This is a genomic window from Parabacteroides sp. D25, assembly GCF_000307475.1.
GTDB lineage: Bacteria > Bacteroidota > Bacteroidia > Bacteroidales > Tannerellaceae > Parabacteroides > Parabacteroides distasonis.
The window spans coordinates 1-57,671 of record NZ_JH976504.1 but is presented as its reverse complement, the minus strand read 5'-3'; the positions used below and the strand labels follow the sequence as shown (position 1 = coordinate 57,671).

Here is a 57,671-nt window from a genome sequence, read left to right as displayed (position 1 = left end):
TTTGCTCCAAAAGTGTATTTAGGTGTTTAGCGATATATTCCATGTCCGGTTCATTGTCCATTGTAATCCGCATGAAGTTCAACGCAGGCAATAAAACTACCTTCACTCCTTGTTCTTCCAGATAGCAGGTCATCAGAAAGGTTGATATTAGCTCACCCTGCGCCAAGATTTCCTTTTCATCGAACATGCTGAAAGGCATATTAGAGAAAGACCAGACATGTTGAGACCGTTCGAGCATGTATTGCATGGCTTTTTCCTTGTAGACATCGCTCCGGTATAATTCTTCTATATGATTGACATAAGCCTGCTCCAAGGAAGAAAGGACCGCATTGGCTTTTTCCGGATCTTTCTTATGGAAGCACTCAGATATCTCCACTAAAGAGTTTGTTGTCCCTGCCATGGCAGAGAGTACTACTATTTTCTGTTCCTGATCGCAAATGATTGATGCGACATTCTTGATCCGCTGGGCAGAACCGACTGAAGTACCACCAAATTTTAATACTTTCATTAGACTATCTGATTTTTGATTTTACTTTTTATACATTGAATCTGATCACGAACGTGCTACCTTTACCGACTTCGCTTTCGATACGGATCGTACCACCATGAGCTTCCACAAAGTCCTTGCTGATGGCAAGTCCCAAACCGCTACCTTGTACTTTTGTTCCCGGCACACGGAAATAGTGGTCGAAAATACTTTCGTGGTAACGCGAGTCAATGCCCTTTCCGAAGTCCTTGACATAGATCTCGACGGCTTTGTCGATCTGTCGTGCACCGATGATAATCCGTCCGTTCTCCGACGAATAACGGATGGCGTTCGATAACAGGTTGGTCACAACCCAAGCAATCTTCTCGCTGTCGACAAACAATTTGGCAATCTTTTCGGGATACTCCACTTCGATCTGACAGTTAAAACGCTCGGCCTGTACCCGGTTCGCCTTGATGGCATAGTCGATCAGTTCGATCGGTTTGGTAATCTTCGGATTCAGGTAGAGCTTACCGCTTTCTACCTGTGACATCTTCAACAATTCGCCAGTGATCTCCAGCAAACGGTCACTATTTTCCTTTATGTTCTTGGAAAGGCTCTCCTGTTCTGTATTCAGTTTTCCGATCCGATTGTCTTCCAGCAATCTCAGACTCATCATTATAGCTGATATCGGTGTCTTCAGTTCATGGGAGATCGTCGAAATAAAGGTTGTCTTTGCAATATCTTTTTCTTTAAATTCGGTCACGTTCTTCAACAGGATCACATCCCCGACATACTTACTCTCCAGTCCAGTCTGCCTGTTAACGTTGATCGGGATGTATTTTACTTGAAAATAGCTTTCCTTGTTGTCTGCGTAGATTTTCAACGGATCCTTATTGTCATCGGGATGTACCAACTGGCGGATCAAACGGCGCAGCAGATCATTTTTTAACGCCACTTCGGGAGCCGGTTTGTCGATAATGTTTTCCCGTGTCAAATTCAAAACAGTCAAAGCCTCGTCATTGACAAACAAAATCTTCCGTTCCTTACTCAAGCCTATGATAGGTTCTGCAATGCTGTTGATAATTGTTTCTATATATTTTTTCCCTTGCAGGATATCTTCCAGCGAACTGTTCCTGTATTCGGCCAAGCGCTCGGCCATCTCGTTGAACAACGTGGCTATTTCCTTAAACTCCGGTTCATTGCCCAAATTGAGCCGTTTGCTGTAATTGGCATTGGTGATTTCCTTGATGCCATCCGTCAATTTCTGGATCTGTACGCTGACCGAGCGTGGCAGGCGAGCCAGAAAGAGGAAGGCGATCACGATACAAGCAATTCCTACCGTCCAGATCCAAAAGAGAGACCTTTCCGCCGTATGGACAGCCACTTCATTCTTTTCATAAATGGCAGACATATTGACTGCCATAATGGTATAAATCGTCTGGCGTATCTGCCGAATCGATTCATCATCCATGTCATCCAACGCCTTTTCACAGTTCGAACTTAATCGGTTGGTTAGTACGTCTTCATCCTTCTCTGTCAGATTTTTTTTCTGAGCTTCCAACCCGGCCTCAAACTCTTTTCGAGCATTCGGATTTTCCCGAATGGCATCCAGTGACTCGAGCATCTGACGGGAATAAAGGAGTGAATTATAATTATCCGCTAGGATATTCTGCGTGTCATCCGATACATTATGAATGTTTTTTATAGCCAATCCACCTAATAAAGTGATCAGGACAAATAAAAGTCCTATCCCATAAGTCAACTTTGTTTTTATATTCATATTCATGGAAGGATTTTTATGCTAATATTATTAAATCAATGCCTAATTGAGCCAACTCTTCTAACATGTTCCGATAGTGGACCATCGCAAGGATAGCGGAAGGATATTTTAAAGCTGGTCGTCCGATACATAGCGTACTGATTTGCTTTTCTTTACAAGCCTGTACGATCGCATCCGTTATATGTGGGGATTGCACTTGAATGATTTCTCCTCCAAGTTCCGTTGCCAACTTGAAATGGTTAAGCAAATGCCTTTGACTTGCCAACGGAATCCTGTCGGAACTTTCTCTTGGGGTTTGTACATACAGTACAAAAAACTTGGAATTATATCGGGTTGCCAACCGTGCGACTTTCCGTATGATCTTACGGGGAGTTTTCTCATTACTGCTGATGCAGGCCATAAACCTTTCGTGGCGTACGCCGAGATTCTCTGGAATGGTATTCTCCACTTTTTTTTCTACCCGCAAAGCTACCTCTTTCAATGCCAACTCCCTAAGCTGAAGAATATGTTCAGCCTTAAAGAAATTATTTAATGCTGTTTGTATCTTATCGGGTTTGTATATTTTTCCGGCTTTTAACCGAGCCAGCAGTTCGTCAGCAGTAAGGTCTATGTTGACCACTTCATCAGCCTGCTCCAGTACGATATCAGGAATACGTTCCTTGACCTCAATGCCAACCACGTCCTGCACCATCTCGTTAAGTCCTTCTATATGCTGAATATTGACCGCCGTGATCACACTGATACCGGCATCCAGTATATCCATGACATCCTGCCAACGCTTTTCGTTCTTACTGCCTTCGACATTGGTATGAGCCAATTCGTCAACGATGACAACTTCAGGATGGATACTGAGAATCGACTGCAAGTCCATCTCTTCGATCTCTTTTCCTTTATAAAATATCTTGCGGCGGGGGATGATAGGCAATCCTTCCACCAATGCCTCCGTCTCGACTCGCCCATGTGTTTCTATATAACCGATCTTGACATCGATACCGCTTTCCAGTAATTGGTGGGCATCTGATAGCATCCGATACGATTTACCTACACCGGCAATCATGCCGATGTAGATTTTAAAATTGCCACGACGAGACTTTTTCAACAAATCTAAAAAATGTTGTACACTTTGTTCTCGGTCCATGCGTATTATTATATCAAGGTCTTAAAGAAATTCCCAAGACAAGATGGGCATCCTCCATGCGAGGGTTCCAAATTGCCTGTGTAAAAATAGGTAATGAGAAAGAATCCGTGATTTTGATATCTTTCGTTGCTTTCAATGCAACATTCGTTACTGCAAATCCACTATTTACATCACCTCCATACGTAGTTATTCCCGCATCATACGGAAGAACACCACAAGTTGCATTCAGATCGACGCCCTTCACTGTGAATGGAAAATTCAACTCCACATAAGAAGAATAGTTTTGGTTTCCATTTTCATCTTTGTCTTGACCGGCAAACATGAAATTCCAGGCGATAGACAAAGGTAACTTCTCAATAGGCAAAGTGTAAGCCAAACCTGCTTCAAAATGGTGATCTGTTTCATGGCTTTTGAAGTTAAAATAACGGCAAGAGCCTTGCCCTGCCCACCATAAGCTAGCGACAGATAATGTAGGACCAGCTGATCCGAATGTATACGCTGCCGTTAAATCTATCTCTTTAGCCGCAGGCATAGATGTAGAGTTTGCTCCCTGAAAATCGGTAGATCCCCAGGCTGTCAAAGAGAAATTACCTACCCCCAGTGATAGTGTCGGCTGGAAGCTAGCACCAGTCTGGTAGAAACCACGCCAAATATAGGAACTTACCAAATCTCCCTGCACAGAAAAACTTACTTTACCATCCTCTTCCTGTGCATTAGCCAACGTAGAAGATGCCATTGAGAATACAATTGCCAAGGCTGCTACTTTTTTTACGAATGATTTCATAACCTAAATCTAATTGACTTATTAAAATTTGTTATTTGTTATTTGATGCTTGATCAAGCGCAACATTTAATTTCAATACATTTACTTTCTCCATTCCGAACATACCCAATAACGGTTTCTCAACATGAGAATTGACGATACCCATGACCTTTTCTTCCGACCATCCACGAGCGTCCGCTACACGTTTGGCCTGTACATAAGCCGCTTTCGGTGAGATATGGGGATCCAAACCGGAACTGCTGGCTGTGATGATTTCAGCCGGAACTTTTTCACGGGTTAGGTAAGGATGATGAACCAAGAATGTATCAATACGTTCTTCCAACAAAGCTAAATGTTCTTCATTGGAAGGTCCCTTGTTACTACCTGCCGAACTGGATGCATCGTAACCATCACCAGCATGGGAAGGACGTCCCCAGAAATAAATATCTTGCGTGAAATTCTGACCAACGTTGGCGGCCCCCACTACTTTTCCATTCAATGTAACCAGTTCAGCATTACCTTTATTCGGTCCTGCCACTTGGGCAAACAACCACAAAACGAAGATGTAGAAAACACTGAAGAACAAACAAAATGCAATTGTCAGTCTTAATGATTTAAAAAGATTTGATATCATAATGAATTATTGTTTTATTTTCTTAACCTTCCTCCTATCTTCATACAGAGGGAGGAAGGTTTTTAATATTGATTTTACTTTTACATGAATAAACTTACAATCATATCTATCAACTTGATACCAATGAACGGGGCAATTACACCGCCCAAACCGTAGATCAGCAAGTTGCGACGAAGCAATGCGGAAGCACCGATCGGTTTATAAGCCACACCACGTAATGCCAGAGGGATCAGAATCGGGATGATGATCGCATTAAAGATGATCGCACTTAGGATCGCTGATTCCGGACTGTGCAGGTGCATGATGTTCATCGGGGCCAATGCCGGGATCGTAACCATGAACAGAGCTGGTACGATAGCGAAATACTTGGCCACGTCGTTAGCGATACTGAAAGTAGTCAGCGTACCGCGAGTCATCAGCAACTGTTTACCGATTTCGACAATCTCGATCAGTTTCGTTGGGTCGTTGTCCAAATCAACCATATTACCAGCTTCCTTGGCAGCCTGCGTACCACTGTTCATTGCGACACCAACGTTTGCCTGAGCCAAGGCCGGGGCATCGTTCGTACCGTCCCCCATCATGGCGACCAGCTTACCGTTTTCCTGTTCCTTACGGATATAGTTCATCTTGTCTTCCGGTTTGGCTTCGGCGATATAATCGTCTACACCGGCTTTTTCAGCGATATATTTTGCGGTCAACGGATTATCACCGGTTACCATTACCGTCTTCACACCCATCTTACGCAAACGTTCAAAACGTTCTTGGATACCCGGTTTGATGATATCCTGTAACTCGATCACACCAATGATGAAATCATCCTGTGAAACAACCAGCGGAGTACCGCCGTTACTCGTGATCTTCTGAACCAAATCGGCCACCTCTTTCGGATATTTGTTGCCGGCAGCCTCACTCATCTTACGAATAGCATCAAAAGCTCCTTTACGGATGCGAGTACCGTTTGCCAAATCCACTCCTGAACATTTAGTTTCTGCCGTAAACTTGATCATCTTTGATCCGGATGTATTCAGATCATGTACACGTACACCTTTTTCACGTCCCAATTCCACGATTGACTTACCTTCGGGTGTATCGTCTGAAAGAGAGGACAGTAGACAAGCTTGTACAAAAGAGTGTTCGTCAATGCCGGATACCGGATAGAACTGGGTTGCTTTACGGTTACCGATCGTGATCGTACCGGTCTTGTCGAGCAGCAAAGTATCAATGTCACCGGCTGTTTCAACCGCCTTACCGGATTTGGTGATCACATTAGCAGACAACGCACGATCCATACCGGCAATACCGATGGCAGATAACAAACCACCGATCGTAGTCGGGATCAAACAAACGAACAAAGAGATAAAGGCCGCGATCGTAATCGTCGTGTTGGAATAATCAGCAAACGGTTTCAAGGTACCGCAAACAACAACGAATACCAATGTAAAACCTGCCAGCAAGATTGTCAAGGCGATTTCGTTCGGAGTTTTCTGGCGAGAAGCGCCTTCCACCAAGGCGATCATCTTATCCAAGAAACTTTCACCCGGTTCGGTCGTCACTTTCACCTTGATCTGGTCGGACAATACTTTCGTACCGCCTGTTACAGAACTCTTGTCTCCACCCGCTTCACGGATCACCGGAGCAGATTCACCTGTGATGGCGCTTTCATCGATAGAAGCCAGACCTTCGATAATTTCACCATCGGAAGGAATCGTGTCGCCGGCTTCACAAATAAAGATGTCGCCTTTCTTCAACTGAGAAGAACTGACCGTTTCAATCTTGTTACCGACACACAATTTGGCAGGAGTTTCTTCCCGGGTCTTACGCAAACTGTCGGCCTGTGCCTTGCCTCGTGCCTCTGCAATCGCCTCTGCGAAGTTGGCGAAAAGCAACGTGGCGAACAATATAATAAACACTAAGATATTGTAACCGAAAGATCCTTGTGTCGTATCACCGGTGGTAGCCGCCCAAATCGTAACAAACAACATGACGAATGTCACCACCTCCACGATAAACATGATCGGGTTACGGAACATCATCCGCGGATTCAACTTAATGAATGATTGCTTCAAACTTTCTATAACGAGCTTCTTTGGAAATAAAGAAGCAGTTTTGTTATTTCTCATCTTCTTAATCTGTCAATTAGTAAATACTAAAATATTCGGCGATCGGGCCTAATGTTTGTGCCGGGAAGAATGACAAGGCAGCAACGATGACGATTACGAAGAATGTCATCACACCGAATGTAACCGTATCAGTCTTTAATGTACCCGCACTCTCCGGAGTGTACTTCTTGTTTGCCAAAAGACCTGCAATAGCTACCTGTCCGACAATTGGCAAATAACGTGAAATGATCAGTGCCAAACCGCAAGTGTAGTTCCAGAAATAGGTATTGTCGCCTAATCCTTCAAAACCGGAACCGTTGTTAGCAGAAGAAGAAGTATATTCATATAACATTTCACTGAAACCATGGAAACCAGGGTTGTTCAACCAGCCACCCTCGCTCTCTACGAATTCAGGGGCATATACCCATACGTAGGAAGAGATAGCCGTAAAGATCAAAATCACGAATGGGTGAGCCAACGAAACGATCGTTGCAATCTTCATTTCTCGGGCTTCTACCTTTTTACCTAAGAATTCCGGCGTACGTCCGACCATCAAACCGCTGATGAATACGGCTATAATCAAGAATGCATAGTAGTTCATGAAACCTACGCCGACACCACCAAACCATGTATTGATCTGCATGTTCAACATCTCCACCATACCAGAAAGAGGCATTGTACTGTCGTGCATACCGTTAACGGAACCATTAGAGGTGACGGTCGTAGTCACAGACCACAAAGCGGTTGCGCCCGGACCCAGACGGGTTTCCTTACCTTCCATAGCACCGCAAGACTGGTCAATACCCATCTCGTCGATTTTCGGGTTACCTGCCATCTCATAGTGAACGTTACAGAATACCCCCAAAAGATAAGCAAACAGCATCACACCATAGATCACATAACCTAACTTTTTACGTTTCAGATAAAATCCCAAAGCAAATACCAATGCCATCGGAATGATCAGAATAGACCAACATTCTACAATATTGGTCAGGTAAGTCGGGTTTTCCAATGGGTGAGAAGAGTTTACTCCGAAGTAACCACCACCATTCGTACCTAACTGTTTAATCGGAACGATTGCAGCTGTAGGACCTTGTGAAACAGTTTGTTCAGCTCCTTCCAATGTCGGGATTGTCATTTTGGAGTCAAAGCCCATCGGCGTACCTTGTATGATCAGGATGAAACCCACGATCAGAGACATCGGGAAAAGGATACGTGTACAGCTGATCACTAAATAGTGCCAGAAGTTGCCGATTGTTTTAGTTGTTTTGGCGGCCATCGACTTCATAATTCCAGCCATGGCAGCCATACCTGTTGCAGCAGTGATGAACTGGAACAACATGATGACGAACAACTGTGTAAAATAAGTCAAACCGCTTTCTCCGCTATAGTGCTGCAAGTTACAGTTAACCATGAAACTAATACACGTGTTGAACGCCAAATCTGGACTTTGTCCGCTGTTCCCATCAGGATTCAAAGGAAGATATCCTTGCGATACCAACAGGATCATACCCCAGAAGAACCAAAATACGTTTATAATAAGCAGAGATTTCAAGAATGCCTTCCAATCCATCTCTTCATTGGGGTTGATACCCGCCAGCTTGTAAATAAATCTTTCAATTGGAGCCATGAAACGCATGCAGTCGTTTCCCTCCTTATACACCTTGGCGATATGCTTTCCCAGCGGGTAACTGATAACCAGCAGCAGCAATATCTGCAATGCTACACCTAAAATTTCTGTATTCATCTTTTCACTTAAAAAAACTAATTACCATTAAAACTTTTCGGGCTTAATTAGGACATACATCAAATACCCGAAGATCAATAAGCAAAGTATAAACAGTGCTAAAAACATAATTTAATTCTCCTTTCTTACATTAAATTTTCTCAAACCAGTCCACACACTTGAAGAAAAACCAATAGCATGCTACACCGGTAGCACACAAGAACAAAAATGATAACGTATCTTCCATACTTGTCTTTTTTAATTGTTAATACTATTTATTTGTTTTCCACCCTACTATATGCCAAAGCTGTGCCAAAAAATCGAGTTCTTGCACAATGCATTGTTTATCAGCTATATAATCAAAAAATAATATTATTATGTAATATGCTCAATCCTTTTCAAAAGGAAAAAGATATTTTCATTTTGAAAAGGTATATAAAAAAGGCAAGCTGCCTGTTTTAGGTAACCTACCGGGTATGCAAGAACAAAGTGTTCCACATTATAGTCCATAGGCTTCCATCTTCCTATAAAGTGTGGTTAAGCCTATCCCAAGAAGACGAGCTGCTTCGGGTTTGTATCCGTTGGTATGTTGGAGAACTTTCTGAATGAGGTGTTTTTCAACGCTGATTAGGTCCAATTCAATATTATTCCCGTATTTTCAGATAATTAACATTTCCTTTCCATGGACATCGTTTTATGGCTGCCATATATTTTTTATGATCACTTTAAATCTCACCAAAATCTTTAGATATCTGCCCTGCACAGACAGGCTTCCAACAATCGAAATTTCTTTTTTTAGCTAAAATCGTGTTATTGATTATAGGCAATTCGCAACTTTCGCTGATATATAAAATAGCATGTCCCTGAGCTGTTGTTTTCAATTGTTTTCTTAATGTGTTCCAAGCTTCTGTATCAGAAATAAAATATTGCGATGCGGTAGACTCCGTTTCATACACCAGTTTGTATTCATTCAGCACCAATTCATTTTCCTGATTTGTCTTCTTTTGAGGATAGCATAAATAGGCAATTCCTGTCAAAAGGATGATTCCTGTAAAAGTATTCAGCAGATATTTAAAATAATAATCATTTTCGAAGAAATAGAATTCATTGATGCTACCACATATACATACGCTAGCCACTAACAGTAATATTACCGTTATCCGTTGCTTCAAAAAGTTCATCCGCATATTCTTTTTCATTTGTATCCTAATTTTTGAAATCAAATCCTTTAAATAAGCCGTGAATAAATTATATCCACGGCTCAAAAAGAAAAAAACAATTCAAATCTTTACATAATGAATGGAGAAAAAGATTTTGGTACACATAAAACAACTTTAATTGCAATAATATATAATATGAAACTTATATCCTTCTATGGGCAACCAAATACTTCTTGCAAGGCCACCATTTTTCAATCCTGTTTTTCAAAATGAAAAAATATCCAAAAACACCAATCCAGCTTGTTACTAGTAACAGAACGATAATCTTGTTTTTGATCCTTTGAGGAACATCTTTTTTTATTAAATTGCTGATTGCCCATACAGAGGCAAGCGAGCCTAACTGATAAATAAAAAATACCATTTTGTTTCTTTGTTGTTCTACATTGTTTCTTATAGCAGACAACCGAAGATGAATATTAATGATACTTTCTTCGGAAATCTAAACTGATAAAGATAATGCCAAAATCAGACCAATTTAAGAACAATAAACATAAATCGCTATATATCAATCGATTAAAAATACCAATTCTAAATTGAAAGTAAAAAAAACCAACTAAAATGAAAAACACTTTTTCATTTTGGTAATATTACTTAGGCTTCCCTATTTGCAAACATCTGTTTATCAATAACAAATACAAATTGGTATGGATTTTGCTTTGTGTTGTATATAATATTTCAAATATGAGATTATTTATCATTTCGAATAGGTTGCCTGTAAAAGTTACACGTTCCTCCGATGGAAAATTTGTTTTTTCACGGAGCGAAGGAGGGCTGGCTACAGGTTTGAAGTCATTGGACGTTGATTGTGAAAAACATTGGATCGGTTGGCCTGGCGTCTGCGTAGAACAAAAGACGGAAAAAGATGACATTTGCAGTCAATTGGAAAAAAATAATTATCATCCGGTATTCTTATCCGACAGGCAGTATGAAAATTACTACGAAGGATATAGCAACAGTACCCTATGGCCCCTCTGTCATTACTTTTTTGCTTATACGTTATATAAAAAGAACTTTTGGGAATCATATAGGGAAGTCAATGCTGTTTTTTGTGAAGAGATATCGCGGATAGTTGAACCTAATGATTGGGTTTGGGTACAGGACTATCAGTTAATGCTGTTGCCGGGCATGCTCCGTGAGAAGTTTCCCAACCTTCATATCGGGTATTTCCACCATATTCCGTTTCCTTCACATGAACTTTTCCGGATTCTGCCCGAAAGGGTCGAGATCCTGAACAGACTTTTGGGAGCCGACTTTGTCGCTTTTCACATTCACGATTATATGCGTCATTTCATCAGTGCGACGGAACGCGTCCTTCATAAGAATTTCAATCTGGATGAAGTTCAAATGAATGATCGTGTAACCCGTGTGGATGCATTACCGATGGGGATAAACTATGATCTTTATCACAATGTGATAGCTGATGACAAAGTCCACCACGCAGTAGAGAAAACACGACTTCTATTTGGAGATCATAAGTTAATCATATCGGTAGACCGACTGGATTACAGCAAAGGAATATTGCACCGTCTTTACGGATTCGCCTCTTTTTTGAAAAATCATCCGGAATATCACGGGAAAGTGACATTGGCGATGGTTATCGTCCCCTCTCGCGACCATGTAGGCAGTTATGCCGAATTGAAAACCAAAATAGACGAGGAGATCGGTTCTATCAATGGAACTTACTCTACCATGAATTGGACTCCGGTATGTTATTTTTATCACGGTTTCTCTTTTGAGGAATTGGTAGCGATGTATTATGTTGCCGATATAGCCTTGGTAACCCCTTTGCGCGATGGTATGAATCTTGTGGCAAAAGAGTATGTCGCTACCAAACAAGATAATCCGGGGGTACTCATTTTAAGTGAAATGGCCGGTGCTTCGGTTGAATTGTCTGATGCTTTATTGATTAATCCAAACGACACGGACCAGATCGAACAAGCCATTTGCCGTGCATTGAAAATGCCATTGGAGGAACAAAGAGAAAGGCTTCAGCGAATGCAAGCCATCCTTTCGGTTCAAACCGTAAACAAATGGGCTGCGGATTTCATGAGAGAATGGCGGCAGACCGCAGAGAAAAACAAACGATTACAAAAGAAAAAGATCTCCGCACAAGACCAGAACGAAATCAAAACATTATATGACCAAGCGAAAAAGCGCTTGATTTTGCTGGATTACGACGGAACATTAACTGCATTCAAAAATCATCCGGAAGATGCAGTTCCAACACCTGCATTACGAGACCTGTTACAGCGTTTTTGTTCCGACTCTCGGAATCATGTAACCATTAATAGCGGGCGGGACCACTATACATTGGAGAAATGGCTGGGAGATCTTCCTCTGTCTTTTGCCGCCGAGCATGGTGCATTTTACAAGGAAAAAGGCGCATGGCATAAAAACATAGGCAATCGAGAGTGGGATTCGGAGCTATTGTTTATTCTAAATTTGTTTGTAAGCAAAACCCCGTACTCTCATCTTGAGACAAAAGAAGCTGCTCTTGCCTGGCATTATAGAGAATCGGACGCCTGGCTGGGAGAGCTGAGAGCGCAACAGCTAACAAAGGCTATAATGCCTGTTTGCCTGAAAAAGGGATTACAAATCATGCAGGGCAACAAAGTCGTGGAAATAAAATCTCCAGAATGCACAAAAGGTTCGGAAGTAGATCGCCTATTATTGGCTTCCCGCTATGATTTTATACTAGCAATGGGAGATGACACGACGGATGAGGATATGTTTCGGGCTCTTCCAGTATCCGCCATAACAGTTAAAGTTGGAATTGTATCTGAAAAAGCCAAATACAATCTGTCCTCGCAGGAAGAAGTATTGCCTTTTTTGGAAGAACTGTCGGGTGAAGGTGTTAGTTACGGAACGACTTCCAAAAGCATAAAAGGTCAACTGAAAGCCACCGTTGATTTTTTTAAAGGATTGTGGACAAATAAAAAATAATTTTTATGGACAAGTTAAATTACGGAGTAATAGGAAATTGCTGCACTGCGGCTTTGATTTCGGATAAAGGCAGTATAGATTGGTTATGTTTCCCTAACTTCGACTCACCTTCCATCTTTGCATCATTGCTCGATCGGGAGAAAGGGGGATATTTCGGCTTCGAGGTTTCTCCGGATTATCAAATATCGCAATCGTATGTTCCTCATACAAATATTCTTTCGACCAACTTCGTATCAGAAGAAAATGAATTTGCCGTTGTAGATTTCATGCCTTGTTACCATCTGAGCGATGCGAGCAATTGTTATCGTCCGGCAGAGATCTACCGATATATCCGCAGAATCAAAGGTACTCCCCGTTTTAAAATCAACTATGAGCCGGCTCCGGACTATGCCCGTGGAAAGACAATTTTCAACACGACCTCGGAATATATAGAGACCTACTCTACTTCTAACAGCAAAGATAGGCAATATCTTTATTCCTCACTACCTTTGCACAACATCTTGGAACAGAAAGAAATCGTACTGGCTAAGGACGAGTTCTTGCTACTTTCATATAACGAGAAAGTAATACCCGTCAACATTGAGCGTGAGAAACTGGAATACTGCCGGACGCTGGTTTATTGGTTGAATTGGACTGACCGAACCAAGAAGTTTACGGTCTATAACGATATCATTGAGCGAAGTCTCCTAGTTTTAAAATTGATGTCTTTTTATAATGGAGCCGTATTGGCGGCCATAACAACTAGCCTACCGGAAACGATCGGAGAAGTCCGTAACTGGGATTATCGTTTTTGTTGGCTGCGCGACGCCTCCATGTCCATTGAAACTTTGTTCCAGATAGGCCATGTGGAAGCCGCAAGGCGGTTCATGAGATTTGTCCAGTCTACTTTTGTTTCTCAACACGATACTTACCAGATCATGTACGGTATTCGCGGAGAAAGAAAATTGACGGAAGTTATTCTGGGACATCTTTCCGGTTATAAGAACTCACGACCCGTTCGGATCGGTAATGATGCTTACCACCAGCTTCAAAATGACTCGTTCGGCTATTTAATGGACCTGATCTACCAATACTATCGTTTGATGCCCGGTACATTGGACGAGGTGGAAGATATGTGGGAAATGGTAAAAAGTATCCTGACGAATGTGATGATTGACTGGAAAAAACCAGACAAAGGCATTTGGGAGATTAGAGGAGAAGGACAGCATTTTGTTTCCTCCAAAGTTATGTGCTGGGTCGCATTAGACAGGGGAGCTCGTATTGCAGATTTATTAAACAAACCGACATACCGGAGACGTTGGTCGGAAGAAGCGACCGTAATCAAAGAAAATGTCATGAAAAACGGTTGGAAAGAAGAGATGCAAAGTTTCTCGCAAACCTACGGTAATTCCGACCTTGATGCGTCCTTGTTGTTAATGGAACCGTACGGATTTATCGATCCGAGAGACATACGCTACCATAAAACAGTGCAAGCGATAAAGAATGCGTTACTTTATAAAGGGTTGATGTACCGTTATAAATCTCATGATGATTTCGGACTCCCCTCTTCCGCCTTTACTATTTGTACGTTCTGGCTCATCCGTGCTCTTTATGTCATTGGAGAAAAAGAAGAAGCACGTAGTCTGTTTGAGGAAATGCTTCATAATTCAAATCACTTGGGACTTTTCAGTGAAGACATTGATTTTGAAACCAAGGAGCAACTGGGGAATTTTCCTCAAGCATATTCCCATTTGGCACTAGTCAATACCGCTATATTGTTTTCGGAAGAGGACATACGACTGTCTTTTAAATAAACCTTCTGTATCTCTTTCATTTTGGAAATATTTTTTCACTATGAAAGAGATTTTATTCTATTTTTATAGGACAAAGCTCATAGGAATCAATATGGAAACGAATAATTTACTGGCCCCATTATTTTTTGTATTGATAGGGTTGATGGGAGGTGCGATTTTAAAATTCGGATTAAAAAAGATGCCTCTTCCTTACACGGTCGGGCTATTTGCCTTTGGATTATTGATCGGTACGTTTGACCGGATAGGCTGGTTGGAAAGCATTCCTATATTAAAATCATCGATCGATCTTGCCGGAAATGCTAATCCCGATATGATACTTTATATTTTTCTTCCGATCTTGATATTCGACGCTGCTTATGAACTGGACGTGCATATCTTTCGAAAAACATTGACAAATGCCACTATATTGTCCGTACCGGGTGTCATTATTGCGATGTTGCTGACGGCTGCCTTGATGATAGGGATCGGAACGTTCGCCCCTTCTTATGAAGGGTGGAACTGGACCTTTGCATTGATGTTCGGAGCCTTGATAAGTGAGACAGACCCAGTGGCCGTTGTCGCATTGTTGAAAGAGCTAGGCACCAGTAAACGTTTCTCGACGCTAGTCGATGCCGAGTCGATGCTGAACGATGGAACCGGTATTGTCCTTTTCATGCTGTTTTTCGGAGCCTATACCGCTACTGGTGTTTCGGATTCTCCCGTAGCGGACTTTATCATGGTCGTTGCCGGAGGAGCCCTGCTTGGTACGCTTTTGGCTTATTTGTGTATTCAATTTATCACAAAAGTAAATGGAGACGAGATGCTTCAAAACAGCGTGATGATTCTTTCCGCTTATATGACTTTTGTCATAGCGCAAAATTATTTGGAAGAATCGGGAGTAATCGCTTTGGTCGGTTTCGGTTTAACAGTCTCTTACATGGGCCGTCCGAGGCTGAAACCGCAGGTCAATAAATTCATGCGTCAATTTTGGGAATTGGCAGCACACATAGCAAATACATTGATATTCATAATTGTCGGTATCGTAATAGCATTGAAGGTAGACTTCTCATGGATGGATTTATTGATTCTTATCTGTGTATATGCCGGGATAAATATCATTCGTATATTAATAATAACCATATTTTATCCGATCATGAAACGGTCCGGATATGGCTTGTCGGTGCGAGAGTCCACGATCTTGAGTTGGGGAGGATTACGTGGTGCATTGGGACTAACGATGGCACTGATGGTATCGTATACCTTTTCGATACCAGAACCAATACGTCGGCAAGTACTTTTCCTTACGGCTGGGATTGTAACTTTAACATTGACAATAAATGCGACTACAATCGGTTGGCTTCTAAAAAAATTGGGATTGGCAGAGATACCGTCCTCCAAGCTTCTTTTGGATTATAGCGTAAAAGAACAGTTGTACGAAGGTTCTGAAAAATACCTAAAAGATTTGAAACAGAAGGAAGCGTTGGAAGCAACAGACTGGAGTATTGTCGAACAGTTTCTACCTCAAAAAGAAATATATCCGGAAATGCCTGTCCGTACCAAAGACGTAATGGCAGACATACGCCTACGAATCTTGGATAGAGAGCGCTCGCTCTATTGGAGCCTATACACAAACGGTGTCATTTCATCCGGGACGCAAAGACGTTTAAATGCCGCAATTGATGAACAATACGATCGAGACGGAAAGAAACCTCTATGCGACCGAGGCGATATTTTTGAATTCTGTGAGGAACCTTCATGGATAATCAGTATGAAGTTTTTCTCTCGTTTTTTCCAAAAATGGGCAGATATTTACTATCAAGACAGAATTATTTTAGGGTACGATTTGGCAAGGGGATTGATCATAGCCCAGAAAGAGTCCTTGAAACTGGTTAACGAGTTTGGCTCCTCGGAAACAGTCTCTACCGAATATGAAAGTTGCTTATCGCTTTTACAAGTCGAGATCCGTAAAAATATAACTAGAGCATCGAATTTTATCACAAAAATATCCATTGATTATCCTAAATCATATAAAGAGGCTGTGACTCGCAAGTCTGTCCGTATGTTATTGAGCAACGAAAAAAAGAGGATAGAACAATTCAAGGAACAGGGTTTGATTTCCCAAGAAGAAGCCGAGCAAATGGTAAATGAGTTGGGAGAACGTCATAATAAGTTTTTCACTTCTTACCAGTTCCTAAAATAGCGAAAAGAGAAATATGTCAGTCATCCTCAATAGATAATAACTCATCTAAAGCACCATTCATAATGTATGGTAAACACTGGCGAATCTTGTCTATAGGCCAATCCCACTATTTGAGGATCTTGTATAATGGTATTTAGATATACGGTTTGTTTATCTCCCGTACGTGGATATATTTTAGTCATCATCTTTCTTCGTTTTTTAGTAATGTTTCTTTTTCAAATAAAAAATAGATTGTGTAGCCAACAGAATTACAAAGACGTATTCCGCTGTTAAATAGATTGCGAGAGGAGCTTGCGTGTAGCGACATAACTAATAAAGATAAACCAAATATATGGTTGTTGTCGTAACTTGAAAAAGGAAAGTCATTTGTGTCTTTCCTGTTCCTCCGACAGCATTCAAATATACATAACCCGGTAAAGCGAAAGTGTAATTCAACAACATTACAACAAAAGGGGCAAAAGCTAATTGTATCAATAGTTCATTACTCGTATAAAAACCAATAATCCATCGATTACACAATAAAGCAATCGCAACCAAGGGAAATCCTATGGCATAACCTAATTTCAGAATTTTACTACAGATTGAAAATAGTGCCTTCCCTTCTCCCGCACCAATCGCATTACTGACTAATGAGCCTGTTGTAAGCGCAAAAGAATTCGCTATCACAAAAAATATAGCCGATACGCTCCGGGTTATATTGGAAATCGCTAACTCTATTTTTCCCAAATGTTCAATTGAAACGAAAAACAAGAACCAAGGGGCTACACTAATAAACGCATGAAGCATACTCCATGTTGATAACTTCAAGACTTTTATAAGTAAATTACCATTATAGACCGGCCTTAACCCATATTTTTCTTTATCCAATCGTATCCACATATAGAAGGAAAGCATCATAAAGGAGCCCATCTCTGCCAAAGAAGAGGCAATTGCCGCCCCCGAGATTCCTAATTCCCTAGTGAATATCAAATAAAAATTTAAAGGAATATTGATTAATACCGCTATGGCAGCAGCCCAAGATAGAGCTTTTGTATGCGTTATCCCCACTAAAAAAGAACGTATCGCTAAAAATGGGAATGAAAACAACAATCCAAAGCTACGCCAATCCAAGTATAGGATTACCGCTCGATAAATATCCGAGGAAACGATCAGCTTCTTTAATATAAATGGGGAAACCGTATGAATGAGAAGGTAAAGAAAGATAGCCAATCCCAAAAGGAAAAATAAGCCTTGAAAAAAGGTCTTGCCGGTTTCCTTGTAATCTTGCTCTCCATTCCTTCGAGCTACCATTACTTGCAACCCAATGCTAAACCCAAAACCAAGCATATAAATCGCCAAATAATAAATTCCGGCGATAGCGGACGCTCCTAATTCTATCTCTCCAACGTGGCCTAAGAAAACAGCATCCGTAATATTGATTAATTGTTCCATTAAGATGCTCATCATTACAGGAAAGTTGATGAGCCATATTTGTTTATATGTATAATTCATTGCTCAACTGTATAATAGTGCGATACAACATACCGCTTTTATGCAGTATGTTATTTCGTAATCCATAAAATAAAAGGATATAAAATCTCCGTGACAAATAAAGCTGTATCTGTCAAATAGCTGAATAGCTTTATTGGATAGGGCTAAAAGAAAAAACGGCTAAATAGACGTCTCTATCCAACCGTTCAAAAGATCTTCGCGATAATCTTTTGTGCTCACAGTCAAGGTTAAACTCGAAAAACATATAACTTCAAAATGAATTTATAACATCATTTTGTTTTGATGTTGGCAAAGGTAAGCCTTTATTTGTAAATAACAATTTTTTATCATGTTTTTTTTACTATTATATCTTTTTTTTCTTCTCTAGAATATTTTCGTTTTAATTTATGGCCTCTCTTGTGCTCGGATATTCAAAAAAACGCAATGGAAAGTTCAAGAGATGAAAGCAGGGCATAAAAAGGGTGTGTCATGACACACCCTCTTGTGAAACCATAAAAAGGATTTTCAGCCACAATGGAAATAAGTATTGACCAGCTTCAACATCTCTTCCGGATTATTCTCTAGGTCCTTGCGTAAAGAAGCGTCATCATAAGATTCCAGTTTATGGATGATGCCGTCTATCATACTCGGACTAAACACATTATATTTTTCAAAAACAGCACGCTGTTGTCTTAAACGGGCGGCTGAGGCTGCGCAACTGTCTGGGAGTTGATCCAATGTCTTTAGGCGATCTTGATTCTCTTCCTTATGAATATTCACGTTTACATAAGTCTTCTCAGCGATCTCCAAAGCATCGTCGATCTCAAAACCATGGCGGCACGCAACTGCCAATCCTGCCAATAATTGGTATAAATCAGCGGAGCCATCCGGTGAGCGCATCTCGACCGTTTGCTTTTGGCTCGTATCATAATGGCTGGCAGGTTCCAATGGGTTCGCCAAAGCACACATGTCCGTTTTTGCGGCCCAACCTAGCGGAACACGGACTAAAACTGAACGATTCCGATCTCCCCAACAAATATTCGTAGGTGCTTCTTGGTGTGGAACCAAGCGGAAATATGAGGTTGGGTTCGTATTTCCAAAAGCCGTAATAGAGGAAGCTAAGCACATCATTCCAGCGATAGCCTTACGGGCGGTTTCGGATAAGATACCATTCGCTAACATCTGATTCTTGCCATCTTTCATGATACGCATATGGACATGCAGACCGGAACCTGCTTTTCCCACCGTAATTTTCGGAGCGAAAGTGATGTTATATCCATATTCATGCGCTAGATTGCGGATCGCCCATTTAGCGATCATCAATTGATCCGCTGCATTTTCCGCAGGACATGGTAAGAACTCGATCTCATTTTGCTCATAGATCAAACCATTTAACGTAAAGTTACCAACTTCTGAATGACCATATTTAATTTGTCCCCCGGCTTGCGCTATGCAGTGCATGCACTCCGTCCGGAACTCATTGAACTTAGCGTAAGGAGCGGATTCATGATAACCTTTTTGGTCGGTAGCAGGGAAAACGCCTTCATCCGGTGCGATTACGTAATATTCTAATTCACCCATTGCCTCAAAATCCATTCCCGTCACCTCATGAAAAGCCTTACAAGCTTTATGCAAGGTATATTCCGGGGAACTTTCTAAGGGTTCTCCATCCTTATTGAAGAATGAGCAAAGCATGGTAAGCGTAGGTAATTCCGCAAACGGATCCTCGAAAGCCGTACGGAAACGGGGCACCACATACAGGTCACTACTTCCCGCCTCGATAAACGAGAAAAGACTAGAGCCATCCACACGCTCACCGCAAGTCAAGATCGCATCCAGATAGGCCGCATTGTTGATTACAAAGTTTAGTGTTTTCAAACGTCCGTCGCCTGCAGGATACATAAAATTAACCATCTGGATATCTTTCTCATAGATATAACGGATAATGTCCTCTTTCGTAAACTCGGACGCTGGCTTTTGTAAAAACTCCACTAATACGTTGGGAGTCATTTCTAGTTCTTTGTTCATGTCTTATATTGATTATGTTTATAGTGTAGAGAAAAACTTTCCTTTGGAACTGCTAACCGGAATCAAGCTAGAGATCGCTTCAGCAACCTCTATAGGTCGGTCAGACTCTATGATGTCCACGCCTTGACGGATGATCATACGGTATGCTTCAGCACGACTTTCGGGTGTGGATAGTTTATCGTCGGAGGGAGCGGTAGATATCATGCACATGACACCTCTTTCATGTAACATATCGATCACCTCACGGACTTCGGGGGTAATCTTAGGTCCTACGTAAGCCATGATATGATTCCAAGGTATACCGTTATCCTCATAGTCTTGAACCGCCTCTTTCGTTTTTACAAAAGCCTCAAACATGAAATTCGGATTTTTCTCGTAAAAGAAACGAGCCGAGGCACCATCATGAACCGTAATCATTACATAAGGTTCCGCTTGCATATCGGTAATCAACTGAGCAGTGCGCTCCATAGGAACATCCTTCTTATCAAGGATTAGGATTGTTTTTCCACGAGCCCAACGAATCGCTTCCTCTAAAGTCGGGATACGATAGTTTGTGATATTTCCTTCGGGATCCTTCAAACGGAAATTTTGCAATTCTTCCCAAGTATAATCAGAAACTTTCCCGGTCCCATTACTGGTACGCTCCAGTGTATCATCGTGGAAAAGGACGATAACACTATCTTTGGTTAACCTCGGATCTATCTCGAACGTGGCAGGAGTATAAGAGAGGGTATTTTCAAAGGTTTCCATACTGTTCTCAGGATAGCCTTTTCCCCGTCCACCTCGGTGTCCGCTAATTAAAGGAATTCGGTCATCCGCATATTGGTAGAAAGATATCAAATCATCTACATTTGATATCTGTAGCGTATTCATTCCGTTGTATTCAAGCTCCTCCTTTGGCGTGTTCAATACGCAAGAACCACAAAGCAGGGCCAGCATTAAAAATCTGGCGGATAAATTGAGTTTCATTTCACGATCGTATTTTAGGTGAATGATTCTTTCTATCCGCCAAACTTACACAAAATAAATGATTTTACAGAGTTAGCACCTTAATATTCGTCAACTTTCTGGTCTACACGGAACTTATCCAAACGTGCTTGCAGGCGAGTTTGGATATCGGCATATTCCGGATTATCGTATAAATTATTCAGCTCATTCGGATCACTTTGCAAATCGTAAAGCTCGTTGCAGCTAATCGCATCATTATGCTCATTCTTCTCTCCATAGAAATGGATCAATTTATAACGACTGTCACGCACGCCATCGTGACGACGTACCATATGGATAGCTGGATAATCATAATAATGATAATACAGATACTCGCGCCAATCTTTTGGAGTCTCGCCTCCAAACAAGGGGACTAAAGAAGTTCCTACCATATAATCAGGTTTCTCGATACCGGCTATATCCAGATAAGTCGAGGCATAGTCAATGTTCTGTACTAAGGCTGTACATTCACTTCCCGCCTTGATTTTAGCAGGATAACGGATAATCAACGGCGTACGGAAAGATTCCTCATACATGAAACGTTTGTCGAACCAGCCATGTTCACCCATGTAAAAACCTTGATCCGAGGTATAAACGATCACGGTATTATCCATAAGCCCTTCTTTTTCCAAATAGGCGATCAAACGCCCCACCTCATCGTCAATAGATTTGATGCAACGTACGTAATCCTTGATATAACGTTGATATTTCCATTTAACCAAATCCTCGCCTTTCAGGTTCTCGTTAATGAATTTTTCGTTGCGGGGCTTATAAGAAGCGATCCAAGCCTCCCGTTGTTCCGGGGTCATACGATCCAAAGAGGCCTGCCAGCCATCAATATTCCATTCCTTTTTATAAGCCTCCTTATCTTTAAGCTCATCTACCTTCAAATCATAAACCAAAGTCATATTTTTGTCTATACTCATCTCTTGTGTACGTGCGGCATCGCAACGAGTGGCATAATTATCATTGAAAGTATCTGGATATGGGAACTCTACATCCTCATATAAATCCATATATTTTGTATCCGGCATCCAGTTACGATGTGGAGCCTTATGATGAACCAGCAGGCAGAAAGGCTTATCCTTATCCCTCTCTTCCAAAAACTCGATAGCGTGATCGGTCGTAAGGGTCGTCGCATATCCCTCTTCTTTTACATACTTGCCATTCGATTCTTTGCTTTTAAACTCCGGATTATAATAATCTCCCTGATCCCATAACACATGATAATAATCAAAACCTTTCGGTTCACATTGCATATGCCATTTACCGACAACACCTGTCTGATAACCGTGCTGTTGTAAGATTTCAGAGAAGAATACTTTTGTCGTATCAATACCTTTTCCTAATTGTCTTTGTCCGTTTTGATGGCTATAAAGACCGGTCATCAAACATGCACGGCTAGGAGTAGACAGAGAATTCTCTACGAAAGCTTGCCGGAACAACATTCCTTCCGCAGCCAAACGATCTAAATTTGGTGTTGGTGCCAATTTACCTAGCGCATGTCCATAAGCGCTAATAGTTTGATACGAATGATCATCCGTCATGATATGAATGATATTGAGCGGCTTCTCTGCCACTTCTTTTTGCCCGGTTCCGCATGCGGAGAATAAAAGGGCAGGGGCTAATATAGCTCCATAATTAATAGTATTTTTCATATATAATTATTTTATGTAACCTACTTCCCGACGATTCAAACCTATTTGTCCCGTGAGATCATCTCCCAGATCCAACCGAGCCTCTTCTGCTATAGATTGTAATAGACGAACCACCTCCGGATATTGATCTTTCACATCATATCTTTCTCCCGGATCTCTACGCAAATCATATAATCGTACTGGCTAATTGATTGTAAACAGTACCTCTAGGAATCACTCCTTTCCAACACATGATACAAGGAACACGTTGTCCTCCCTCAAACGTGGTAGCTTTCGCTTCTCTCAAACCTCCGGTACTCCCGGCATGATTACCAAAACTAAACCAAGGCCCATTATCCGACGTAAAGATAATCAAAGTATTTTCATCTAGGTTTAATTCCTCTATTGTTTCTAGAACTTGTTGGACACTCCAATCTACCTCAAGCATGACATCCCCATATAAACCTTGTTTACTCTTGCCTCTAAATTTGTTAGATACAGCAAGCGGAACATGTGGCATCGAGTGAGCAAAGTAAAGAAAAAATGGTTGTTCACGATTCTTTTTGATAAACTGGATCGCCCGTTCCGTATATAATGTAGTAAGCTCGGCTTGATCATCCAATGTCCACAATTCTCTTATTTTTTCATTTCCGTCGATTAATGGTAATGTCGGATGCCGTAATTTGTTTGGTAAATTAGATGCTGGAGTCACTCTATTCCCGTCATAATCTACTGGCCACATATCATTGGAATAAGGCAACCCAAGATACTCATCAAATCCTTGTTGCAAAGGCAAAAATGGATAAAGGTGACCTAAATGCCATTTACCGACCATTCCACAAGAATAACCTCTAGTTTTTAATATTTCCGGAAGAGTTTCCTCATTAGGGGCCACTCCTATACGGCCTTGAGGCATCAATGCCTCCGAAATCCCCACTCGATTTGGATAACACCCTGTAATTAATCCGGCTCTCGATGCGCTACTTATAGGTTGGGCTGCATAAAAGTGGGTAAAAAACATTCCTTCAGAGGCCAGTCGGTCAATAGTAGGCGTGTTATATCCAGAAGCACCGGTGATTGTTAAATCGCCATATCCCATATCATCCATAAAAAAGATCACGATATTAGGAAGTTTGTCCCGGGCTTGTATAATAACCGGGGTAACAGTTGCTACCCCAGTTATAAATAACAATTTTCTAATATCCCGCATTTTGTACTAAATTAGGATTCAAGTCTATCTCGGATTGAGGGATCGGCATAAGGATCATATGCTCCTTGATATTTTGCGCAATCTCAGTTTTATTAGCTTCCGCTACTTTTGCTTCATATGCACTATGCTCTTTCATTCGTTGAATAAATGTACCGGTACGTACTAAATCGAACCAACGATGTCCTTCGTGAGGGAATTCCAGCCGTCGTTCATTTAATATAGCTGTACGAAACTCATCCTTCGACATAGGTTTAAAGTTTCCAGAATCATCACCAAAAGCACGTTCCCGTATCCTGTTTAACATAGCGAGAGCCTTTGTAGATTTGCCCACCTCATTTAATGCCTCTGCATACATTAATATAGCGTCCGCATACCTGATAATGTGCATATTTACATCGCAACGGTCACCCGTTTCAAGCCCTTCAACCCAGAACTTACCGCTAAGTGGTATACTTGATTTCAATATTTCACCGGTTTTAAGATGAGCGAACTCTGTTTTAAAATTAGTCTTTTTTCTCAAATCTCGATTATCAAACTGGTCATACAATTCTTGTGTTGGGATATCAGCCTCATTAAGGGCAGAGATTCCTAAGCTCCCCGGAATGGAATATTTCGGACCAGCAAGCGCCATTTCACCATTATGTTGAAATGGAGGTTCTTTATACTCAATATAAAGTACAGCCTCAATACCAGCCTCTGTATCTCGAAGCCAGTTCGCATGGTAATCTTTGTGTAAACCGAAACCATATTCAGATTCATGCTCGACTACCTCTGCCAATTTATCTTTCGCCTTTTGGAAATCCCCTTTAGTTAAATAGACTTTACCGAATAAAATTTTAGCGGCTCCTTTGTTGATACGGCCCTCATCGGAAGCTGAATATTCAGATCTTAAAGGAAGATGTTCTTCCGCAAATGTAAGATCTTCTATAATCTGATCATAAATCAGTTCTTTAGAATCACGTGGTCCTTTTGAATCTTCTACGGTCTTCAAGTCTAAGATCAAAGGAACATCGCCGAAGAAACGAACGAGGTTGAAATAGTATAGAGCACGAAGTGTACGAGCCTCAGCGATCAATCGGTTCTTTTTACTTTCATTCATTTTGATCTCTGGAATCTTAGCAATCGCCGTATTTGCCCTAGAAATACCGGAATAACAATTTTTCCACATATCTTTTACAAATGTATTCTGAGAGTTAAATCGCAGAAACTCCAAGTCTTGTAAGTTTGCGTTCGGCATACCTAAACCATTTTTCATCATATCGGTAGGTAGCTCTGCCATCATATACATCAAACGGTTATATAAGCTGTTTAATTGCTGATAAGTAGCATCTACCGCTGCCTGTGCGTCTTTCTCGCTTGTATAAAAATTATCCACGACCAAACGGTCCACGGGATTCTCGTCAAGGAAAGAACAACTGTTGATTCCACAAGAGAAACAGAAAGCTGAAAATATATATATGAACGATTTTTTCATTTTGAGTCGATTTAAAAGTTATTTAATGTCCAATTTGATGCCAAACATAAAGGTACGGGCTTGCGGATAACCGCCAAAGTCCTCTCCTGCCTCTAAAGTTGAAGCGCCTCGATAGCTCACTTCCGGATCATAGCCTCTGTATTTAGTCCAAGTCAATAAGTTTTGTCCGGTTACGTACAATCGCAGACCTCCGATATGTTTCCAATTTAATTTCGGGAAACTATAAGACAATGAGACTGTTTTTAATTTCAAGAAAGAACCGTCTTCAATGAACCGATCACTTACGATATTATTCCGATTCGTTGTCGCTTTTTGGTATTCATTACTTGGATTCGTAGGTGTCCAACGGTTCACGAGATCCTGATATACATTTTGTCCACCAGTCGGCGACTCAAGCTCCATTGCGTTATAATTGAAAATCTTATTCCCATATGAGTATTGTAAGAATACGTTCAACTCAAATCCTCTATAAGCAAACGTGTTGGTCATACCTCCAAAGAATTTCGGATTTGCGTCTCCCAATATCTCCCGATCGTTTGTGGCATCAATCTTACCGTCTCCATTCAAGTCCTTATAACGACGGAGTCCGACACCGATAGGCGAGGGTGAAGAAGTTTGTTGAGCACATTCTGCTTCATTTTGGAAAATGCCGTCAAAACGATAGCCATAAAATACTCCAATTGGTTGACCAACGATCAAGCGACGGATATCACTCGTCTTTAAATGATCGTCGTATGTACCTACATCTTTATACGTTTCCCCACCCAACTCTAATACTTTATTCCGGTTGAATGAAATATTAAAGGCTGTTGTCCATGAGAATGCCCCGCTTAAGTTGTCACTCTCAATAGAAAGCTCGTAACCTTTATTTTGGACACTACCAATATTTTTCAACATAGAATCATAACCGGAGGCGCTAGGAATCGCTACATTATATAATAAGTCCGTTGTTTTTTTATAATAATAGTCGGCCGTTAAACGTAAGCGATTATTAAATAGCCCAAGATCAAAACCAATATCAAATTGCCCTGTTTTTTCCCATTTCAAGTCAGGATTAGGTATCCTGTTCGGATAAAATCCAGAAACCAATTGATTTCCGATTGTCCAACTATTACTTTCCAATGTAGCCAAGGATTCGTAAACTCCGATTTCTGTATTTCCAGTGAAGCCATAACTGGTACGTAACTTTAAATTATTAATGACAGCTTTAACCGGTTCCATAAAACCTTCCTCAGAGATACGCCATGCCACAGAACCCGAAGGGAAAAATCCATACTTATTGTTGCCACCAAAACGAGAAGAACCATCCACACGTCCGTTAACAGAGAATAAATACCGGTCATATAACGAATAATTAATACGTGCCAAATAAGACATAAGGCTCCATTGAGTAGCAGAAGATTCCGGTTTATCATAAATAGATCCGGCTCCTAGGTTATTATACTTCATGACATCGTTCACGAAATTAGAAGATGCTCCCGTTACGGATTCCACATTATTTCTTTGAATGGTGAAGCCTCCTAAAATATTCAAGGAATGAATATCCTTGAATGTCTTATTCCAAGTAAGTATATTCTCGTTCAGCCAGTTAATAGAACGGTTTACACCGACTTTCGCAGATGCGATACCTAACGATTGGTAGATATTTGACGGAGTATATTTATTTTGCTTCAAATACATAATATCCATCCCCAAAGATACTTTAAGCTTTAAGTCTTTTAAGAATTCCCATTCCGCATAAACATCACCTAACACACGTGTAGTCGCATTATTGTATATTTCTTCTTTTGCGGTAGCTACCGGATTCGGGATTAATAACCCGGGGTCGTTAGTTGGCGTATACTCACCCGTCTCTTCATTCGCATAGACAGACTGGATGGGATTCATTTTCAAAGCGCCGTTCACGACTCCGTCACGTCCACCGACATCTGTTGCCGATGTTCTACTGATCGTGTGGGTACCAGACATATGAGTGCCGACTTTCAGTGTATTGAATATTTGTCTATCAAGATTCAATCGTAATGAGTAACGTTTGAAATCCGAGTTAATAATTACACCCTTTTGATCAAAATACCCCCCTGAGATCGCATATGTTGTTTTGTTATCACCTCCGGAAAACGTCAATTGATAACTTTGAATCATAGCTGGACGGAAAATTTCATCTTGCCAATTTGTTCCATTACCCAATTTAGCGATTTCGCCTAATTGTGTAGTGTTATAGGGCGCATCCAATCCATCGTTCGTATAGGCCTCATTAACCAATGCCGCATATTCTTGCGCATTCATGACATCGATGGTTTTTGCTACGTTTTGTACACCAAAACTAGATTCAAAAGTTATTATATCACGTCCCTTCTTACCACTCTTCGTCGTAATAAGTACAACACCATTAGCGGCACGTGCTCCATAAATGGCTGTTGCGGAAGCATCTTTTAGAATCTCGATAGATTCAATATCAGAAGGGTTTACCGTAGATAATCCACTGATTTGTGTATTACCACCCGTCGAGCCGAAACCTGTCCCACTATATACGGGAAAACCATCGATTACATAAAGCGGCTCATTTCCTCCTTGTAAAGAGCTACTACCACGTACACGGATAGACGCTACCGCTCCGGGCATACCCGAAGTTTGCGTAACTTGTACACCGGAAGCCCGGCCTACTAATCCTTGGTCGATAGAAGTCATAGGAGTTTGTTGTATCTCTGTTGTTTTTACAGAGGAAACAGCTCCTGTCAGATTACTTTTTTTCACAGAACCGTAGCCGATAACTACAACTTCATCAATTGTCTTCGAGTCTTCTATCATCATGATAGAAAGATTGTTTTGATTTTTAACCGCCACTTCTTTAGGAGTATAGCCGATATAGGATACAAGTAAAGTAGCTTGATCGGGTACCTCTAATGTGAAATTGCCATCCATGTCAGTAATTGTACCAGTTGTAGAGCCTTTTACTACTACGTTCGCTCCAATGATAGGTTCATTCTTCTCATCTGTCACTTTTCCGGTTATTTTTTTATTATTCGTAATCATAGGATGAGAAGCTTTCTCGTTTGTTTTGTAAATAACAATATGCTTTTCGTTAATGGTATAAGCCAGTCCTTGAGTGGCTAGTAGCCTATCTAATACATTTGCGATATTCTGATTATTGATATTTACAGAAACCTTACGGCCTAGATTAATCTCATCGTTTCTATACCAAAACGAATACTCACTCTGTTGCTTGATCGCCTCAAGAGCTTGTTCCAACGTGGCATCTTCCAAATGAAGAGAAATCTCGTTGACCTGCGAATAACTTACGGTAGCCGATGCGCAGAAAATAGTCAACATACATAGTACTAGGGATAATCTCATAATATTAACGATTTTATGGAAGTGAGAAATCGGCGAATAACGCCTAATATTTAATTTAAAATGCATATCTTCGTATTGATTTTAGGTTTGTAATTGTGTCGCTATAATTCGAACTAAGATCATTCTCTCAAAACGGAAGATGTTGGTAGCATTTTCCGTTTTTTTGTTATTTTCATGTCGTGTCTTTCATATTCGTATCATTTTTATAAGATTAATACTCAATTGTTTTATTTCTCATAGATGCATATACTGTCACCTCGCATGGTGTAGTCCGTTCGTTTATCTGCGGTAATAATCCGAAGTATTTGCTCTAAGTTTTCACCCCGCACAAAATCACCTGAAAAAACGGTTCTTTGAAGTTTTGCCGGTTCAACCGATATATGTACATTGAACCGACGTTCTAGTTGCTTGGCTATCTCTAGAAAGGTTACACTTTTAAAGTAGAACTTACCTTCTTTCCATGATGTATAGTAGTCTAAATTTACTTCATATTTCGAAAAAGACTGTTTCATCTTATTGAAAAGAGCTTGTTGGCCCGGAGAAATGTACATCATGTCGTGATGTTCTCCTAGTCCGACACCTACTTTTCCTTCAGTAAGAGTGACCTCTATATGGTCATCTTCTTTATAGGCTTTCACGTTAAACTTAGTTCCAAGTACCTTCACCTTCACGTTTTCCGCACTTACGATAAATGGGTGGTCCTTATCATGTGATACTTCGAAGAAAGCTTCCCCGTTCACTTTCACTTCTCTTTGGCTTGAGACAAAAGCGGCCGGATAGCTAAGGGTAGTACCTGCGTTCAGAATCACTCGTGTTCCATCCGATAAAACAATCGATGACCTCATGCCCATCGGGTTTGCCATCTCGACCATTTGGCTGTTTTGGTTCTTATAGCCTTCATGATATGAGATATAATTAGAGACTCCCAGTAAAAGAGCAATAGAGGCGGCGATAGCGGATGCTTTCAACCAAAATCTTTTACGTAGATTACGATGGATACGACGGTTCACCTCAAGGAAAATATCCTCTTTCATCTCATCACCCATTTGCTTTATGACCTCTTTTCTTGTTTCCATATTTTGTCTTTCTTATGATGAGGAGTAAGGGTATGCTAAATTCGTTTAAAGGGATTGGCTATTTTTTTCGAAAAAAATAATGAGGAAGTTATAAATGGAGGCTTTTTCCCATGAGATCATTATCTTTGTACGAAACATATCGGTGAAATTATGGACGAGAAAGTGCTCGAGAAATTGAAAATCTTGGCCGAGTCGGCAAAATATGACGTATCCTGCGCTTCCAGCGGAACCTCCCGTTCGCATAAGAGCGGGGCTATAGGAAGTGCCGCTGGATGGGGTATTTGCCATAGTTTCGCTGAGGACGGACGGTGTATCTCGCTTTTAAAGATCATGCTGACGAATTATTGTATGTACGATTGCGCCTACTGCATCAACCGGCGAAGTAATGATTTACCGAGAGCTACGCTTTCCGTTACCGAGTTGGTGAATCTTACGATCGAGTTTTACCGACGTAATTACATTGAAGGATTGTTTTTAAGCTCCGGCGTGGTCCGAAACCCGGATTACACGATGGAACGGTTGGTGAGAGCCATCAAGGATTTGCGCCTCGTACATCACTTCAATGGATACATACATATGAAGAGTATCCCCGGAGCCAGCCAAGAATTGGTAAATGAGGCTGGGCTTTACGCCGATCGTTTAAGCGTGAATATAGAGATCCCGAATGAGGCGAGCTTGCGGACTCTAGCTCCGGAAAAGGATTTTAAAAGCGTATTTGCCCCTATGCGTTATATCCAACAAGGTGTATTACAAAGCGCCGAGGAACGCAAGCGTTTCCGGTATGCCCCACGATTCGCTCCCGCCGGGCAAAGCACACAGATGATCGTTGGCGCTACGGCGGATACCGACAAGGATATACTTCGTCTATCATCGGCCTTATATCAGAGACCTACGATGAAGCGTGTTTACTATTCGGGATTCATTCCGGTAAATGCGTATGATAACCGTCTTCCGGCACTTACCACGCCTCCGCTGGTCCGTGAGAATCGTTTATATCAAGCGGATTGGTTATTGCGTTTTTATCAATTCAAGGTAGATGAGATTGTCAATGACGCATATCCGGATCTGGATCTAGACGTGGACCCGAAGTTGGCTTGGGCCCTGCGGCATCCGGAGGTCTTTCCAGTAGATATCAATAAAGCGGATTACGAGATGCTTCTTCGGGTTCCGGGAATTGGCGTGAAATCGGCAAAGATCATAATTGTTTCCCGGCGTTACGCTAATCTCGGTTCAGAGCAGTTGAAGAAAATAGGAGTGGTCATGAAAAAGGCTAGCTATTTTATTACTTGCCGGGAACTCCCGACGCAGACCGTGAATGAGGTCAGCCCTGAAACCGTCCGGCAACTATTGACGAGAAAGAGCGGAAAGAAAGTAGACGATCGGCAGCTTATACTGCCTTTTATAGATTAACGCCTGTTTTATAAGAAGGATTGATAATGATTATATTTGTTTACGACAAGACTTTTGAGGGATTGCTTACCGCTGTATTCGATGCCTATTCCCGCCGGACTTTTCCGGATTTGTTAGTAACCGAGGGCGAGCCATTTCCATTGTTCTATGACGAGGCGATCCGGATTTATACGGACGACCGGAAAGCAGAGCGGGTATGGAAAGGGCTTGAGAAGAAAATCTCCAAGTCTTCTCTTTCCGGGTTGACGGTAACTTGGTTGTCGGAATTACCGGAAGTAGACCTGTTGTTATTCAGATATATCCGCAAAGCGATCGATGCTCCAGCCACGATTGAGTTCAATCTTGGTGACCCGGACATATTGGAAACGGCCAAGATCTGGAAGAAAGTAAACAACGAACGCTTGCGAGTGATGCAATTCTTTCGTTTCCAAAAAGCGGCGGATGGAACTTACTTTGCTGCCATCGCACCTATATATAACGTATTACCTTTGGTATTACCTTATGCGCAAGACCGTTTCGCTGATCAGCAATGGCTCATTTACGACTTAAAAAGAGAGTATGGATATTATTATGATCTTAACGATACGATAGAAGTCCGTTTCGAAGAGAAAGATTCACACTTATTGACCGGATTGCTTAGTGAGGATATCATGGATAAGGATGAGAAACTTTTTCAAAGTATGTGGAAGGAGTATTTTAAGTCTATCGCTATCAAGGAGCGTTTAAACCCACGGCTTCATCGCCAACATATGCCGGCTCGTTTTTGGAAATATATGCCGGAGAAGAGATAATAGTATAATTGCTATTAATCAGCCAATTACAGTTTTTGTTAATTTCATTATCGAAAAACTAAAGTTTTTTCAGCAGGAAACTAGAGTTTCTCCATTGGAAAACTTTTGTTTCATCTAAGGAAAACTAAAATTTCGTGCTATAGAAAAAAATGTTTCTCTCATATAAAACCAGCCTGTTATTTAACGAAAAAGGGATGAGCTTAATATCAAGTCCATCCCTTCTTATTACAATCAACACGTTTCTCTTATAGCTCACGAATCCAGATATTACGGAAGCTGATCGGCTCGCTAGGATCGCCATGGCTCTGTAGGATGATAGGGCCTGCGCCATGTTTCTTCACTTGTGGGAAACCGATCCACTCTGTCGTACCCAATATCGTCGTATGGTTCTGCAAAACCACGCCATTCTGGATAACCGTTACGGTTGGATGCGTGCGATAAGAACCATCTTCCTTGAAAGTGGGGGCGGTATAAATGATATCGTATACGTTCCATTCGCCCGGTTTACGCATGGCGTTGGCCAAAGGAATGGATTGTTTGTAGATACTACCAGTCTGGCCGTTCACGTAAGTCGGGTTATTGTAGCAGTCTAACACTTGAACCTCATACATCCCTTGCAGGAAAATACCGCTGTTACCTCTCGACTGGCTCTCACCGGTAATATTCGTCGGGACCTGCCACTCGATGTGCATCTGGAAATCGTTGAATTTCTGTTTGGTCTGGATGTCACCCTTCTTCTTGTTTACGGTAAATACGCCATCTTTTACATCCCATTCGGCGGCACCGCCCTTTACGCTCTCCCAAGCGGAAAGATCCTTGCCGTCAAACAAAACGATAGCGTCGGAAGGAGCCGTGAAACCTCCACCTTTTAAATCTGTACCCGGAGTGACTACCGGCGGAACAGGTTCGTAAAACTCGGACATCTCATGCGTGATACCCGCATAACCTGTAGGCATCTTGAACTCTTTTTTCTTGTCTTGAGCGACAACGGTAACGCAACCCGCTAAAGCGAAAGCCGCAACTGTAAGCAATCTTTTGTTCATGGTCTAAAATGATTTATTAGTTAGTTAACATTTCTTGCTGCAAATATACCGTTTTTTGCCGAGACTGATAACGATTTGTCAGAAATCTTATTGATTATGATCAAATAATCTTTTCTCGGCCAACTGCTCAAACTTGGTGTTCGGACGACCGTAATTGCAATACGGATAAATACTTATACCGCCTCTCGGTGTGAATATACCAGTAATTTCGATATATTTCGGATCCATTAATTTTATCAAGTCCTTCATGATAATATTCACGCAATCCTCATGAAACGCCCCATGGTTGCGGAAGCTGAATAAGTAAAGCTTCAAGCTCTTGCTCTCTACCATTTTCACGTCGGGGATATAATCGATATGAATCGTAGCGAAATCCGGTTGTCCGGTAATCGGGCAGAGACTGGTGAATTCCGGGCAATTAAACCGTACCCAATAATCATTTCCTTGATGCTTGTTCGTAAATGCCTCCAATACCTCCGGAGCGTAATCCTGTTTATATACGGTAGAGCCACCTAATAAATGCAACTCTCCTTCTTGTTTTCTCTCGTCCATTTCTTTCATTTACTTTTGATTCTCTTCTTTCCTTTTCAGATATTTCTCCAATCCGTCCTTACGAAGTTTGCAAGCCGGACAATGCCCACATCCCTCAGCCATAACACCGTTATAGCAAGTCAGCGTCTGCGTACGTACTAGATCAAAGACGCCCAGTTCGTCCGACAATTCCCAGACTTCGCTCTTATCCCGGTCCATAAGCGGGGTATGAATTACGAATTGCTCATCCATCGCCAGATTTAATGTTACGTTAAGAGAACGCACGAACGTATCCCGGCAATCCGGATAACCACTATAATCAGCCTCGGAGACACCCGTTACCAAATGATAAATCCCCTTACCACGGGCTAAGATAGCGGCGAAAGTAAGGAATACCATATTACGGCCGGGCACAAACGTATTCGGATAGCTATCCTCCGGCTTCTCTTGATCCATCTCTATGCTCGCATTCGTAAGCGAGCAATTGGGATCTAACTGGCTGATAAGCGATACGTCCAATAACTGAAAAGGTACGTCCGCATCCGCAGCGATCTTTCGAGCGACCTCTATTTCCAAGGAATGTTTCTGTCCGTATGTGAAGCATACGGCCTCTACACGTGAAAAATGCTTCTTCGCCCAGAAAAGGCAAGTCGTGGAATCTTGTCCACCCGAGAAGCATACCAAAGCGGCATCTTGTTGTTTCATATCTTTCTTGTTTTTAATACGTGGTTTAGCAAGCACACGGAAAAGACATCTTTTCAGCCACAAAGATACGCTTTTTTTTAATTCTTTCGAGCGGCGATAAGCAACATCATCGGACGGTGAAGTTCGTCTCGCATCCCGGGAACCGTATCCAGCATCGATTCGTCCGGTTGAGGCTCCACCAGATGGGTGATACAGAAACCCGCCTTGATCAATCCGTTCACGTAAGTCGTAAGTGTCTTATGATATTTGGTTACATCCTCTCCCAAAAAACGAGCATGCCGGACTCCCTCTTGAAAATAATGATCCACCGGCCAATGCGCAGGTTTCCCCGCCGAATCGTAAATCCAATCTTGATTGCCATAAGCAGTAAAAACGGGATGTTCCACAGAGAAGACAAAGACACCCTCTTGCGTTAAACATTTATATACCTCTGTACAAACCGTATCGAACGACTCGAGATAATGGAATGTCAAGGAGCTGATCACGATGTCAAAAGAATTTGGAGCAAAATCAAAATCCTCGATTGCTATTCTTTTATATTCGATCAACGGGGAGGAATTTATCTCCCGTGCCTTGTCTAACATCTTCCCAGAAAGGTCAATGCCTAAAGCGAAGGTCGCCCCTCGCTCTATGGCATATCGACAATGCCAGCCAAAACCACACCCTAAATCCAATACACGCTTTCCGTTAAAATCAGGCAACATCTTCTTTAGCTCATGCCATTCTCCTGCTCCTCTCAGCCCTTGTACAGAGCGAGACATCTGACTGTATTGACTGAAAAAGCGTTCATCATCATACTTATTTTCTTTCATATTATATATTGTAGGGATATCTTGGCCGAAGATACTTATTTTTCGTAGATACCGACATGATTTCCTTCGCTATCTTCTAAAACGGCGAAGTATCCTTTATTTTCCGCTTCAATCTTTGTCTTGGGTATAATAATTTTACCCCCTTTATCCAATACTTTAGATAAAGTGTCCTCGATATCTTGGCTATTAAAATGGATTAAGATACCATCCGGCGAAGGTTGATAACTAGGAGCGTAGAACAAAGCCCCAACCACTTCTCCTTGCTCGATAAAACAAGCCATCTTCTCTGTCTCACACTCGAAAACCGATAGTTTTAACCCCAAAATAGTTTCATAGAAATTGATCGCTCGATAAAAGTCTACAGTTGGAATCTCGAAAAAAGCAATTAAATTGTTCATTTTGTTTTCTTTTTATAGTTACTGTTAATGTCCTCGCGAAGACATCACAAAAGTAGAGCGTATCGTATCTATAGGATAGAAGAAAAAGGACATCTTGATCACTCCGAGAAATAATCAGAATAAGGAGCGCATAAGGAAAGATACTCCGTGGGTGTATAGCCGGAAAACAGCTTAAACTCTTTTATCATATGTGACTGATCAGAAAACCCACATTCATAAGCTAATTGAGCGAATGAAATGGATGGATTCTGTTGTACCTTAAATAAAGCCCGTTGCATCCTAACGATACGAAGAAACTCTTTGGGCGTAGCTCCTACATAATCTAAGAAAATGCGGTTGAACTGTTTAGAACTTAGGCATGCGGTTTCAGATAACTCAGAAATATTAGTTTTCGCTTGTTCATTTATTTGATGGAGGACTGCGGATATTCGCTTTAAGTTATATTCATAGCCTTCAAACCTATAAAGACGGTGAATCAAAAACTGCTCGATCAAGCGGATGCAAGTTTCATGATCATCAGCCTCTATCACTTTTCTGGATAATATTGATAATTCCAAATCTTCTATAGCATCCACCGCTATAAGTTCTCCATAAAAGAACTTAAGGGGAAGTTGAAGGATGGCTCTTGCCGCATACGGCTGAAAAACAACCGTGATCATTTCAATCTTTCCGGCTGACATCACATCTGAAAAGTTGAGGCATTGCCCACAGATGAACGCTTGAGGCTGCGATTCTTTTTTTCCTACTAATAAAAGCCTTTTACCCCTATGAAATACTAATTGTATGCAGCCCGTTGGTAAAGTCCGTTCAGATACAGAAACATCCGCGCCATCTTCCAGTATCCAATAATATCTTACATAAGGAGTTAATATATGAATAGGCTTTATTATTTTAAATGACTGCATCTTATAGAATTTAATTTATCGGGGCAAAGATAAATAACCCCTAATCAATTCTATAGTAAAAAAGAGACATTTCATATTAATACTGCGACATTAAGCTTCAATCAACTATTTTTGGGTATATTCAAAACTGTAGTATGCTTGATTTCATTAAGCACAAAAGAGCTTTGCATCTTCACGATGCCATGAACCTTGGTTAATTTCTCGAACACAAATTGATTATAGGCATCTAAATCCTTAAGAACCACTTTGACAAAGAAATCATAAATACCTCCCGTCGAGTAACATTCCATTATTTCATCGATATTCCGTATTTCTTCTTTGAAGCGTTCGATATGCTCATCATCGTGTACAGCTAAAGATACATTACAGAAAATGATCAAGGGTAATCCTATTTTTTTATTGTCGACCAATGCCACATATCCTTTTATATATCCTTCGTTTTCTAAACGTTTGATTCGTTCGTAAATAGGAGTCTTGGAGATATGAAGTTTCTCAGAAAGCTCTTTTGTATTGATCTTCGCGTCCTTTTGCAAAGAATGAAGAATTTCAATATCTGTCTCATCAAGTAGTGCCATAGTTTTTTTCCTGTTTTATTTGATTTAATATCCCCGAATTAGAATTATAGAATGCAAAACAGGACAAAAATAGGAAAATTATCGTATTTAAGCTTGACGTATAGGAAAACAATCTTCTTTAAATAACTTTGCAGCAAATAAAAATCTAATTCTAACACAATTATGTTTAAAAGTAAAGATCTTCTGTATCATAGTATCGCCATATTGACAGTCATTATATGGGGAACAACGTTTGTCTCCACAAAAATACTGATTAATACAGGATTATCACCGGTTGAGATATTGTTATACCGTTTCGTGCTTGCGTATTTTTGTATTTTGACTATAGCGCATCGACGGTTGTGGGCTAATTGCGTAAAAGATGAATTCTTATTGTTCTTGTCTGGATTATGTGGTGGTTCCCTATACTTCATAGCGGAGAATACGGCACTGGGCATCACATTGGCTTCCAACGTTTCATTATTGATCTGTACAGCACCGATCATTACAACGGTATTGTCTCACCTATTTTATAAAGAATCTCTTAGGAAAGGACTGTTATATGGATCTTTAGTTGCCTTATTTGGAGTCGGATTAGTTGTTTTCAACGGCAGTGTTCTTTTAAAAGTAAATCCACTTGGTGATTTTCTCACTTTAGTTGCCGCTACGATGTGGGCTTTTTACTGTCTTATCCTAAAGCGTTTGAGTCGTTCTTATCCCACCTTGTTTATTACACGAAAAGTATTTTTTTATGGGATACTTTCTCTTTTCTTCTATTTTGCGATCTACCCTTTAAATATCAAACTAGAGTTATTGAAACTGCCAGTCGTATATTTAAATATATTATTTCTGGGTGTCATCGCCTCAATGCTTTGTTATATCATGTGGAATACGGCAGTCAGAGCCCTCGGAGCATCAAAAACAGCCAATTATATTTACATTGTTCCTCTGGTCACCTTGATAACTTCTGCGATTTTTCTATCAGAAACTATTACGATAGCTTCTGGTATTGGCGCTTTAGCCATTATTAGTGGAGTTTATATCGCAGAGAGGTAAAAATAAAGAAGGGTTACTCATATGAGTAACCCTTTGATTTTCAGTGGTGCCACCAGAAATCGTCATTTTGACTTAAGTGGCTGTATTTCTTATAGATATATTTTCAAAAAAGAAGTAATCTCCCGCTATTGCTCCACCAAATTTTTGCACTACTTTGCGGCGAAATTCTTCACAACACATTTCCTTTTGCAAATATACGAGGAATCGTCATAATTTGGAAATTTAAAGAATAGTTTTATTGACTATTATATTGAAAATATCCCCATCGAAGCAGAAAGTTGCTTCATATTGCTACAAATAAAGCAAAAATGTCCTTTTTGTACACCGCAATCTTAAATAATATGCTTTATTTTTGCCTAAATTGTTTATATGGAGAGATTTTTGTCTATATCGCCATCACCATTACTTGCACCGTATGTCAAGGAATATTGGTTTCTATCCGCAGATAGCACAAGTCAAGGCAAACAACGTGCTATTCCTTCTGGATACGCAGGACTAATATTTAATCGGGGAGGTAATATCTATTCGGAAGAATACGGCTTGTATCCGAAGTCATATCTTTTTGGACAATCCGTTAGACCCGTAAATATGTGCTTTGACAATCTGAATATCGTAATAGTCGTTTTCCAGCCTATTGGTATTAAAATGCTATTGAATATGTCAGGTAGTGAGCTTAAAGGACAAAATGTCGGGTTGGACTTACTAAGCCCACGATTTAAAGAATTAGAAATACGTTTGCTTGACACTCCTGATGAGCAAAGAGTTGTCTGTTTGATAGAGAATTTTTTGTTAGGATATCTCAATAGTGGCGAAGATTATAACTATAAGCGATATACTTCAGTTATTCAATCAATAGAAATGGGAGAAAGCAATATTTCTAAATTGGCTGACAGAGCTTGTCTTGGATATAAACAATTCAAACGACTTTTTTCAGAATATGTAGGATTAAACCCAAAGGAGTTCATTCAGATAAACCGATTTTCAAAAACGCTACATTCGTTGCAAACGAATTCTTCAGCAAATCTAAATGAAATTGCTTGCAAATGTGGATATTACGACAAATCTCATTTAATAAGAGAAGTGAAATTTCTGTCAGGATACACTCCGAATGAGTTTTTATCAAATGCAGACCCTTATTCTGATAATAGGTCATTGTTTCAATCTTTTTTTGTAGATATAAGAATATAAGCAACCCAATATGAAAATACTAATTTACGGAGCGGGAATTGTAGGAACTACCTACGGTTGGCAATTATCAAAAGCGGGTCACGAAATAGCTGTTTTGGTTAGACCTGAAAAGAAACAAGCTACAAAGGAAGAAGGCATTCATATCCACTGTGCAGATTTTAGAGGAGGAAAAAAGGAAATAGAGGATATTGTTTTTAAGCCTGATGTTATAGATTCCTTGTCAGCAGATAACAATTTTGAATACATTATTGTAACAACAAACAATCTTCATTTGAAAGAAATACTACCTGTTCTCTCCAAGTCAGCAGGAAACGCTCATATTCTTTTCTTTCAAAATATGTGGATTGATGATTTGGATAGCATTAATAAATATCTTTCCGAGAAACAATATTTTTTCGGATTTCCCTTTATGGTAGGCGGTGGCAGAGATGCAGGTTGTATATATAGTGCTATTTCTGGATTAAAACAATCGCATACTCCATTAGGAGAACCGAATGGAGAAATATCTGAACGAGTACGGAAAATAGCTGATGCATTTGAAGATGCTAATCTCAAACCAATTATCTACAATCAAATTAAAATTTGGCTTATAACCCACTATGCAGTTGCTGCTGGATTGTCTGCGGGAATCATGAAAGCTAAAAGCGGACGGAATTTTGCGAGCAACTCTGATATTCTAAAGGAAGCAATAAAGGCTATCAGAGAAGGGTTAGAGGTATGTCAAAAGTTAGGTTATAATCCGAAAGCAGTAAAAGCTAATGGGCTTTACTTTTTACCTTTCTTTATTGCAATTCCAATAGCCAAGAAGGTTTATGGTAATGAAGCATTATGCCTTATGTTTGACGGGCATACCCAGCATTCACCTGATGAAATGAAGAAAATGTTTGAAGACATTATAACGGACGGAGAAAAACACGGAGTTAAAGTTTACATTCTTAAGCAAATAAAAGAGGGGATATTCAATTAATGCATTAATCATTCAGTATACAAGGCTGTTCCTTGATATAATTCAATTAATTTATGCTTATGAATGATTTATTACAAATGAGGATATTCGGACTATTGTCTGAAACCTCACAGGAAGTAAGTAACGAAGAAATGCAAAATGCTTATGGCGAATTTGTTGAACAAATAAGAATCGTGGGGGATGGAAGTGATTATTCCACAGTCTACCGTATTCTTGTAGCTACCCGTATTGAGATAGCCTCACTCGAAACAGTACCTCTTTACGGACAGGGGGAAAAATGCGCTTAAAAAGCTATTCCTACAAAAGACACTGGCAATTATTAGCACAGAACTGGAACTACTAAATTTCAAAATTACACATCCTGAATCGTTTCCTTTGGCAACTCCATTGACATTTGAATCACCTTTATCGGTCATACCTAAGTTCCAACATCTTGGAATTATGGGTATGACTGAAATTCTTTCAGCTTTGATGTTGTTTGGTGGTATCATCGACAACACAGGCAAGAATCCAACTATCATTGCTTTTTCGGAAGTCTTTGAACAGGCTTTCGGATTTAGTTTTAACGGTATCTATGACCGTCAGAGCGAACTTTTCAAACGCAAGCCATACAATCTCACCAAGACACTGGATGCTTTAAAAGTTGTCCTTATTAAAGAATATAAGAAACGACAAGCGGAAACACTGAAAAATAAAGATGAAAAAAGATGATTTTGCAACAGGTTGATAAATAATAATTTGCATTTATAATATAGAGGGGTCAATACCGGACTCCTCTATTTTTATTTCCTTATTCTTCCGTCCTTTGTTTCATCAATCGATTGGAAAACTTAATGTTCAACTAAAAAATGAAGCAAAATGTATATAGACAACGAAAACTTCGACAAGTGGATGGAACGACTATCTAAAAAACTCTCTGAAATCGGGCAAGACCTGAAATCGCTTATCAATACTGACAAGGTATTGGACGAAAATGATAAGATACTCGACAATCAGGATTTAGCTTTCCTGCTAAAAGTATCTTTCCGAACTCTGCAACGCTATCGGGCAAGTGGCAAACTCCCTTACTTTACGATAAGCCATAAGACCTATTATCGGGCGTCGGACATTCGGGCATTTGTTCAAGAAAATGCCGATTGTATGACCTATGAGCGGTTCAAAAAGGAGAATCAGCTTGATAAGCAAACCGAAGCAAAGCAAGGTGGATGATATTACCGCCTGATGAAGTTCCACCGCTCCCCATTTAGCAGAAACCGCCTTGCCCTGTGGCTCGGCTCGTTTCGCTAAATGAAGCAAGAGGGAACTGGACAAGTCCTGTTCTTCCCTCTTGCCCTGCGGGGCAAAGCCTTCGGCTTTAATGGGTTACATTCGTAACCATTTATAACAGTGATTATAAGTCGAAAACGTATTTCGCTTATAATCAACTGAATGAATATCACTTTCTTTATAAAAAAGTTATAATCATGGATAAGACCAATAATATACCCACACTTACCACCATCGGAATAGACCGACTAACGAGTAAGTTAATAGATAAGCTCTGTAAACGCTATTCGATGAAAAAAGGGGAAATAGTCCGGTTGGCATTTGTCTATATTGATAAAGCCTGTATCAACCCATCGGAAGCACCGGAATCCGTAAAATCGGAACTGGCGAAGATAAACAAACGGCAGGATGATATTATCCGCTTCATCCGACACTACGAGGAAGAACAACTCAATCCGATGGTGCGAACCGCCAATTCTATTGCCGTTCGGTTTGATACCATTGGCAAAACATTAGAAACTCTTATTCTTTCTTGGCTGGAAACCAGTCAGGGAAAACAAACAGCCGTATTGCAAAAAGTAAGTGAACAGTTTAGCAAGCACGCTGACGTAATCAACCAGCAAGGGAAGCAACTAAACGCACTCTATCAGATACACCAACGAGATTATAAGAAGCTACTAAATCTAATACAACTCTATTCGGAGTTATCCGCTTGTGGTGTGATGGATAGTAAACGGAAAGAGAGCCTAAAAGCAGAGATTATCAATCTGATAAACACATAAAGCCATGCACATAGATTTTGCCCCATCATCGGGTGGAACGTATAACAATGCAGGAAGTAGCCGCCAATTAGCTTCATATATGGAGCATGAAGATTTGGAACGTATGGAGAAAGGTATCTATACCGATGGCTTTTTCAGCCTGACGGATGATAATATCTACAAATCAAAAGTTATTAAGGATATAGATAGTAATATCGGGCAACTATTGAAAACAGATGCTAAGTTTTTTGCCATCCATGTCAGCCCATCAGAAAGTGAACTTCGGGCAATGGGGAATACCGAACAGGAGAAAGCCGAAGCCATGAAACGATATATTCGGGAAGTCTTTATTCCTGAATACGCCAAAAACTTCAACAAAGGACTATCCGAAGCGGATATAAAGTTTTACGGGAAGATACATTTTGACCGTAGCCGTTCCGATAACGAACTGAATATGCACTGCCATTTGATTGTAATCCGGAAAGACCAAACTAATAAAAAGAAGCTATCTCCGCTAACCAACCATAAGAATACCAAGAACGGAGTAATCAAAGGTGGGTTTGACCGTGTGAACCTCTTCCAACAAGCAGAACAGGGATTTGATAAGATATTCAGTTACAACCGACAACAAACAGAATCTTTTGATTATCTCAACACGATGAAGAACGGTTCTATCTCCGAACAGATTGAAGTACAGGAGCAGAACTTTACTGGCGAAAATAAAAAAGAAGTATTCCAATCCAGTGAAAGAGAAAATATGATTCCTTGCAATATTGATAGCAAGCAAAACAATAAACACGCTTTTAATCAGGGGGATAATAGAAGCGGTGATTCTCTGTTATCTATCTTTTCACTGGGAGATGGCAACAATTATGATGCAACATTGGCAGAAAACTTACAGGCACAGAAGCGCAAGAAGAAAAGGAAGAAAGGGATAAGAAGATGATTGAATATAAGGAACTAAGAAACGATATAGACCGCTACCTGATGGAACGTTTCAAGTATAGTAAATCGCTCGTTTACCTGACGGTAGATAATATTATCGCCACCCGGAGAAACAGCCGGATAGATTTATATTTGCGTATCAGGAGAGTAGAAAGCCGATTTCCACCCGATTGTCTGATTATCGCCCGATTAGGTTTTAGTAAAGAACGGATAGGACACGGAACACACTTTCTTAGGTTCTTGACCGAAGTAGCCCGAAAATATAGTTTCAATTATATTGGTATTGAGTGCGCCAACATCAAAAGTAGTGCATTTGCCAATAAATTAGGCTTTTATTCCATAAATGACGAGAATTACGCAATAGCGGTAACCAATCTAATATCTTATTCGCCAATGGAATAATCTTAATTAATCCTTTCTTTATCTGAACACAAAGTTATATTTCAAGAATAAAACGGCAACACCGAGCCGCAAGCGGTTTTTGTAAATTTCTTCCTTTTTCGTCCCGAAAAAGAGTAAATTTACAAAAAGTGTTGCCTTATTTATTCTTTCCATATATAGGATGTTTATCAGAGAAAAAAAGGAAAAATATGTTGGTTGGAGTGAGCGTTACGGACATCGGATGGCAGTTCAGTCCACTGCATACTGTTTATTCAGATTAAAGGGAAGATTCTGTATAAGTAATCGGATGTTATTAAATGGGTGGAAGCCCACATTTGTATATAAATGAAAAATCCTGATTGAATATTATAGCTCTCAATCAGGACTATTTCACATCACTATTTTTATTCTTAAATATCTGATACAAACAAATTATTACCTACTTTCTGCATATCATTTAGAATGCTTTGGTCTAATACACGTGCGTATCGTTTTGTCATGTTGATATTGGAATGTCCTAACATTTTTGCGACATTCTCAATGCTAACACCATTGGCTAAGCACACAGAAGTGGCATAGCTGTGGCGCGCTGTGTGCGTGGAAATTTCCTTATGAATCCCGCACAAATCGCTGATTTCTTTCAGATAACTATTCATTTTCTGATTGCAAGGGACAGGCAGTAAAACATTCTGTTTTTGACACTTTGGATTATCCTTATATTTCTCAATAATAGCCAAAGGAATATCCAGTAGCGGAATATTACACATATTCTTTGTCTTCTGCCGAGCCTTGCGAATCCAAAAGTTACCTTCTCTGTCTTTTACGATATGTTCAGCCGTTAGTTGCTTAATATCTATAAATGACAAGCCCGTATAGCATCCAAAAATGAAAATATCACGTACTAAATCAATACGAGGTAAATCAAATTTCTTATTTGTTATGATTTGCAATTCATCCCAAGTCAAGAACTCCCGATTGACTTCCTTTTCATGGAACTTGATACCAGTAAAAGGGTCTTTGTTTATCCACTCATTGGCAAGAGATAAGTTCGTAATTTTTTTCAGGCACTTCATATAGCGAATGACGGTGTTTTGAGAACATTCCTTTTCTGTTTTCAAGTAAAAATCAAAAGCCCGAATAAACTCTCCGTTTATATCTTTGAGTGGTAAATCTTCCTTGTCATATTTGATTTTGATAAGTTCGGCTAAATAGCGTTTACAACTTTCATAACGACGTACAGTAACCAAAGCGAAGTCTTTACCCACCAACTGGCGACATTGGTCGTTATGCTCTTGAAAAGTAGCTATAAGTGTTTTAGGTTCTTCTTTTTCTTCCAAGTTAAAGAATTTATCCCGAAGAATGGTAGCTGTTATAGGTAAACTTTCCTTTTTTAGCTCTGCATGTATATTATACAACTTGATTCGGGCTTCTTCGATAAACTTGTTCAGGTCGTTTGATTTGCGGTCTTTACCACGAGAACATTCTTTCGCCTGATTCCATAGGGAAGGGGTAATACTTTTACGGATATTCGTTTCAGAACGAACATTATTAACCGTAATTCTCATACATACAGAGGCTTCACCATTCTTCAATAGTTTTGTTTTCTTTAGGAAAAACAAAACACTAAATGAATTTCTTTCCATCATTTTTCTACTTGTTTTAAGTGATACAAAATTATGGAAAAGTGGAGAGAGTTTCGCTATGTAACATGCTGACAAACAGAGTCAAACAAAGACAAAAGGTGGAGATGAAATATCTCCTTATTTGCTCCACCTTTTGCTCCACCGAAGTAGGTTGAAATTTGCTGTTTTTTGCGTAGCGGGTAAAAATAAAAAACTCCCGATATTCACTGAATATCAGGAGTTTACTTCTTTTTGCTTTCTCTAAAAGTGGTGCCACCAGGAATCGAACCGGGGACACAAGGATTTTCAGTCCTTTGCTCTACCAACTGAGCTATGGCACCATCATGTCGTTTTGTATATCGTTGTTTCGATTACGGGTGCAAAGATACGGACTTTTTTGATATATGCAATAGGTGGCGGTGGATTTTTTGAAAATATTTGAGGGTAGAGGTGGAATTAGCTGCTATAAGCAGGGTAAATAGGGGGAGCGTGTAGATAAATATGGATTTTTACTTATTTTTGGAAGCGGGTAGAGAATGATTAATAAGCTATAGATATGAAGAAAGTAATTTGGAGTATTGTTTTAAGTTGGGTATGTTTGGCATTTGCTGCTGCTGGGATAGGAACTCGTGATGCGGTGTCTGCCTGTGATGGGAAAGTGTATAAAAAAGGGGATAAGATTATGTTTGGTGTCCCTAAGGTTTCCGGATATTTGTTTGTTAGGACGTTTACAAAGGATGGGAAGATTTCTACGATGCCGAAAGAGAATCTGGCTAGTCAAGAGGCGGTGATCGTTGATATTCCAGATTACGATAAGAAACTCTTTGAGGGTATGGGCGTTTATTCTGAGGTAGAAACGCATCCTCTTGTCGTGGTAGAACTGGATGGACGGCGTCTTTGTATAAATATTAATGATGCGCTTAGTCAAGGGAATATTGTTTCGGAATATTTTAAAAGCGAAGTTGAAGGTATGGTCGATTTAACGTCCGATCTCTTATTTGTTTATGCGCTTAAATTAAATAATGTGACAGTTGATGACGATGTGATAGTAAGGTATATGGCTCATTGTGACAAGAATCTGGTAGAGAAAAATCAAGCCGATCCATTTACTATGGCGGATCTTAAGAAAGAATATGCCGCTAAATTGGAAAAGGCGTTAGGGGACGTTGATTTTAGTAAGGTGTTTCGTATTGAGAGTCAGTCGGAGATGTTACAATATGATATGGATAAGCAGATCTTTCCATTAAAAGGGTTGTGGTGCCCACAAATTAAGACAGACCAGCCGGATGCGTTGGCTAAGATTGGCTTTTGTAAATGGGATGATTGTGTCTTTCGATTTGTGAATATACCAGAGTTCATGAATGTCTCTTGTGAGACGGCTCGTGCGAAAGGGTTTTATGATATGAGGAAAGTCGGAAAAGTGCCTACCTATAATAAGCCGCTGGCTACCTCTTATACTTATATCCGTTTCTTGGATAAGAAGGTACAGCTTCCCGAGAAAAAGAATAAGGTCTATCATAACGGTGATATAAAGAGTATGTCTTTGGCTGATTTGTATGGGAAAATGGCTATAGAGGCTCAAATTATAAAGATGGATGTTTATCACTTACCTTTCTTGAAGATAAGTGATTTTGAACTCTTCTATAATTATTTAGGATCCATTGAAATGAAATAATAGGAAAACGGTCCGTCCCCCAATAAAAATGAGACGGACCGCTTTGCATTCGTGAATTCAGAGCGGATATTTCTTTTTAGTTTAGTGAGTTCCAACCTTGCGCCTTAAGCTCGACTTCACCTCCGTCACGACCGACAAGATAATTGCCTAACTCTGGCTTTGTTATATGACCGATCACCTTAATACCTTTCATTTCCGACACCTTATCATGATCTGCTAAAGGAACAGTGAATAAGAGTTCATAATCCTCACCTCCATTCAATGCCGCAGTTATCAGATTCATGTTAAACTGCTCTGCCATGGCTGCGGTTTGGTAATCGATAGGAATACGATCTTCGTAAACTCGGCAGCCTACATTACTTTCTTTAGATATATGAAGCAACTCCGAAGAGAGGCCGTCGGAGATATCCATCATGGAGGTCGGAACGATTCCAGCTTGATCAAGAACTTCGACAATGTCTTTGCGGGCTTCCGGTTTTAATTGGCGTTCCAACAAATATTCTTTACCAGAGAAATCGGGCGTGAAATCTTTCTCCCCATTAAATATGCTTTTCTCCCGTTCCAGTAATTGGAGACCCATGTAGGCGGCCCCTAAATCGCCGGACACGCAAATAAGATCGGTCTCCTTGGCTCCGTTTCGATAGACAACTTTGCCTTTTTCTCCCTCGCCTAGGCAAGTGATGCTGATCGCTAACCCTGTGCGTGAGGCGGAAGTGTCGCCACCAACGAGATCTACATCGTAGATATCACAAGCGAGTTTAATGCCCTCGTAGAATTCTTCGAGATCTTCTACACAGAAACGTTTGGAAATACCCAATGATACCGTAATCTGTTTCGGGCGGCCGTTCATGGCGTAAATATCTGAGAAGTTTACGACTGCGGATTTATAGCCGAGATGTTTCAACGGCACATACATCAAATCGAAATGAATACCTTCCAGCAAAAGGTCTGTCGTAACCAATACTTGCTTGTCTGTGTAATCCAGTACGGCTGCGTCGTCACCAACACCTTTCAACGTACTCGGATTTTTAAGTTCTATTTTATCGGTGAGATGGCGGATTAACCCGAACTCTCCCAAAGTCGATATTTCTGTTCTATTGCTCATAAGATTGTTAACGTAATATAGGATGATTCTTTATTCTTGTATCAATATGTTTAACTATTAATTCTTGAAATTGTTTTTCCCGATCCATACAGAAACCCACCGTAATAGGCAAACAATATAAATGAGAAAACCATTCCATGGGAAGCGAAGGAAGGTCACGGAGTCGGGCGGCATCTTTCTCCGTGATGATTATCAATTTACTTGTAGAAGTCAACCGCTTGAAGGCCGTTTGTATTTTCTGGATGTCATGCCGATCGAAGGCGTGATGATCCGGAAAGACCAAAGAGGTGACATGCTCCGTATATTTATGGATCTCTTTTTCGAGAGGTGCCGGGGATGCGATACCGGATACCAATAAAACCTCTGTAGTAGAGGCCAGCCCTTTTAATGTGCGTCTGGGGGCTTTACCGGAAAAGACGGGTTCCAGCTCCCCGTAAAGAATACGGCTGAAATAGAGCTCTTGATAAGCTGAGAGATGTATATCCTCCTCTATGATCCGGAAGTCTATAGGTTGTATACATGACTCACATTTCGTGACAATGATCACGTCCGCACGTCGAGCGCCATCCACAGGTTCCCTTAAACGGCCTGCGGGCAAGAGCTTATCTTGCGTATAAAGACGGTGGCAATCGGTTAAAAGGATGTTCAGCGTGGGGGCGACGTATCGATGTTGAAAGGCATCGTCCAGCACGATCACTTCCGGGCGCTTATTCTCTGGCAGAGCCAATAGATTGCGGATACCCCTGCGGCGATCAGCGTCTACGGCAACGAGAATATCCGGAAACTTACGTTTCATTTGGTACGGCTCGTCACCGATATCCTTGCTGGTACTTCGCTGATCGGCCAGCAAGAAACCGGAGGTTTTCCGTTTATAGCCACGGCTGAGTACAGCTACCCGGTATCGGTCTTTTATCAAACGGATGATGTATTCCGTATGAGGGGTTTTTCCGGTCCCCCCGACAGTCAGGTTCCCCACGCAAATAATAGGCAGATCATACCGCTCTGTCCGAAGGATTTTCCAGTCGAACAGCTGATTCCTGAATCTCACCCCGATTCCATAAAGGAAAGAGAATGGAGTGAGGAGTTTATTGAACTTAATCGTATGATCTGTCAGCATGGTCCAGTTATTATAACGGTTTCATATCGTAAGGCATACGAGCTTGGATTCCGCAATTCGTCTTGATATTATTCAACGTCTTGAAGTACTCGAACTCATTACCCAATACATTTTTGACGATAGAGAGTTTCACCTCTCCGAGCTGGCTTTCCAAGAACTCGTCCAAGAAATTCTTGGAACCGCTGACGGTAGTTACGCTATACTGATCCAGATCAGCCAACCCCGCCGCTGTGCTTATAGCTAATTCAATACCGCCCAGCTCATCGACCAAACCTCTTTCTTTCGCTTGCTCACCCGTCCAGACCCGTCCTTGTCCGATAGCGTTGACCGCTTCGGTAGTCATACCTCTACCTTCGGCGCAACGGGAAAGGAACGTTTGGTAGCCTCTTTCCACGTATCCTTGTATCAGTGCTTTCTCACTCTCGGTCATGGGACGGGAGAGGTCTCCTAAGTCCGAGAATGTGTTTGTCTTTACGATGTCCGTGGTCAACGCTAGTTTCCCGAATAATCCGGAGGCGTTCGGGAACATGCCGAAGATACCGATGGAGCCGGTCAACGTATTTGGCTCGGCGATGATCTTATTGGCGGCGCATGAGATATAGTAACCTCCCGAGGCGGCTACGTTGCCCATGGAAACGACCACAGGTTTCACCTTTTTCAACTCGACGACCTGACGCCATATTTGTTCGGATATATAAGCGCTACCTCCCGGAGAATTCACACGGAATACCACGGCTTTCACGTCGTCATTGTTTTTTAGCTTGATAAGTTCATCGGCCATTTTCTCCGTGATGCTTTGCTCGATATCGTATAGGCTACCGGGTGTTTGCGCCTTAATCTCGCCTTCGGCGTAAAGTACGGCTATCTCCGGAGCGTTTTTGGTGGATGAGGCCTTGAGGGTTTTCATTTGAGCTAAGTTGGCCGATCTCAGTTTCTCTCCATTTTGTCCGGCTAGCTCTTTGACGTATGCTTCTACCTCCGGCTTATACTTCAATTCGTCTATAAAGCCACATTCTACCGTTTTCACAGGGTCCGCGAAGAAAAGCCCCTCATTGGCGTAATGGTTGATATCGTTCACGCTGATGCCGCGTGATTCGGCGATGCCTTCGGTTATATTATCCCAGATGGTGGAGATATACGATTGGATTTGCTCCCGGTTCGCCTCGCTCAGCTTATCCAGCATAAAGGGCTCCACGGCACCTTTGTAGGTACCTACCTTAAAAATCTGCATCTCGATACCTACCTTATCCATCAGTCCTTTGTAGAATAGGGTTTGCGAGGCGAGTCCTGTCAACTCAAGGATGCCTTGCGGATTCAAGAATACCTTATCGGCTACGGAACAAAGGAAGTAATTCCCTTGCGTGAAATTATCGGCGTAAGCTACCACGAACTTGCCGCTTTCCTTGAAGTCTATCAGCGATCGGCGGATTGCCTCCAAGCTGGCGCTACCCGAGGAGAGAAGCCCCGATTCGATATAAATCCCCGCAATCTTGTCATTCTGTTTCGCTATCCGGATCGTCTCGAGCAGGTCCTTCAGTGACAGCATGTTTTCCTTGTCGCCCATCAAGGCGGAGAATGGATTCTCCGCCGGGTTATCCGCTAGCGTCCCGTCTAGCTTGATCTTGAATACCGTATTGCTTTTGGGGGTGTAATCAGGTGTGCTACCTACGGTGGCGATATATCCTATAGTCATGGATATCAATACCGTCAGGATTATTCCCATTGCCAACATAACGCCTAGCGTTGAGGCAAACATCATTTTAAAGAATTGTTTCATATCTATTGAAAACTAATTAGATGACAAATGTACGAAAATTTCCTCTACGTCCCGGTCGCTGAGGCATACTTGTTGGTAAACATCTCGCAGAAGCTCCGGGTTGATCTTCTTGAAATCCTTTTCTAAAGGGGTGATGAAAAGACCTCCGATATCGGCAGCTCCCGGGCTGGACAGGAGATGGTCGTTCCCCTCAGCCTCGTATTGCCATGGGCGGTGGCGTTTACGAGGGATAACCGTGATTACCCAATTATTATCGTAATAGGAGCCGAAGATATTCATCATCGGCTCGGGCTCGCCGGGGGGAAGCGGCAGGGCAGCGTAGATCTCCTTGAAGAGCCGGGTGGCGGCCTCGGCGGTGGCGGCTTGGATGACGAGGCCGGGGCGGAGGTTTCCGGTGAGCGGGAATATACGGGTGTCGTATACGCTCGCATACGGGTGCCGTATAAATTGGGTTACCTCTTCATCCAGCGGCATGATGCCTCGTGTCACCGCTTGGAAGTGGGCATGATCCGGTGCCGAGGCTCCGCTACGGGGTCCATTGTAGAAGACGGTGAAGGGAGCGAGTCTCCTTGTCAGTTCCAAGAAGTCATTCCATTGCGGCAATATCAGTTGCGGAGTATGTTTCCGGGTAGGGATCGTGAAATGCTGGGGGAAGATCGGGTAGGGGTTGCACAATACCAGATGGCGAAAGCCGAAAGGCAGCCGCTCCTGTTCCACCGGCAGGTTCTCGGGACATAGGAAGCATTTGCGTTCTTTTAGGGATCGGGCATCTACCTTGGCCCCGGTGGAAACAATACGGGCGGGATTGAATTGCGCACGTATCGAGAACCCTCCCATATCGAAGGATTTTACTTGCACGGCCTCCAGCGCCTTATAGTTCTTCTCGGCCAATGGCCATGTCACGAGTTGCTTGGACAGTAATTCGGTCGCTTGCGATGAGCTGACCCAGTTGTTTGGTTTCATTGTCTTTCCATGTTTAAGCGGGCCTCGAGTTCCCAAGTCCTGATTTTATCCTTATATATATTATGGTTGTTCATTTTCACGACATCCAATGAGGCGTCGGAGTTATCTTCCCAACGGCGGCAAAGGTACAGCACGTCGTAGATCCGCCCGATCGGGTACTCGCGGCTGATACGTAGGCCGAGGGCGTAATCTTCTCCGTAACTGGTGTTCGGGAGGTTTAGTTTCCGTAGCAAGGGTGTATAAAAGGCTCGGGGCGCTCCAAGCCCGTTGATGCGGAGGGCGTTATTGCGGCCGTTCTCGGGAGTCCATTCTTTATGGTCGATAATTCCGGGCGGGATGGTTCGCATATCGAAATCGGTCATTCGGTAGGTTCCGACCACCATGGCGCATCGCTGCTCGTAGAAGGCTTCCACGATCTTACGCAGGGTATGCTCGTCACTGTATACATCATCACTATCCAATTGGATGGCGAACTTGCCGCAAGCCGAATGGTGTATTCCTATATTCCAGCACCCCCCGATGCCGAGATCGTCACGCTCCGGCTGGATATGGATAATACGAAGGTCCGTGGCGGCGATCGCTTGGATTCGCTCGGAGGTGCCATCCGTGGAATGATTATCGATAATGATTAGGTTGAAAGGGAAGGACGCCTCTTGTCGCAGTACGGAACGGATAGCGTCCTCGATCGTCCGTACACGGTTACGTACAGGGATAATAACGGAGGCTTCCGTTTGAAATGTCTGCTCGTCAAAACGGACTGGCTTGAAATGAGGGGGCAAGTAGCCGCCTATCATCTTTAAATGATCTGTACAGGCGGCTTCCATCTCGATCTGTACGGAGCGGTTCTTGGGATCTACATAGTCGAACATCTTCTCTCCGGATTTCCGTAAATCATTCTCTACTTCTGTATATAGATATTCGTTGATATGCGTCAGCGGAGCGTTTTGGGAGACTTTCAGGCGCAAGTCGTAGAGTCCGGCGAATGTATATTCCGTATCCATGGAGGCTATGGCGTTTTGTAGCGTGGAAGAACGATAGAGTAGGAGGGAGCCGAAATTGAAATCATCCCTAAGACTTCCTTTCTGGTAATCGATCACCGGATGGGGGTTGAGTTTGCCCTCCTTCTTCTCGTAATAATCGGAGTAAACCATACCGGATCTCGTATCGTCGGCGATGGCGACAAAACGCTCTAGGGCATACATGCCTAATTGAAGCTCTTCAGTCTTCGTATAAATTAACGTATAATGGGCACTGGCATAGCCGGCTATTTCCCGGAGGGTCTTCGTGCTCCATATATTCTCCGTGCGGATTAAGTTGCAGGGATAAATAGCCTTGGCGTGGGGATCGTCCGTGATTAGATAGATCTGACTCACTAAGGACGACTCGGCCAATTGCGCTACCGTTTGTCGTGTAGCCTCTATTTTTCCATAAGGGATAAAGCAATTGATTCGTTTCATTGTATATACTGTATTTTATTTTGTTGTTGAATGGAGAAAAAGCGTAAGATGGACTCCATGAGTCGATTTCGTTCCGACGGTGTTTGAAGCGCCTCAAACGGGAAACCGAGCAAACAAGTCCGATATTTCCCTTCATAAACGATTCCCGCCCCGATATTGTTCTCCGGATATCTCAAGATGGTATGGGCGAGCTTATCCGCCGGAAGTACACCGTCTACCGACTCGATCGAGTAGCAAATAGGGTTCGGACGTGTCCGGAACGTGTATCTGCCGTTTATATATCCGTAAGGGGATGCGCAACTGTTTACGATTCCCTCCTTGCTGGCATTACGGCTAGCCAACTTCCCTTTTAGTACCTCCTCGACGAACGTACGGTCTTGTGCGTTGCCCCAGCTGTCGGAGAAAAGATTCGTCCCGCTTACAAGCAAGTTGCCGCCTTGGGCAAGGTAGCTGCGAAGCGTATCCTGTAAAACGGGAGTGATAACCGGTTGGCGCTGTTTTCCTAAAATCAAGTCAATAATCGGATACGTATCCGGCTTTACGACTCCCTCGGCCAAAGATTTATGGCTACATGAGACAAAGGAATAACCGGTCCCGGCCATGGCCTGCCCATGTATGAAAGGATAATCGAAGGTATTGCCCGCTATGACTTGGCCTGCGTAATTGTTGTAACTATCCCCATGCCCGTTATTATCATTGCTGTTCCATGTGGCGGAACGGCGGAATTCGAATTGATCCCCGATAAATGCGATATCATTCAGATAAGGCACTCCCCGGTCGACGGCATAAAGAAAGCCGGCTAAACTATCCGCCGTACTCTCGAAACTGGCTGGACCGCTGATCCTGTCGAATCCATTGACGATCAATACCGTCTTATCCTTTTCACCTTTAGGAGACCGGTAAACACTTACGATCTCGGAAGGGAAACTGATGCCTCCCTTATTTACGGCAGCTACCTTATAACTATGGATAATACCCGTCTCAATTGGAAGAATGATTTCTTCTCCTTTTACGAGCGTCCCGTTATCGAATCCACCGCTGTCTTTTCGACTATAAAGGATATAGGCGGTTGGTGAGGCACTCTCCTCAAGAGTATCCTGTACGGCTTTCCAGCCGATTCTCACTTTATTCGTTTCTACGAGCTCCGTATACAGACGATCGGGTGGGAGCGGTTGTACGATAGGCTCCTGTTTATTCTGGAAACAGATATAACGGAGCATCCCTTTATAGATCGCCCTACAAATAAGGAAACGGAAGCGTGGGTCTAACCCGTAACGCATATCGGCGAAGTTTTGATGGGATAGTAATTCTAATAGCATCGTTGGGACATCGGGAATACGTGCCTCTATATAAGATTGATTCCACATGCCCCGGCGGCTCCATTGAGGATTGTAAACCTTGCGGACATCGGACAGGATCTGTGTTTGGATCATGTCGGTTAGGTCTCTGGCGATCTCCCGGCTTTTCCGGTTGGTGTAGATTCCGTCGTTGCTTTTAGACATATAGATGCCGAGTGTCCCTATAATTGAGTCATCCGGGGTGGTTCCTGCGTCGGAATGGAATGCGAAGGCCATGTCGATAGGGATATGGGTCTGTTCTTTTAAATAATTAACCCATTGGGGACGTGCGTAAATGTCGTCTTGATAATCATTGCGGAAAGCGCTTTTCGAATAGATACTATCCGGTATTCCCGCCCATTGTAGCCAATATCGGGCCGCCTCGGTAAACCGTGGATACCCACTTGTCTCTGCTTCTATCGGATAGGGACTTTCTAGCGGGCTACGTGCGATGTTCCCCATGCCGCCACCGATCTTGATTGCGTCTGCCGTGATAATCTTTCCCGATTTATTGCTTTGATTCGTTAATACGATTCTCTCATGGGCTTGTTCATGTGCCGTGAATTTGAAGTTTCCCAGATAGATCCAAGTCCCACCCCCCATTGTTTGATTGACGGCGATTGTGGTTTCCCCTCCGGCATGATGGATGGTATACAGTGCCTGCTCTGTGCTGTTCGGAAAAGATTGATAGGAGGCATAGACCGCGTAATTCCCCGATTCCGGAATTTCGGGAATCCACTCGATGAGACTTTCTTTTCCTTTCCTCTGTGTGACCGTCTGCCGATAGGTACCTTGCGTAAAAGGGTTCTCCCCATTCGTATAAGTAGCTTGAATATGCCCAAATCCAGCTTTCTCCCCATCCGACCAAGCTTTCTCCCCATCCAATTCCTTATACTCGGATCCCGGAGTAGAGCGATCATTGTCTATAATGATTTCGTATATTTGGGTGTCTCTTTCCCGGGGAATTAGAATAGTCGCTCCTGCGTTTTCAAGCATCGGGGTCAGATAAGGAAGAACAAAACTCTGCGTAAATAAGTCCTCTACGGTGCCGAACATGCGGGCCCGTTGCCATTCCCAGCGATGGGCGGTCTGGGCGTAATATAAACCATGGCTTTGCCAAAGGGCGATATGACGGTTTTGTAATCCGTTTTTTATCTCATGAGGGCTGGATAGGCTACGGGTTAGCGGGTATTTGCTCTCTTTAATGGAGTATAGCCTCTTTTTGTTGGGACGTCCTTTTCTGTCGTATTCGGGAATCAGGCTCTCAATGTCTGTACCTCGGGTCAAGATGACGATCTTGGAGGCATTGGGAAATAGGGGAGCTATACTTGCGTAAAGCTCAGAAACGTTGTATTCCCGAAAAGGGATGTCCTCCAAAGCTTCATTGGCGAAAAGCGTGACTTTCTTCTTCTGCATGAGGATGGAGTCAATCTTAATGGTGCGTGAAGACACATATTGCCTTGCGAAAGAGTTTAGCTTTTGATCCAATTGCTTTTTTAAGCTTTCACTATCCTGCCCTTCTGCCGGAAAGCTCCAGAGAAAAATGGATAGTAAGGATATGATGATCCTAACAGGATAGGAGAGTTTTTCTCGCATATTTTTATAAATATTATTGGCTGTCTTATTTCTACAAATTTACGGAAAATCTCCGTAATAACCTTATAAAAAGCCCAGATTGGCGCAATTAAAATTGAATATGAAGAAGGTAGGGGCAAATTGTGGATATTGGGAGAAGTCAAATCTATGTGAACGGCAGCAAGGAGAAGAACGGATTTGTCCTTATCATGGGACGGGTAGCGATTAACGGGACGATGGTGCGGTTCAGTTCAGTTGCGAGCGAACTATTCGTGTTCATGGTCAAGACGCCTATCTGGGGAATGATTATCCCTTCTTGAAGTGTCGGGTTTACGATAGTATCTCAATGGGAAACGGTGGTAAAGTCAATGGGATAGAGGTGTTATCTCAATGACTTTACGGCCGTGTCCCATAGGCTTTTTTTGTATCCCTGATAAGTTGGTAGGGGATGGTTCAGGGCGCAAAGGGCGCATCTTTGCGAGGTTTGTAAAACTTTTATATTATAAAAAAATTAGCGTCTTACTTATATATAGATGGAGTAATATATTTTTTTTGTAAAATGTTTTTGCGAACACGTAAAGATGCGCCCTAATGCGCCCTGTGATTTTTTTGAAGATTTTCTTGATGTCTTAAAGTATAGATAGACAGTTGTTTATGTAATACTGTTCTCTTAACCCTTTTTTAGTCTTTTGGGCGATATAATCGGCCTAAACTCACATTTACGTGGCCCAAAAGCACGTGTACAGAGCGATTTTCTCGTGATTCCATGAGCAGAAAGCCGTTTTTCCCGTATGATTTCCTCTCGTCGCCAGGACCCTGTTTATCGTTTTTATACGTGTAAAAGCACTCGTGAGAGCCCTGTTTTCGGTACACGTGGTGACTCGTAAGTTAAAAAAGAGCGTCACGTATTATTTAATGTACGCAGTCCCCCTCATGAAAAAAATATTGCAAAAAAGTTCCGAAAAAGTTTGGAGGTTATGTTTTATAACACTACTTTTGCACCCGCATTCGAGAGAGAACGCCGGTACAAAATGATGAAACAAACTTTTAGAAAAAAAAGTTCCGGAATAATTTGGAAGTTTAAAATAAAAGTCCTTATCTTTGCAGCCACGTTCGCAAAACGAAAGCGACAGAAGAGTTCTTTGAGAGATTTACATAATTCAACAAGTAGTACAAGTATTGGAGAAGAGATTCTCCGGATTAATACCGTCAATAGAAGTATGACTTTGGACTACGATAAACGGATTCCGGAGCGAGGATATTAAGAAACAATTTAAACAACGAAGAGTTTGATCCTGGCTCAGGATGAACGCTAGCGACAGGCTTAACACATGCAAGTCGAGGGGCAGC

Annotated in this window: 47 protein-coding genes, 1 tRNA gene, 1 rRNA gene and 2 pseudogenes (1 of these 51 running past the window's edge); 17 read left to right on the top strand and 34 right to left on the bottom strand. The window is 41.6% G+C overall.

Going from position 1 to position 57,671, the window contains the following annotated elements; translation table 11 throughout:
- The 10 genes from HMPREF0999_RS12915 to HMPREF0999_RS12875 form a co-directional block, all read right to left on the bottom strand.
- A protein-coding gene (locus HMPREF0999_RS12915; protein ID WP_008779450.1) for an aspartate kinase crosses the window boundary here: on the bottom strand, nt 1–508 show its 5' end (the start). It extends 839 nt beyond the left edge of the window; 508 of the gene's 1,347 nt are visible here — the first part of the coding sequence; it begins with the start codon at nt 506–508; the stop codon falls past the left edge of the window.
- A 28-nt stretch (nt 509–536) separates the two neighbouring features.
- Nucleotides 537–2,255, bottom strand: coding sequence for an ATP-binding protein (locus HMPREF0999_RS12910; protein ID WP_009276114.1), 1,719 nt, complete (start codon nt 2,253–2,255; stop codon nt 537–539).
- A 10-nt stretch (nt 2,256–2,265) separates the two neighbouring features.
- A complete protein-coding gene (locus HMPREF0999_RS12905) occupies nt 2,266–3,387 on the bottom strand; it encodes a sensor protein KdpD (RefSeq protein WP_005858479.1) in 1,122 nt (373 codons plus the stop codon).
- A gap of 13 nt (nt 3,388–3,400) precedes the next feature.
- On the bottom strand, nt 3,401–4,171 hold the full coding sequence (locus tag HMPREF0999_RS12900; RefSeq protein WP_005858477.1) for a hypothetical protein: 771 nt from the start codon (nt 4,169–4,171) through the stop codon (nt 3,401–3,403).
- A gap of 31 nt (nt 4,172–4,202) precedes the next feature.
- A complete protein-coding gene (locus HMPREF0999_RS12895) occupies nt 4,203–4,784 on the bottom strand; it encodes a K(+)-transporting ATPase subunit C (RefSeq protein ID WP_009276113.1) in 582 nt (193 codons plus the stop codon).
- An 80-nt stretch (nt 4,785–4,864) separates the two neighbouring features.
- Entirely contained in the window at nt 4,865–6,904 is a 2,040-nt protein-coding gene (gene kdpB, locus HMPREF0999_RS12890) for a potassium-transporting ATPase subunit KdpB (RefSeq protein WP_009276112.1), read from the bottom strand.
- Nucleotides 6,905–6,920: 16 nt separating this feature from the next.
- Complete coding sequence (gene kdpA, locus HMPREF0999_RS12885; protein WP_005858471.1) at nt 6,921–8,630, bottom strand: potassium-transporting ATPase subunit KdpA; 1,710 nt, start codon at nt 8,628–8,630, stop codon at nt 6,921–6,923.
- A gap of 27 nt (nt 8,631–8,657) precedes the next feature.
- Complete coding sequence (locus tag HMPREF0999_RS23340; protein ID WP_080504992.1) at nt 8,658–8,738, bottom strand: potassium-transporting ATPase subunit F; 81 nt, start codon at nt 8,736–8,738, stop codon at nt 8,658–8,660.
- A gap of 370 nt (nt 8,739–9,108) precedes the next feature.
- Entirely contained in the window at nt 9,109–9,246 is a 138-nt protein-coding gene (locus tag HMPREF0999_RS21980) for a helix-turn-helix domain-containing protein (protein ID WP_227805569.1), read from the bottom strand.
- 88 nt (nt 9,247–9,334) lie between these two features.
- Nucleotides 9,335–9,808 carry a hypothetical protein gene (locus HMPREF0999_RS12875; protein WP_009276111.1) on the bottom strand — a complete coding sequence of 158 codons (474 nt, stop codon included), beginning with the start codon at nt 9,806–9,808 and terminating at the stop codon, nt 9,335–9,337.
- A gap of 702 nt (nt 9,809–10,510) precedes the next feature.
- On the opposite strand from HMPREF0999_RS12875, the gene HMPREF0999_RS12865 reads away from it, so the two are divergent.
- The 3 genes from HMPREF0999_RS12865 to HMPREF0999_RS12855 all read left to right on the top strand — a co-directional run bounded on the left by HMPREF0999_RS12865 (nt 10,511) and on the right by HMPREF0999_RS12855 (nt 16,744).
- Nucleotides 10,511–12,772, top strand: coding sequence for a bifunctional alpha,alpha-trehalose-phosphate synthase (UDP-forming)/trehalose-phosphatase (locus HMPREF0999_RS12865; protein WP_009276109.1), 2,262 nt, complete (start codon nt 10,511–10,513; stop codon nt 12,770–12,772).
- 5 nt (nt 12,773–12,777) lie between these two features.
- Nucleotides 12,778–14,565: a glycoside hydrolase family 15 protein gene (locus tag HMPREF0999_RS12860; protein ID WP_009276108.1), complete on the top strand. Its 1,788-nt coding sequence runs from the start codon at nt 12,778–12,780 to the stop codon at nt 14,563–14,565.
- Nucleotides 14,566–14,656: 91 nt separating this feature from the next.
- Nucleotides 14,657–16,744, top strand: coding sequence for a cation:proton antiporter (locus HMPREF0999_RS12855; protein WP_029257135.1), 2,088 nt, complete (start codon nt 14,657–14,659; stop codon nt 16,742–16,744).
- A 198-nt stretch (nt 16,745–16,942) separates the two neighbouring features.
- Here HMPREF0999_RS12855 and HMPREF0999_RS12850 read toward each other — a convergent pair.
- The 9 genes and pseudogenes from HMPREF0999_RS12850 to HMPREF0999_RS12815 form a co-directional block, all read right to left on the bottom strand.
- Nucleotides 16,943–18,235: pseudogene (locus HMPREF0999_RS12850) on the bottom strand (MATE family efflux transporter).
- Nucleotides 18,236–18,739: 504 nt separating this feature from the next.
- Complete coding sequence (locus tag HMPREF0999_RS12845; RefSeq protein WP_009276104.1) at nt 18,740–20,242, bottom strand: glutamine synthetase family protein; 1,503 nt, start codon at nt 20,240–20,242, stop codon at nt 18,740–18,742.
- 18 nt (nt 20,243–20,260) lie between these two features.
- A complete protein-coding gene (locus HMPREF0999_RS12840) occupies nt 20,261–21,211 on the bottom strand; it encodes a glycerophosphodiester phosphodiesterase family protein (protein ID WP_005858452.1) in 951 nt (316 codons plus the stop codon).
- 80 nt (nt 21,212–21,291) lie between these two features.
- On the bottom strand, nt 21,292–22,887 hold the full coding sequence (locus HMPREF0999_RS12835; protein ID WP_009276103.1) for a sulfatase: 1,596 nt from the start codon (nt 22,885–22,887) through the stop codon (nt 21,292–21,294).
- A 6-nt stretch (nt 22,888–22,893) separates the two neighbouring features.
- Nucleotides 22,894–23,022 (bottom strand): hypothetical protein, encoded by a 129-nt coding sequence (locus tag HMPREF0999_RS23170; RefSeq protein WP_012056225.1) that lies wholly within the window; start codon nt 23,020–23,022, stop codon nt 22,894–22,896.
- A gap of 31 nt (nt 23,023–23,053) precedes the next feature.
- Nucleotides 23,054–24,076 (bottom strand): sulfatase, encoded by a 1,023-nt coding sequence (locus HMPREF0999_RS12830; protein ID WP_005858448.1) that lies wholly within the window; start codon nt 24,074–24,076, stop codon nt 23,054–23,056.
- Entirely contained in the window at nt 24,063–25,550 is a 1,488-nt protein-coding gene (locus HMPREF0999_RS12825) for a RagB/SusD family nutrient uptake outer membrane protein (RefSeq protein WP_009276102.1), read from the bottom strand. The genes HMPREF0999_RS12830 and HMPREF0999_RS12825 overlap by 14 nt, the downstream gene beginning before the upstream one ends.
- 18 nt (nt 25,551–25,568) lie before the next feature.
- Nucleotides 25,569–28,880, bottom strand: a complete 3,312-nt coding sequence (locus tag HMPREF0999_RS12820; RefSeq protein ID WP_010181890.1) for a TonB-dependent receptor — start codon at nt 28,878–28,880, stop codon at nt 25,569–25,571.
- A gap of 251 nt (nt 28,881–29,131) precedes the next feature.
- On the bottom strand, nt 29,132–29,980 hold the full coding sequence (locus HMPREF0999_RS12815) for a FecR family protein (protein ID WP_009276100.1): 849 nt from the start codon (nt 29,978–29,980) through the stop codon (nt 29,132–29,134).
- A gap of 150 nt (nt 29,981–30,130) precedes the next feature.
- On the opposite strand from HMPREF0999_RS12815, the gene HMPREF0999_RS12810 reads away from it, so the two are divergent.
- Together HMPREF0999_RS12810 and HMPREF0999_RS12805 are read left to right on the top strand one after the other, a co-directional pair.
- Nucleotides 30,131–31,390 carry a putative DNA modification/repair radical SAM protein gene (locus HMPREF0999_RS12810; protein WP_005868650.1) on the top strand — a complete coding sequence of 420 codons (1,260 nt, stop codon included), beginning with the start codon at nt 30,131–30,133 and terminating at the stop codon, nt 31,388–31,390.
- Nucleotides 31,391–31,416: 26 nt separating this feature from the next.
- The gene (locus HMPREF0999_RS12805) at nt 31,417–32,181 is read left to right on the top strand and encodes a TIGR03915 family putative DNA repair protein (RefSeq protein ID WP_005858438.1); all 765 of its coding nucleotides are present in this window, start codon (nt 31,417–31,419) and stop codon (nt 32,179–32,181) included.
- A 245-nt stretch (nt 32,182–32,426) separates the two neighbouring features.
- On the opposite strand, the gene HMPREF0999_RS12800 is transcribed toward HMPREF0999_RS12805, so the two are convergent.
- From HMPREF0999_RS12800 to HMPREF0999_RS12770, 7 genes are all read right to left on the bottom strand, one after another.
- Nucleotides 32,427–33,224 carry a DUF1080 domain-containing protein gene (locus tag HMPREF0999_RS12800; RefSeq protein WP_005858436.1) on the bottom strand — a complete coding sequence of 266 codons (798 nt, stop codon included), beginning with the start codon at nt 33,222–33,224 and terminating at the stop codon, nt 32,427–32,429.
- An 87-nt stretch (nt 33,225–33,311) separates the two neighbouring features.
- A complete protein-coding gene (gene queF, locus HMPREF0999_RS12795) occupies nt 33,312–33,776 on the bottom strand; it encodes a preQ(1) synthase (RefSeq protein WP_005858434.1) in 465 nt (154 codons plus the stop codon).
- Between the two features lie 9 nt (nt 33,777–33,785).
- Nucleotides 33,786–34,460: a 7-cyano-7-deazaguanine synthase QueC gene (gene queC / locus HMPREF0999_RS12790; protein ID WP_005858432.1), complete on the bottom strand. Its 675-nt coding sequence runs from the start codon at nt 34,458–34,460 to the stop codon at nt 33,786–33,788.
- Nucleotides 34,461–34,537: 77 nt separating this feature from the next.
- The gene (locus HMPREF0999_RS12785) at nt 34,538–35,272 is read right to left on the bottom strand and encodes a class I SAM-dependent methyltransferase (protein ID WP_009276099.1); all 735 of its coding nucleotides are present in this window, start codon (nt 35,270–35,272) and stop codon (nt 34,538–34,540) included.
- Nucleotides 35,273–35,307: 35 nt separating this feature from the next.
- Nucleotides 35,308–35,670 (bottom strand): VOC family protein, encoded by a 363-nt coding sequence (locus tag HMPREF0999_RS12780; protein WP_005858428.1) that lies wholly within the window; start codon nt 35,668–35,670, stop codon nt 35,308–35,310.
- A 98-nt stretch (nt 35,671–35,768) separates the two neighbouring features.
- Nucleotides 35,769–36,575 carry a helix-turn-helix domain-containing protein gene (locus tag HMPREF0999_RS12775; RefSeq protein WP_009276098.1) on the bottom strand — a complete coding sequence of 269 codons (807 nt, stop codon included), beginning with the start codon at nt 36,573–36,575 and terminating at the stop codon, nt 35,769–35,771.
- Nucleotides 36,576–36,676: 101 nt separating this feature from the next.
- On the bottom strand, nt 36,677–37,150 hold the full coding sequence (locus HMPREF0999_RS12770) for an Lrp/AsnC family transcriptional regulator (RefSeq protein WP_009276097.1): 474 nt from the start codon (nt 37,148–37,150) through the stop codon (nt 36,677–36,679).
- Nucleotides 37,151–37,312: 162 nt separating this feature from the next.
- Here HMPREF0999_RS12770 and HMPREF0999_RS12765 point away from each other — a divergent pair, with 162 nt between their 5' ends.
- The 9 genes from HMPREF0999_RS12765 (at nt 37,313) to HMPREF0999_RS12725 (ending at nt 43,714) form a co-directional block, all read left to right on the top strand.
- On the top strand, nt 37,313–38,185 hold the full coding sequence (locus HMPREF0999_RS12765) for a DMT family transporter (protein ID WP_005858422.1): 873 nt from the start codon (nt 37,313–37,315) through the stop codon (nt 38,183–38,185).
- A 369-nt stretch (nt 38,186–38,554) separates the two neighbouring features.
- Nucleotides 38,555–39,373, top strand: coding sequence for an AraC family transcriptional regulator (locus HMPREF0999_RS12760; protein WP_009276095.1), 819 nt, complete (start codon nt 38,555–38,557; stop codon nt 39,371–39,373).
- A 10-nt stretch (nt 39,374–39,383) separates the two neighbouring features.
- Nucleotides 39,384–40,340: a ketopantoate reductase family protein gene (locus tag HMPREF0999_RS12755; protein WP_009276094.1), complete on the top strand. Its 957-nt coding sequence runs from the start codon at nt 39,384–39,386 to the stop codon at nt 40,338–40,340.
- 59 nt (nt 40,341–40,399) lie between these two features.
- On the top strand, nt 40,400–40,627 hold the full coding sequence (locus tag HMPREF0999_RS12750) for a hypothetical protein (RefSeq protein ID WP_029257134.1): 228 nt from the start codon (nt 40,400–40,402) through the stop codon (nt 40,625–40,627).
- Between the two features lie 154 nt (nt 40,628–40,781).
- Nucleotides 40,782–41,051: a hypothetical protein gene (locus HMPREF0999_RS12745; RefSeq protein ID WP_010181862.1), complete on the top strand. Its 270-nt coding sequence runs from the start codon at nt 40,782–40,784 to the stop codon at nt 41,049–41,051.
- 147 nt (nt 41,052–41,198) lie between these two features.
- The gene (locus tag HMPREF0999_RS12740) at nt 41,199–41,549 is read left to right on the top strand and encodes a helix-turn-helix domain-containing protein (RefSeq protein ID WP_009276091.1); all 351 of its coding nucleotides are present in this window, start codon (nt 41,199–41,201) and stop codon (nt 41,547–41,549) included.
- Between the two features lie 254 nt (nt 41,550–41,803).
- Nucleotides 41,804–42,388: a BfmA/BtgA family mobilization protein gene (locus HMPREF0999_RS12735; protein WP_009276090.1), complete on the top strand. Its 585-nt coding sequence runs from the start codon at nt 41,804–41,806 to the stop codon at nt 42,386–42,388.
- A 4-nt stretch (nt 42,389–42,392) separates the two neighbouring features.
- Nucleotides 42,393–43,313: a DUF5712 family protein gene (locus HMPREF0999_RS12730; RefSeq protein WP_009276089.1), complete on the top strand. Its 921-nt coding sequence runs from the start codon at nt 42,393–42,395 to the stop codon at nt 43,311–43,313.
- Complete coding sequence (locus HMPREF0999_RS12725; RefSeq protein WP_009276088.1) at nt 43,310–43,714, top strand: hypothetical protein; 405 nt, start codon at nt 43,310–43,312, stop codon at nt 43,712–43,714. The genes HMPREF0999_RS12730 and HMPREF0999_RS12725 overlap by 4 nt, the downstream gene beginning before the upstream one ends.
- 389 nt (nt 43,715–44,103) lie before the next feature.
- Here HMPREF0999_RS12725 and HMPREF0999_RS12720 read toward each other — a convergent pair whose 3' ends face one another.
- Both HMPREF0999_RS12720 and HMPREF0999_RS12715 read right to left on the bottom strand, forming a co-directional pair.
- Complete coding sequence (locus HMPREF0999_RS12720; protein WP_029257133.1) at nt 44,104–45,336, bottom strand: site-specific integrase; 1,233 nt, start codon at nt 45,334–45,336, stop codon at nt 44,104–44,106.
- 247 nt (nt 45,337–45,583) lie between these two features.
- Nucleotides 45,584–45,656: transfer RNA gene (locus HMPREF0999_RS12715), tRNA-Phe, on the bottom strand.
- 215 nt (nt 45,657–45,871) lie between these two features.
- Here HMPREF0999_RS12715 and HMPREF0999_RS12710 point away from each other — a divergent pair.
- A complete protein-coding gene (locus tag HMPREF0999_RS12710) occupies nt 45,872–46,990 on the top strand; it encodes a DUF4852 domain-containing protein (protein ID WP_009276085.1) in 1,119 nt (372 codons plus the stop codon).
- 76 nt (nt 46,991–47,066) lie between these two features.
- Here the strand turns inward: HMPREF0999_RS12710 and thiL are convergent, their stop codons facing one another.
- From thiL to HMPREF0999_RS12680, 6 genes are read right to left on the bottom strand one after another with little or no spacing between them, the layout of a single operon-like run.
- Complete coding sequence (gene thiL, locus HMPREF0999_RS12705) at nt 47,067–48,095, bottom strand: thiamine-phosphate kinase (protein WP_005858417.1); 1,029 nt, start codon at nt 48,093–48,095, stop codon at nt 47,067–47,069.
- A 7-nt stretch (nt 48,096–48,102) separates the two neighbouring features.
- A complete protein-coding gene (lpxK, locus tag HMPREF0999_RS12700) occupies nt 48,103–49,212 on the bottom strand; it encodes a tetraacyldisaccharide 4'-kinase (RefSeq protein WP_009276084.1) in 1,110 nt (369 codons plus the stop codon).
- Nucleotides 49,213–49,222: 10 nt separating this feature from the next.
- Nucleotides 49,223–50,971, bottom strand: coding sequence for a signal peptide peptidase SppA (sppA, locus tag HMPREF0999_RS12695; RefSeq protein WP_009276083.1), 1,749 nt, complete (start codon nt 50,969–50,971; stop codon nt 49,223–49,225).
- A 30-nt stretch (nt 50,972–51,001) separates the two neighbouring features.
- On the bottom strand, nt 51,002–51,952 hold the full coding sequence (locus tag HMPREF0999_RS12690; protein ID WP_009276082.1) for a DUF4922 domain-containing protein: 951 nt from the start codon (nt 51,950–51,952) through the stop codon (nt 51,002–51,004).
- The gene (locus tag HMPREF0999_RS12685; protein WP_009276081.1) at nt 51,949–53,409 is read right to left on the bottom strand and encodes a glycosyltransferase family 2 protein; all 1,461 of its coding nucleotides are present in this window, start codon (nt 53,407–53,409) and stop codon (nt 51,949–51,951) included. Before HMPREF0999_RS12685 ends, HMPREF0999_RS12690 begins: the two co-directional genes overlap by 4 nt.
- The gene (locus tag HMPREF0999_RS12680) at nt 53,406–56,342 is read right to left on the bottom strand and encodes a xanthan lyase (protein ID WP_009276080.1); all 2,937 of its coding nucleotides are present in this window, start codon (nt 56,340–56,342) and stop codon (nt 53,406–53,408) included. Before HMPREF0999_RS12680 ends, HMPREF0999_RS12685 begins: the two co-directional genes overlap by 4 nt.
- A gap of 119 nt (nt 56,343–56,461) precedes the next feature.
- Here HMPREF0999_RS12680 and HMPREF0999_RS23335 point away from each other — a divergent pair.
- Nucleotides 56,462–56,572: pseudogene (locus HMPREF0999_RS23335) on the top strand (integrase); the annotation flags it as partial.
- Between the two features lie 1,026 nt (nt 56,573–57,598).
- Nucleotides 57,599–57,671 (top strand): 16S ribosomal RNA (locus tag HMPREF0999_RS12665); the annotation flags it as partial.

Excerpts from the sequence above, each read along its gene's own strand:
- HMPREF0999_RS12910 (WP_009276114.1), bottom strand. The coding sequence starts at position 2,255 with ATGAATATGAATATAAAAACAAAGTTGACTTATGGGATAGGACTTTTA.
- HMPREF0999_RS12905 (WP_005858479.1), bottom strand. The coding sequence starts at position 3,387 with ATGGACCGAGAACAAAGTGTACAACATTTTTTAGATTTGTTGAAAAAG.
- HMPREF0999_RS12900 (WP_005858477.1), bottom strand. The coding sequence starts at position 4,171 with ATGAAATCATTCGTAAAAAAAGTAGCAGCCTTGGCAATTGTATTCTCA.
- HMPREF0999_RS12895 (WP_009276113.1), bottom strand. The coding sequence starts at position 4,784 with ATGATATCAAATCTTTTTAAATCATTAAGACTGACAATTGCATTTTGT.
- kdpB (WP_009276112.1), bottom strand. The coding sequence starts at position 6,904 with ATGAGAAATAACAAAACTGCTTCTTTATTTCCAAAGAAGCTCGTTATA.
- kdpA (WP_005858471.1), bottom strand. The coding sequence starts at position 8,630 with ATGAATACAGAAATTTTAGGTGTAGCATTGCAGATATTGCTGCTGCTG.
- HMPREF0999_RS23340 (WP_080504992.1), bottom strand. The coding sequence starts at position 8,738 with ATGTTTTTAGCACTGTTTATACTTTGCTTATTGATCTTCGGGTATTTG.
- HMPREF0999_RS12875 (WP_009276111.1), bottom strand. The coding sequence starts at position 9,808 with ATGAAAAAGAATATGCGGATGAACTTTTTGAAGCAACGGATAACGGTA.
- HMPREF0999_RS12865 (WP_009276109.1), top strand. The coding sequence starts at position 10,511 with ATGAGATTATTTATCATTTCGAATAGGTTGCCTGTAAAAGTTACACGT.
- HMPREF0999_RS12860 (WP_009276108.1), top strand. The coding sequence starts at position 12,778 with ATGGACAAGTTAAATTACGGAGTAATAGGAAATTGCTGCACTGCGGCT.
- HMPREF0999_RS12855 (WP_029257135.1), top strand. The coding sequence starts at position 14,657 with ATGGAAACGAATAATTTACTGGCCCCATTATTTTTTGTATTGATAGGG.
- HMPREF0999_RS12845 (WP_009276104.1), bottom strand. The coding sequence starts at position 20,242 with ATGAACAAAGAACTAGAAATGACTCCCAACGTATTAGTGGAGTTTTTA.
- HMPREF0999_RS12840 (WP_005858452.1), bottom strand. The coding sequence starts at position 21,211 with ATGAAACTCAATTTATCCGCCAGATTTTTAATGCTGGCCCTGCTTTGT.
- HMPREF0999_RS12835 (WP_009276103.1), bottom strand. The coding sequence starts at position 22,887 with ATGAAAAATACTATTAATTATGGAGCTATATTAGCCCCTGCCCTTTTA.
- HMPREF0999_RS12830 (WP_005858448.1), bottom strand. The coding sequence starts at position 24,076 with ATGCGGGATATTAGAAAATTGTTATTTATAACTGGGGTAGCAACTGTT.
- HMPREF0999_RS12825 (WP_009276102.1), bottom strand. The coding sequence starts at position 25,550 with ATGAAAAAATCGTTCATATATATATTTTCAGCTTTCTGTTTCTCTTGT.
- HMPREF0999_RS12820 (WP_010181890.1), bottom strand. The coding sequence starts at position 28,880 with ATGTTGACTATTTTCTGCGCATCGGCTACCGTAAGTTATTCGCAGGTC.
- HMPREF0999_RS12815 (WP_009276100.1), bottom strand. The coding sequence starts at position 29,980 with ATGGAAACAAGAAAAGAGGTCATAAAGCAAATGGGTGATGAGATGAAA.
- HMPREF0999_RS12810 (WP_005868650.1), top strand. The coding sequence starts at position 30,131 with ATGGACGAGAAAGTGCTCGAGAAATTGAAAATCTTGGCCGAGTCGGCA.
- HMPREF0999_RS12805 (WP_005858438.1), top strand. The coding sequence starts at position 31,417 with ATGATTATATTTGTTTACGACAAGACTTTTGAGGGATTGCTTACCGCT.
- HMPREF0999_RS12800 (WP_005858436.1), bottom strand. The coding sequence starts at position 33,224 with ATGAACAAAAGATTGCTTACAGTTGCGGCTTTCGCTTTAGCGGGTTGC.
- queF (WP_005858434.1), bottom strand. The coding sequence starts at position 33,776 with ATGGACGAGAGAAAACAAGAAGGAGAGTTGCATTTATTAGGTGGCTCT.
- queC (WP_005858432.1), bottom strand. The coding sequence starts at position 34,460 with ATGAAACAACAAGATGCCGCTTTGGTATGCTTCTCGGGTGGACAAGAT.
- HMPREF0999_RS12785 (WP_009276099.1), bottom strand. The coding sequence starts at position 35,272 with ATGAAAGAAAATAAGTATGATGATGAACGCTTTTTCAGTCAATACAGT.
- HMPREF0999_RS12780 (WP_005858428.1), bottom strand. The coding sequence starts at position 35,670 with ATGAACAATTTAATTGCTTTTTTCGAGATTCCAACTGTAGACTTTTAT.
- HMPREF0999_RS12775 (WP_009276098.1), bottom strand. The coding sequence starts at position 36,575 with ATGCAGTCATTTAAAATAATAAAGCCTATTCATATATTAACTCCTTAT.
- HMPREF0999_RS12770 (WP_009276097.1), bottom strand. The coding sequence starts at position 37,150 with ATGGCACTACTTGATGAGACAGATATTGAAATTCTTCATTCTTTGCAA.
- HMPREF0999_RS12765 (WP_005858422.1), top strand. The coding sequence starts at position 37,313 with ATGTTTAAAAGTAAAGATCTTCTGTATCATAGTATCGCCATATTGACA.
- HMPREF0999_RS12760 (WP_009276095.1), top strand. The coding sequence starts at position 38,555 with ATGGAGAGATTTTTGTCTATATCGCCATCACCATTACTTGCACCGTAT.
- HMPREF0999_RS12755 (WP_009276094.1), top strand. The coding sequence starts at position 39,384 with ATGAAAATACTAATTTACGGAGCGGGAATTGTAGGAACTACCTACGGT.
- HMPREF0999_RS12750 (WP_029257134.1), top strand. The coding sequence starts at position 40,400 with ATGAATGATTTATTACAAATGAGGATATTCGGACTATTGTCTGAAACC.
- HMPREF0999_RS12745 (WP_010181862.1), top strand. The coding sequence starts at position 40,782 with ATGGGTATGACTGAAATTCTTTCAGCTTTGATGTTGTTTGGTGGTATC.
- HMPREF0999_RS12740 (WP_009276091.1), top strand. The coding sequence starts at position 41,199 with ATGTATATAGACAACGAAAACTTCGACAAGTGGATGGAACGACTATCT.
- HMPREF0999_RS12735 (WP_009276090.1), top strand. The coding sequence starts at position 41,804 with ATGGATAAGACCAATAATATACCCACACTTACCACCATCGGAATAGAC.
- HMPREF0999_RS12730 (WP_009276089.1), top strand. The coding sequence starts at position 42,393 with ATGCACATAGATTTTGCCCCATCATCGGGTGGAACGTATAACAATGCA.
- HMPREF0999_RS12725 (WP_009276088.1), top strand. The coding sequence starts at position 43,310 with ATGATTGAATATAAGGAACTAAGAAACGATATAGACCGCTACCTGATG.
- HMPREF0999_RS12720 (WP_029257133.1), bottom strand. The coding sequence starts at position 45,336 with ATGGAAAGAAATTCATTTAGTGTTTTGTTTTTCCTAAAGAAAACAAAA.
- HMPREF0999_RS12710 (WP_009276085.1), top strand. The coding sequence starts at position 45,872 with ATGAAGAAAGTAATTTGGAGTATTGTTTTAAGTTGGGTATGTTTGGCA.
- thiL (WP_005858417.1), bottom strand. The coding sequence starts at position 48,095 with ATGAGCAATAGAACAGAAATATCGACTTTGGGAGAGTTCGGGTTAATC.
- lpxK (WP_009276084.1), bottom strand. The coding sequence starts at position 49,212 with ATGCTGACAGATCATACGATTAAGTTCAATAAACTCCTCACTCCATTC.
- sppA (WP_009276083.1), bottom strand. The coding sequence starts at position 50,971 with ATGATGTTTGCCTCAACGCTAGGCGTTATGTTGGCAATGGGAATAATC.
- HMPREF0999_RS12690 (WP_009276082.1), bottom strand. The coding sequence starts at position 51,952 with ATGAAACCAAACAACTGGGTCAGCTCATCGCAAGCGACCGAATTACTG.
- HMPREF0999_RS12685 (WP_009276081.1), bottom strand. The coding sequence starts at position 53,409 with ATGAAACGAATCAATTGCTTTATCCCTTATGGAAAAATAGAGGCTACA.
- HMPREF0999_RS12680 (WP_009276080.1), bottom strand. The coding sequence starts at position 56,342 with ATGCGAGAAAAACTCTCCTATCCTGTTAGGATCATCATATCCTTACTA.